The 57,671-nt window shown below is 30.7% G+C and carries 53 protein-coding genes and 8 pseudogenes (1 of these 61 only partly in view); 26 read left to right on the top strand and 35 right to left on the bottom strand.

Annotated features, from left to right (window positions below; genetic code table 11):
• A protein-coding gene (locus BDW25_RS06035; RefSeq protein ID WP_049437703.1) for an amino acid permease crosses the window boundary here: on the top strand, positions 1-172 show its 3' end. Its footprint begins 1,205 nt before the window's first position; 172 of the gene's 1,377 nt are visible here — the last part of the coding sequence; its start codon lies beyond the left edge, outside the window; its stop codon occupies positions 170-172.
• A gap of 78 nt (positions 173-250) precedes the next feature.
• Here the strand turns inward: BDW25_RS06035 and BDW25_RS06040 are convergent, their stop codons facing one another.
• The 6 genes from BDW25_RS06040 to BDW25_RS06065 all read right to left on the bottom strand — a co-directional run bounded on the left by BDW25_RS06040 (position 251) and on the right by BDW25_RS06065 (position 7,911).
• The gene (locus BDW25_RS06040) at positions 251-1,552 is read right to left on the bottom strand and encodes an NtaA/DmoA family FMN-dependent monooxygenase (protein WP_049437705.1); all 1,302 of its coding nucleotides are present in this window, start codon (positions 1,550-1,552) and stop codon (positions 251-253) included.
• Between the two features lie 95 nt (positions 1,553-1,647).
• Positions 1,648-2,682: a 5-methylcytosine-specific restriction endonuclease system specificity protein McrC gene (mcrC, locus tag BDW25_RS06045; protein ID WP_133945146.1), complete on the bottom strand. Its 1,035-nt coding sequence runs from the start codon at positions 2,680-2,682 to the stop codon at positions 1,648-1,650.
• Complete coding sequence (locus BDW25_RS06050) at positions 2,679-4,799, bottom strand: AAA family ATPase (RefSeq protein WP_049417521.1); 2,121 nt, start codon at positions 4,797-4,799, stop codon at positions 2,679-2,681. The genes mcrC and BDW25_RS06050 overlap by 4 nt, the downstream gene beginning before the upstream one ends.
• 136 nt (positions 4,800-4,935) lie before the next feature.
• Positions 4,936-6,294, bottom strand: a complete 1,359-nt coding sequence (gene brnQ, locus BDW25_RS06055) for a branched-chain amino acid transport system II carrier protein (protein WP_049417523.1) — start codon at positions 6,292-6,294, stop codon at positions 4,936-4,938.
• A 214-nt stretch (positions 6,295-6,508) separates the two neighbouring features.
• A complete protein-coding gene (locus tag BDW25_RS06060; RefSeq protein ID WP_002449204.1) occupies positions 6,509-6,733 on the bottom strand; it encodes a hypothetical protein in 225 nt (74 codons plus the stop codon).
• Between the two features lie 185 nt (positions 6,734-6,918).
• Positions 6,919-7,911, bottom strand: coding sequence for a metal ABC transporter solute-binding protein, Zn/Mn family (locus BDW25_RS06065; protein WP_077700585.1), 993 nt, complete (start codon positions 7,909-7,911; stop codon positions 6,919-6,921).
• Positions 7,912-8,399: 488 nt separating this feature from the next.
• On the opposite strand from BDW25_RS06065, the gene BDW25_RS06070 reads away from it, so the two are divergent.
• Both BDW25_RS06070 and BDW25_RS06075 read left to right on the top strand, forming a co-directional pair.
• Positions 8,400-9,947, top strand: a complete 1,548-nt coding sequence (locus tag BDW25_RS06070) for an SLC13 family permease (RefSeq protein WP_049417525.1) — start codon at positions 8,400-8,402, stop codon at positions 9,945-9,947.
• Between the two features lie 87 nt (positions 9,948-10,034).
• A pseudogene (locus tag BDW25_RS06075) lies at positions 10,035-10,381 on the top strand (arsenate reductase/protein-tyrosine-phosphatase family protein).
• Positions 10,382-10,440: 59 nt separating this feature from the next.
• Here the strand turns inward: BDW25_RS06075 and BDW25_RS06080 are convergent.
• The 4 genes from BDW25_RS06080 to BDW25_RS06095 form a co-directional block, all read right to left on the bottom strand.
• On the bottom strand, positions 10,441-10,641 hold the full coding sequence (locus BDW25_RS06080; protein WP_002449526.1) for a hypothetical protein: 201 nt from the start codon (positions 10,639-10,641) through the stop codon (positions 10,441-10,443).
• A 194-nt stretch (positions 10,642-10,835) separates the two neighbouring features.
• Positions 10,836-11,714, bottom strand: a complete 879-nt coding sequence (locus BDW25_RS06085) for a mechanosensitive ion channel family protein (RefSeq protein WP_002449266.1) — start codon at positions 11,712-11,714, stop codon at positions 10,836-10,838.
• Between the two features lie 186 nt (positions 11,715-11,900).
• The gene (locus BDW25_RS06090) at positions 11,901-12,413 is read right to left on the bottom strand and encodes a universal stress protein (RefSeq protein WP_002449321.1); all 513 of its coding nucleotides are present in this window, start codon (positions 12,411-12,413) and stop codon (positions 11,901-11,903) included.
• Between the two features lie 86 nt (positions 12,414-12,499).
• Entirely contained in the window at positions 12,500-12,964 is a 465-nt protein-coding gene (locus BDW25_RS06095; protein WP_133945148.1) for a hypothetical protein, read from the bottom strand.
• Positions 12,965-13,155: 191 nt separating this feature from the next.
• On the opposite strand from BDW25_RS06095, the gene BDW25_RS06100 reads away from it, so the two are divergent.
• Entirely contained in the window at positions 13,156-13,488 is a 333-nt protein-coding gene (locus BDW25_RS06100) for a hypothetical protein (RefSeq protein WP_049431596.1), read from the top strand.
• A 320-nt stretch (positions 13,489-13,808) separates the two neighbouring features.
• Here BDW25_RS06100 and BDW25_RS06105 read toward each other — a convergent pair whose 3' ends face one another.
• Both BDW25_RS06105 and BDW25_RS06110 read right to left on the bottom strand, forming a co-directional pair.
• Positions 13,809-15,008, bottom strand: coding sequence for a GTP-binding protein (locus tag BDW25_RS06105; protein ID WP_002449372.1), 1,200 nt, complete (start codon positions 15,006-15,008; stop codon positions 13,809-13,811).
• Between the two features lie 290 nt (positions 15,009-15,298).
• Positions 15,299-16,660, bottom strand: a complete 1,362-nt coding sequence (locus tag BDW25_RS06110; RefSeq protein ID WP_002454604.1) for an SLC45 family MFS transporter — start codon at positions 16,658-16,660, stop codon at positions 15,299-15,301.
• Between the two features lie 417 nt (positions 16,661-17,077).
• On the opposite strand from BDW25_RS06110, the gene BDW25_RS06115 reads away from it, so the two are divergent.
• A complete protein-coding gene (locus tag BDW25_RS06115; RefSeq protein ID WP_133945150.1) occupies positions 17,078-18,484 on the top strand; it encodes a glycosyltransferase family 2 protein in 1,407 nt (468 codons plus the stop codon).
• A 304-nt stretch (positions 18,485-18,788) separates the two neighbouring features.
• The gene (locus BDW25_RS06120; protein WP_017174716.1) at positions 18,789-18,989 is read left to right on the top strand and encodes a cold-shock protein; all 201 of its coding nucleotides are present in this window, start codon (positions 18,789-18,791) and stop codon (positions 18,987-18,989) included.
• A gap of 144 nt (positions 18,990-19,133) precedes the next feature.
• Here the strand turns inward: BDW25_RS06120 and BDW25_RS06125 are convergent, their stop codons facing one another.
• Together BDW25_RS06125 and BDW25_RS06130 are read right to left on the bottom strand one after the other, a co-directional pair.
• Positions 19,134-19,625, bottom strand: a complete 492-nt coding sequence (locus BDW25_RS06125; protein ID WP_002449492.1) for a TspO/MBR family protein — start codon at positions 19,623-19,625, stop codon at positions 19,134-19,136.
• A 266-nt stretch (positions 19,626-19,891) separates the two neighbouring features.
• On the bottom strand, positions 19,892-20,533 hold the full coding sequence (locus BDW25_RS06130) for an NAD(P)-dependent oxidoreductase (protein WP_002488455.1): 642 nt from the start codon (positions 20,531-20,533) through the stop codon (positions 19,892-19,894).
• Positions 20,534-20,816: 283 nt separating this feature from the next.
• Between BDW25_RS06130 and BDW25_RS06135 the strand changes: the two genes are divergently transcribed.
• From BDW25_RS06135 to BDW25_RS06150, 4 genes are all read left to right on the top strand, one after another.
• The gene (locus BDW25_RS06135) at positions 20,817-21,860 is read left to right on the top strand and encodes an NAD(P)-dependent alcohol dehydrogenase (RefSeq protein WP_133945152.1); all 1,044 of its coding nucleotides are present in this window, start codon (positions 20,817-20,819) and stop codon (positions 21,858-21,860) included.
• A gap of 320 nt (positions 21,861-22,180) precedes the next feature.
• A complete protein-coding gene (locus BDW25_RS06140) occupies positions 22,181-22,720 on the top strand; it encodes a hypothetical protein (protein WP_133945154.1) in 540 nt (179 codons plus the stop codon).
• Between the two features lie 690 nt (positions 22,721-23,410).
• The gene (locus BDW25_RS06145; protein ID WP_133945156.1) at positions 23,411-24,562 is read left to right on the top strand and encodes a zinc-dependent alcohol dehydrogenase; all 1,152 of its coding nucleotides are present in this window, start codon (positions 23,411-23,413) and stop codon (positions 24,560-24,562) included.
• Positions 24,563-25,112: 550 nt separating this feature from the next.
• Complete coding sequence (locus BDW25_RS06150) at positions 25,113-25,580, top strand: bacillithiol transferase BstA (protein ID WP_133945158.1); 468 nt, start codon at positions 25,113-25,115, stop codon at positions 25,578-25,580.
• Between the two features lie 261 nt (positions 25,581-25,841).
• Here BDW25_RS06150 and BDW25_RS06155 read toward each other — a convergent pair whose 3' ends face one another.
• From BDW25_RS06155 to BDW25_RS06180, 6 genes are all read right to left on the bottom strand, one after another.
• Positions 25,842-26,387 (bottom strand): YdhK family protein, encoded by a 546-nt coding sequence (locus BDW25_RS06155; protein ID WP_002454597.1) that lies wholly within the window; start codon positions 26,385-26,387, stop codon positions 25,842-25,844.
• Between the two features lie 17 nt (positions 26,388-26,404).
• Complete coding sequence (locus BDW25_RS06160) at positions 26,405-28,468, bottom strand: heavy metal translocating P-type ATPase (protein WP_037554224.1); 2,064 nt, start codon at positions 28,466-28,468, stop codon at positions 26,405-26,407.
• A 709-nt stretch (positions 28,469-29,177) separates the two neighbouring features.
• Entirely contained in the window at positions 29,178-29,306 is a 129-nt protein-coding gene (locus tag BDW25_RS11125; protein ID WP_133945160.1) for a hypothetical protein, read from the bottom strand.
• A gap of 13 nt (positions 29,307-29,319) precedes the next feature.
• Entirely contained in the window at positions 29,320-30,204 is an 885-nt protein-coding gene (locus tag BDW25_RS06170; RefSeq protein WP_002454595.1) for a permease, read from the bottom strand.
• An 87-nt stretch (positions 30,205-30,291) separates the two neighbouring features.
• Entirely contained in the window at positions 30,292-30,612 is a 321-nt protein-coding gene (locus BDW25_RS06175; RefSeq protein ID WP_002449352.1) for an ArsR/SmtB family transcription factor, read from the bottom strand.
• A 45-nt stretch (positions 30,613-30,657) separates the two neighbouring features.
• Positions 30,658-30,852 carry a hypothetical protein gene (locus tag BDW25_RS06180; RefSeq protein WP_002454594.1) on the bottom strand — a complete coding sequence of 65 codons (195 nt, stop codon included), beginning with the start codon at positions 30,850-30,852 and terminating at the stop codon, positions 30,658-30,660.
• A gap of 281 nt (positions 30,853-31,133) precedes the next feature.
• On the opposite strand from BDW25_RS06180, the gene arsD reads away from it, so the two are divergent.
• The 5 genes from arsD to arsC all read left to right on the top strand — a co-directional run bounded on the left by arsD (position 31,134) and on the right by arsC (position 35,352).
• The gene (gene arsD / locus BDW25_RS06185) at positions 31,134-31,481 is read left to right on the top strand and encodes an arsenite efflux transporter metallochaperone ArsD (RefSeq protein ID WP_002449502.1); all 348 of its coding nucleotides are present in this window, start codon (positions 31,134-31,136) and stop codon (positions 31,479-31,481) included.
• Positions 31,468-33,192: an arsenical pump-driving ATPase gene (gene arsA, locus BDW25_RS06190; protein WP_185956588.1), complete on the top strand. Its 1,725-nt coding sequence runs from the start codon at positions 31,468-31,470 to the stop codon at positions 33,190-33,192. The genes arsD and arsA overlap by 14 nt, the downstream gene beginning before the upstream one ends.
• A 139-nt stretch (positions 33,193-33,331) precedes the next feature.
• Entirely contained in the window at positions 33,332-33,646 is a 315-nt protein-coding gene (locus tag BDW25_RS06195) for an ArsR/SmtB family transcription factor (protein ID WP_019835554.1), read from the top strand.
• Between the two features lie 2 nt (positions 33,647-33,648).
• The gene (gene arsB / locus BDW25_RS06200) at positions 33,649-34,938 is read left to right on the top strand and encodes an arsenite efflux transporter membrane subunit ArsB (RefSeq protein ID WP_047796918.1); all 1,290 of its coding nucleotides are present in this window, start codon (positions 33,649-33,651) and stop codon (positions 34,936-34,938) included.
• A gap of 18 nt (positions 34,939-34,956) precedes the next feature.
• Complete coding sequence (arsC, locus tag BDW25_RS06205) at positions 34,957-35,352, top strand: arsenate reductase (thioredoxin) (RefSeq protein WP_065581014.1); 396 nt, start codon at positions 34,957-34,959, stop codon at positions 35,350-35,352.
• 205 nt (positions 35,353-35,557) lie between these two features.
• Here the strand turns inward: arsC and BDW25_RS06210 are convergent, their stop codons facing one another.
• From BDW25_RS06210 to cstR, 6 genes and pseudogenes are all read right to left on the bottom strand, one after another.
• A complete protein-coding gene (locus tag BDW25_RS06210) occupies positions 35,558-36,040 on the bottom strand; it encodes a YdhK family protein (protein ID WP_002487267.1) in 483 nt (160 codons plus the stop codon).
• Positions 36,041-36,059: 19 nt separating this feature from the next.
• Positions 36,060-37,493 carry a multicopper oxidase family protein gene (locus BDW25_RS06215; protein ID WP_020362832.1) on the bottom strand — a complete coding sequence of 478 codons (1,434 nt, stop codon included), beginning with the start codon at positions 37,491-37,493 and terminating at the stop codon, positions 36,060-36,062.
• A 5-nt stretch (positions 37,494-37,498) separates the two neighbouring features.
• Positions 37,499-37,678 (bottom strand): annotated as a pseudogene (locus BDW25_RS11160) (copper-transporting ATPase); the annotation flags it as partial.
• A 40-nt stretch (positions 37,679-37,718) separates the two neighbouring features.
• Positions 37,719-37,922: pseudogene (locus BDW25_RS06225) on the bottom strand (hypothetical protein); the annotation flags it as partial.
• A gap of 681 nt (positions 37,923-38,603) precedes the next feature.
• Positions 38,604-39,362: a sulfite exporter TauE/SafE family protein gene (locus BDW25_RS06230; RefSeq protein WP_002473148.1), complete on the bottom strand. Its 759-nt coding sequence runs from the start codon at positions 39,360-39,362 to the stop codon at positions 38,604-38,606.
• Positions 39,359-39,619 (bottom strand): persulfide-sensing transcriptional repressor CstR, encoded by a 261-nt coding sequence (gene cstR, locus BDW25_RS06235; RefSeq protein WP_000456194.1) that lies wholly within the window; start codon positions 39,617-39,619, stop codon positions 39,359-39,361. The genes BDW25_RS06230 and cstR overlap by 4 nt, the downstream gene beginning before the upstream one ends.
• A 138-nt stretch (positions 39,620-39,757) precedes the next feature.
• On the opposite strand from cstR, the gene BDW25_RS06240 reads away from it, so the two are divergent.
• The gene (locus BDW25_RS06240) at positions 39,758-40,825 is read left to right on the top strand and encodes a DsrE/DsrF/DrsH-like family protein (protein ID WP_077700121.1); all 1,068 of its coding nucleotides are present in this window, start codon (positions 39,758-39,760) and stop codon (positions 40,823-40,825) included.
• Between the two features lie 18 nt (positions 40,826-40,843).
• A complete protein-coding gene (gene cstB / locus BDW25_RS06245) occupies positions 40,844-42,172 on the top strand; it encodes a persulfide dioxygenase-sulfurtransferase CstB (protein WP_133945164.1) in 1,329 nt (442 codons plus the stop codon).
• 265 nt (positions 42,173-42,437) lie between these two features.
• Here cstB and BDW25_RS06250 read toward each other — a convergent pair.
• Positions 42,438-42,761 (bottom strand): annotated as a pseudogene (locus BDW25_RS06250) (HAD family hydrolase); the annotation flags it as partial.
• A gap of 220 nt (positions 42,762-42,981) precedes the next feature.
• The gene (locus BDW25_RS06255) at positions 42,982-43,998 is read right to left on the bottom strand and encodes a hemolysin family protein (protein WP_065581018.1); all 1,017 of its coding nucleotides are present in this window, start codon (positions 43,996-43,998) and stop codon (positions 42,982-42,984) included.
• Between the two features lie 172 nt (positions 43,999-44,170).
• Between BDW25_RS06255 and BDW25_RS11045 the strand changes: the two are divergent.
• The 7 genes and pseudogenes from BDW25_RS11045 to BDW25_RS06290 form a co-directional block, all read left to right on the top strand.
• Positions 44,171-44,405: pseudogene (locus tag BDW25_RS11045) on the top strand (cassette chromosome recombinase CcrB); the annotation flags it as partial.
• Positions 44,406-45,089: 684 nt separating this feature from the next.
• Complete coding sequence (gene putP / locus BDW25_RS06265; protein ID WP_049418347.1) at positions 45,090-46,628, top strand: sodium/proline symporter PutP; 1,539 nt, start codon at positions 45,090-45,092, stop codon at positions 46,626-46,628.
• Between the two features lie 536 nt (positions 46,629-47,164).
• Positions 47,165-47,515, top strand: coding sequence for an SAUGI family uracil-DNA glycosylase inhibitor (locus BDW25_RS06270; protein WP_049418344.1), 351 nt, complete (start codon positions 47,165-47,167; stop codon positions 47,513-47,515).
• A gap of 86 nt (positions 47,516-47,601) precedes the next feature.
• Positions 47,602-47,912: pseudogene (locus tag BDW25_RS06275) on the top strand (DUF960 family protein).
• A 14-nt stretch (positions 47,913-47,926) separates the two neighbouring features.
• Positions 47,927-48,418: a DUF1643 domain-containing protein gene (locus tag BDW25_RS06280; RefSeq protein WP_049418342.1), complete on the top strand. Its 492-nt coding sequence runs from the start codon at positions 47,927-47,929 to the stop codon at positions 48,416-48,418.
• 25 nt (positions 48,419-48,443) lie between these two features.
• Positions 48,444-48,665, top strand: coding sequence for a hypothetical protein (locus BDW25_RS06285; protein WP_049418340.1), 222 nt, complete (start codon positions 48,444-48,446; stop codon positions 48,663-48,665).
• A 272-nt stretch (positions 48,666-48,937) separates the two neighbouring features.
• Complete coding sequence (locus tag BDW25_RS06290) at positions 48,938-49,435, top strand: GNAT family N-acetyltransferase (protein ID WP_133945166.1); 498 nt, start codon at positions 48,938-48,940, stop codon at positions 49,433-49,435.
• Between the two features lie 358 nt (positions 49,436-49,793).
• On the opposite strand, the gene BDW25_RS06295 is transcribed toward BDW25_RS06290, so the two are convergent.
• From BDW25_RS06295 to BDW25_RS06320, 5 genes and pseudogenes are all read right to left on the bottom strand, one after another.
• A complete protein-coding gene (locus tag BDW25_RS06295) occupies positions 49,794-50,102 on the bottom strand; it encodes a restriction endonuclease subunit S (protein ID WP_243830613.1) in 309 nt (102 codons plus the stop codon).
• 167 nt (positions 50,103-50,269) lie between these two features.
• Positions 50,270-50,868: pseudogene (locus tag BDW25_RS11050) on the bottom strand (restriction endonuclease subunit S); the annotation flags it as partial.
• A gap of 69 nt (positions 50,869-50,937) precedes the next feature.
• On the bottom strand, positions 50,938-51,081 hold the full coding sequence (locus BDW25_RS06310) for a restriction endonuclease subunit R (protein ID WP_133945170.1): 144 nt from the start codon (positions 51,079-51,081) through the stop codon (positions 50,938-50,940).
• 176 nt (positions 51,082-51,257) lie between these two features.
• Positions 51,258-51,743, bottom strand: a complete 486-nt coding sequence (locus tag BDW25_RS06315) for a GNAT family N-acetyltransferase (protein ID WP_133945172.1) — start codon at positions 51,741-51,743, stop codon at positions 51,258-51,260.
• A 222-nt stretch (positions 51,744-51,965) separates the two neighbouring features.
• Complete coding sequence (locus BDW25_RS06320) at positions 51,966-52,778, bottom strand: Cof-type HAD-IIB family hydrolase (protein WP_002488469.1); 813 nt, start codon at positions 52,776-52,778, stop codon at positions 51,966-51,968.
• A gap of 138 nt (positions 52,779-52,916) precedes the next feature.
• On the opposite strand from BDW25_RS06320, the pseudogene BDW25_RS06325 reads away from it, so the two are divergent.
• Together BDW25_RS06325 and BDW25_RS06330 are read left to right on the top strand one after the other, a co-directional pair.
• Positions 52,917-53,619 (top strand): annotated as a pseudogene (locus BDW25_RS06325) (IS3 family transposase); the annotation flags it as partial.
• Positions 53,620-53,675: 56 nt separating this feature from the next.
• Positions 53,676-54,349, top strand: a protein-coding gene (locus tag BDW25_RS06330; protein ID WP_243830614.1) for an IS6 family transposase whose coding sequence is annotated in 2 segments (ribosomal slippage) — positions 53,676-53,865 and positions 53,865-54,349 — 675 coding nt in all. Because the reading frame shifts where the segments join, the coding sequence is not laid out codon by codon here.
• Between the two features lie 229 nt (positions 54,350-54,578).
• Here the strand turns inward: BDW25_RS06330 and BDW25_RS06335 are convergent.
• A complete protein-coding gene (locus tag BDW25_RS06335) occupies positions 54,579-54,920 on the bottom strand; it encodes a nucleotide pyrophosphohydrolase (protein WP_002454574.1) in 342 nt (113 codons plus the stop codon).
• On the bottom strand, positions 54,913-56,643 hold the full coding sequence (locus tag BDW25_RS06340; protein ID WP_133945174.1) for a DUF2075 domain-containing protein: 1,731 nt from the start codon (positions 56,641-56,643) through the stop codon (positions 54,913-54,915). Before BDW25_RS06340 ends, BDW25_RS06335 begins: the two co-directional genes overlap by 8 nt.
• Between the last annotated feature and the right edge of the window lie 1,028 nt (positions 56,644-57,671).

A 57,671-nucleotide genomic window follows, 5' to 3' on the forward strand; every position in this document is an offset into this window, starting at 1 on the left:
ATATATGGCATTTGCGATTCTAGCTTTCTTCGCATTTATCTTTATTATCTTATTAATTAACAGTTCAACTAGAATTGGAGTATTATTTATACCCGTATGGGCAATTATTCTTTGGATTATGTATCAAAAATATAAAAAAGAATCAGACAAAGCGAAAGTTAAAATGGAATAATATAAAGAACATTTTAGACTTCCCCCTAATGGAGGAAGTCTTTTTTCATGATATCTATTAAATAAAAGAGAAGCTTAATTATAGTTTCTCTGTATTTATATTTAAATGATCTTTTAACATATGGCTTTCATATTCTTTTCTAAACATGCCACGCGCTTGAAGAACTGGAATGACTAAATCAATAAATTTTTCAAATGCGTTTGGATATGTTGGTGACATTAACATAAAACCATCACACGCTTCTTTTTCAAACCATTCAATCATTTCATCCGCTACTTGTTCCGGTGTCCCCACTATCGTTTTATGCCCTACCCAAGTACCAAATCGATCTAATACATCGCGTAAGGTAAGGTGTTCGGTCATAACAGCACGCTGTACAGCTTCATAAACAGATTTTACAACTTTTTTCTCTAATGCATCATAAGGTGGCAATGATGGCACGACTTCATCTAGTGTCCACTCACTTATATCTAGACCAATGGCTTTAGATAATTGTTTCTTACGTTTTTCAAGTGGAATCATATCATCTAATTGTTGCTTAAGTTTATAAGCATCCTCTTCATTCTCATCAACATAAACAGTGAGACCTGGTAATACAAGAGGGGGTTGACGATTTGCTTCCATGGCACGTTGATGAATGTCTTGTCTGAACTGTTGGCCATCTTGTAAATTCCATGCAATTGAAAAAATAGCATCCACGTGTCGTACTGCTAAATCACGACCTGGAATAGAAGTTCCTGCTTGAAATAAACGTGGTCGACCATATTTTGGTGTTGGAATGTTAATAGCTCCGGCAACTTGAAAATACTTTCCTTGATAATGAAGTGGATGAATATACTGATGATTTAAGCCAATTCCTGAGTTTTTGTGATTAACGATAGCCTCTACAGTAAATGATTCCCATAATTTTTTCATTACATTGATAAATTCATCTGCTCGTTCATAACGTTTTTCAAGATGTGGTAAAGCTTGCATCGAGTAGTTTTGTGCTTCTAAATCAAATTGAGATGTTACAATATTTGCCCCAATACGCCCATGAGATATTTGATGTAAACTTGAAAGCATACGTGCTGCAAGATAAGGTTCATAAAAAGAAGAAGAAATGGTACCTATCAAACCAATTGAATGTGTTTCACGTGAAATGGCAGCAAGCGCCGTTAGTGGTTCAAAATAATAAGAAATATGTCCCGTTTCTTCTCCAGAAATATATTGACCATCACCTAAGAAGAATGCATCCAGTTTACCTTTTTCGGCTAATTTCGCTAACTTAATTTGAAAATCAATATCTCCAACTTCTTCAACATATGAATGTGGTAGTCTCCAAGAGGCAGGATGTAGACCTGTACTATAAGCTAAAACAGATAAATGCATGTGTTTCATTGTCATTAACCCCTTTGTTATAAGTCAAAATTGTCATTTTAATTTGCATATATCGTATATGGATTGTTGAAATTTTACAATATCTACTAACTATTTTATATCTTAAAATAATTATATACAATATCATCTAGTTGTTTAGCAATATGAATAAAATCTTGATTTAAATCCAATGTTTTGACACTAATCGTATTGCCACTCATCTGAAACGTATTATCAGGTACAAGTTGTTCATCCGTTTTCGCATACAGTAACATCCCCGCAACATTTATCTGTTTCGATTTTAAGTGAAATGCTTCATTTTTTACATACGCAAATATTTGATATAAATTTCCAGAATGAATCGTTCTTGTATCAAAATACTGTTGTAACGTCGACGTATAATACTTTGTATCAATAATTAAGCATTTTTTCCCATAAGTTAGCATGACATCACTTCTCATTGTCGGTAACATGTGACGATAATCATCATCAATGGCCCATGGAATATGAGCCGCGGTGACTTTTAACTGTGGAAATTCCTTTTTATAATAAGCCCTAACAAACCGTTCATATAAACGCGCCATCTGTTGTTCATCTTCGAACATCATCGTTTCTCTTGAACCGCTTCTTTCTGACTGAATTCGTCCTTGCGTAACAAGGTAACAAATAGCCATTAACATACGATATGTTTCGTGATGACGATCAAATCGTAACTGCCAATCAATATGTCGATAATCTAATATATCTACTTGTTCAAAATATATCAGCAGTCGTTTTAACGCTTTTTTACGTGTGCGCGAAATATCTAATTTTAGAACATTAAGCATTGTTGTTTTTAAAATTTGATTCATATACGTATTAATTGAAAATTCATCATACGTGCAATTTAACTGTTTATGCATCATTGTTCCTTGTTGTATGGATGCTGTGACATTAATCTTTCCTCGTATCACATTAAGCGAGTCATTGTGTTCTAAATAGTCATGTTGAAGACCATATTTTAATTGACTCGATACGCCTTTAATCAGGAGCGCACTATATAAATCTGCCACATTATTAAATGATTCTGTTGCTATATGTTGATAGCCTTTCTTATTCAAAACTGTAAACGCGTAAGACAACATATAATAAATATTATGAATGTTAATCATTGAATCGCTTCCCTTAAACGTACCTTCCAACTGTCCACTTTTGAAGGGTCGTCAAACCAATATTCTTTTAATAATGGTATCATTTCGAATTCAATAATATTTGATAATTCAGACTCTGTGACATCAACCATATTACTGAAATAACTATGGCCAATAACGAACCCCTCACCTAACATATCATCATCTCGAATGTCGACATTCAGTGCTTGAATTGTATCAATTAATGCATCAAATTGTGGATTTTTTAAATTTTCTTGATAATGTTTAAATTGTATGGTTTCAAAGGCAGGCTTCATATCAAAAAATGCAAATCGACGTCGTAGTGCATAATCAAGCATGGCTAAGCTTCGATCTGCTGTATTCATCATACCAATAATATAAACATTATCTGGAACACAGAATTTCTCATCTGCATAGAGTAATTCTATTTCCATTCCCCTCTTATCATTTTCAATTAACATAAACAACTCACCAAATATCTTACTTAAATTGCCACGATTAATTTCATCGATAATAAAGAAATGGTCTTTCTCATTATCTTCTTCTGCTTGCTTACAAAAATTGTAAAACGCACCAGTACGCAATTCAAAGCCAGTTTCAGTAGGACGATAACCCATCACAAAATCTTCATATGAATAGCTTTGATGGAATTGTACAAGTTTCACACGTTCTTTATCTTTAACACCTATCATTGAATAAGCCAATCGTTTCGCTGCATACGTTTTACCTACGCCTGGTGGCCCTTGTAAGATGACATTCTTTTTTCTTCTCATTAATTGCACAAGCGTGTCATAGTCTTCTTCATTCATAAATACGTCGTCTAAGAATTGTTCTGCTGTATAAATGGGATAAGTCGTTTGTGTAGCAACCACTCCATCAGAATGTTCAACTGAAAATAACTCATTAAATTTCCGAATCGTTTCACTATATGGCGTGATTTTAGTGAGCGTCTTATTTAATGTTTTTATTGGAATCTTCCAGTTTCCTTTCTCCTTCCAAACAAGCTGAATGATATTTTTATCATTTTTATATTGATGATTGGATGAAACAACGCCCCATCCTACAATATCAGTCTGTCCTTTTTTCACATAAACAATATCCCCACGTTTCATTTCTTTACTAAATTCCCATATGGCATTAACCGTATGAATATAATGATGCTGATTATGGTTCAATTGTTGTAATTTTTGATTAATCTCTTCTTTAGATGCATATTTCGAGAAATCTTCTAACTCGTTATATCCAATAGACATTTCTCCATTCTCAATAAAAGAAGCAAAATCAACATCTTGTGGTTTTGGAGAATAAATCCAATAATTCACGACTTCTAAATCCTTATCTGCATCGATATCTTTTACTTTTGAGCTTTGCTTGACTTCTTTTGATTTGCGCCATGCTTCATAACTTAAATCAATAAAATCATTTAAATAGTTATCTTCTTTTAAAAATAATTTTAATTTTTCAATAATCATTAAATACGTGGTCGCAGTTAATGATTTTTTTAAGTTAACCTCAAAATTGATATACTTTGTACTGATTTCGCTTTCTTCAAAAATATACCAAATCGCTCGAGAATCTAAATTGGCAAATGTGTCAGAATCAATCCAATATAAAGCACTTGTCAATTTACTATTACCAATTCCTGGTTGTGCCATAACAAGGTTAAACTTTCTAATAAATTTATTTTTATTTTCTTCATCTTTATTATTAGAATATAATAAAGCAATTTCAAATAACGACCACAAGTTTTCTATATCTTGAAATTCTCTTTCTCCTTCAAAATAGTAAAAAGTTGCATTCATATTGTTAATTGTAGGTATGCTATCAAAATGATATGGTACTTTGGCTTGAATGTGGAAAAATTCCTTCATTTTATCTAATATTTTAATTTTATTAGATGATTTCATCGAACTTTTATTAAACAGACCAAATACCGTGAACGGATCAATATCTGTAAGTTCATTATTTCGCTCTAATGTTGGAAATTTAATATCAGTAACTTCATAAATTTTTTTTATAATTTCTATTAGGTCGTCACGATTATTTTGGAAATTTAAAAGTTTTTTTGCGAGTTCTTTATAAAAGATTGCCCATGTTTTATCTATCTTATAGTCCATCTTTATTTCTCCTCAAAATCATTATTATCTTCATTTTAATACATTTTATAAATATATTTATACCTTTAAAAATATAAAAAATAAGCTATAAGATCGTATGATTTCAACTTCTTATAGCTTATAGTAAATGGCTTAATTATGCTTGAACTTCGTGTTTGTTACCACGAACTTTGTAAACAATAAGTCCGATAATAAATCCAATTAATGCTGGGACAATCCATCCCATCCCCATATCAAAGAATGGTAAATAATTCTCAGCAAAACCGATTAATGATTGCGCGAAGTTTGTTTTCACAAAAGGTTCTGGACTCGCTTTAATACCATCAAAAAATGCAGCAATCACTGTAAATAATGTAGTAAATCGATACACAATTGACGAATTATTAAATAAATGACTTACTAAGGTTAGTAAAATCAGTGTAATGGCTAATGGATAAATAAACATTAATACGGGTAATGAGTACATAATAATTTTTGTTAATCCGACATTCGCAAATATAAACGCCAATACACTAACCATAGTGGCTAATACAATGTAGTTCGTTTTAGGAAATAGTTCTGTAAATGTTTCTGAAAAAGCTGTAATTAAACCAATTGCCGTTTTTAAACACGCCACAATAATAATAAGTGATAAAACAATAATTCCGAAATCACCTAAATAATGTTGGGCAATTTGTGCAAGGGCAATGCCCCCATTTTCACTTACTTTAAATTCTCCAAGACTCATTGTTCCCATTACTGCAAGAAGTGTATAGATGACACCCATACCAATAATGCTAATGGCCCCCGATTTCACTGTTTCTTTAGCAATATCATTAGGATTTGTAATACCTAATTTTTTAATAGTCGTTACAATAATGATTCCAAATGCTAGTGATGCCAGTGCATCCAATGTATTATACCCATCGATAAAACCTTTTAATAATACACTCTTATTGTAGTCAGGACTTATTGGTGCATGACTTATACTGCCCATTGGGTGAATCAATGCAAGTACGACCACGATACCTAATAAAATCAAAAAGACTGGATTTAAGAACTTGCCAATATAGTCTAAGATTTTAGAGGGTTTACGTGCAAAAAACCAAGCTACGATAAAGAACAACATACTAAAGACAGGTAAAATCCATTTTCCACTGCTTGGAGAAACAAATGGTGAAAAAGCAATTTCATATGATGTTGTTGCAAGTCTTGGTAAAGCAAAGAAGGGTCCAATAACAAGATAAAGACCAATCGTAAATATGTATGCATAAATTTTACTTACGCGTGAAGAAATTGCAAATACACCATTCGTCTTAGAAATACCAATCGCAATAATTCCTAAAAATGGTAAACCGATTGCTGTAATTAAAAATCCTAAATTCGCAAGTAATACGTTTGCGCCTGCCATTTGCCCTAGATGAAGTGGAAAAATTAAGTTTCCTGCTCCAAAGAACAAACCAAAAAGCATCGACCCAATAAAGAGATTCTCTTTAAATGTAAGTTTCTGTTTCATTGTCTTTCCTCGTTTCCCTCTTAAAGTCATAATAGATATTATACATTTTTTTAAAATCAATTTCTTTAGAATTTTTAAAAAAGTTAGATAATAATATATAAAAAAACTTCTCTTTGCATGATTACATTCATTTTTTATGCAAAAAGAAGTTTTAAGTGTAACCTTATACTCATCGATATTTATCCTTAATTATATAATTTTTAGTTATACAGACTTAGCTAATATATGTATCTGCATGTTCAAGGCGATATGTTTCACCTTTTGCTTTAGCTTCTTCATAAGCTTCATATGTTGTATGTTTAACATCTTCAACTTTGTAATTTACCGTTTTCGCAAATTTCCTTACATCTTCTTCATTTTTGGCCAATACAAATACCGTTAAAATATTGTCATCTACAATGTCTTTATGGTGTTGGTAACGCAGTCTATAAATATTCATGACGCTGTCTCCTTCCAATCTATTAGTGATAAACCCTTACTTCATAAAAATAATAAATAATGCCCTACATATTATTTAAATTTAATATACCACTTTTTTTTGAAAAAGGAAGCCTATAAAAAAGAAGTAAGATAGAATTTACTTGATCTTCATATCTTACTTCTTTACTTTAATATACTTTAATTTTAAGATTCATTTTTTAAAGCTTTTTCAATAGCTTTAATATTTTTCTTCATAAATGATTGATACGTATTACTGTCATTATCTTGTTGTTTAGTATGAGAACCCATATTATAAAATGAAATTGTTTTTGCATGTGTTTCTTTTCTAACCGTGTCTGCAACTTTATTCGACACATTTTCTTCAGCTAGGATATAGTTTACCTTATCCTCTTTAATTTGTTTTACAATAGTTGTAAGATCTTTTTGACTTGGTTCTTCAGCATTCATATTTTCGATTCCTTCTTGCTTAAAACCATAGCGATCAGCTAAATAACCAATAGAATCATGTGAAATATATACTGTTTTACCTTCTTGACCTTTAACAGCACGTTTCATATCTTTATCTAAATCCTTCAAATCACTAACTAATTTTTTATAATTCTTTTCATAGTCATCTTTATGTTTAGCATCTTTTTTAACTAATTCATCCTTTATATCTTTCGCAAATTGTTGACTTAATACAGGATCTAACCAAACATGAGGATCATATTTACCATGATGATGCTCATGTTCTTCGTGCTCGCCATGTTCTTCGTGTTCACCGTGTTCATGTTCATCCTCTTCGCCTTTTAACAAATCGGCTTTATTTAAAGATGATTCTAATGATAATGTTTTATTTTTATCATTCATCGCATTTGCAATTTTTTTAGCGACTGGGTCTAGATTATCCCCTGTATATACAAATAAATCTGATTTACCAATATCGACCATTTGTTTTTGACTCGGCTCATATGTATGTGGATCCATTCCATTCGGATAGACTGATTCAACATGAACGTATTTACCACCAATTTGTTGAGCAAAAGATTTCAGCGGATATACTGTCGTTTTTACCTCAAGTTTTTCATTATGCTCTGATTTTTTATCTTTATCACTACCGCTATTGGATGTTCCACAAGCTACAAGTGACAACGTTAAAATACTGATGAAGACTAACATTAAACTTTTCTTAATCATTTTCCTCTCTCCTAAATCGTAATTATTACGTTTTAATAATCGCATTTCATATCGAAATTGTCAATGGACGATTTAAAAAAATGAAAATGATTAAATAATTATATATAATTGTTGTTTTACTACAGTCAGAAAAAGGACCGAAAGTTATAAAAGGATTTTTATTATGAAAAAATTTCTTCTAGATAAATAAGTCATTATTGAAATATTTAATAGCAAAAGTAAAGTAATGCCTGAAACAATGAGTGGAGAATGTATTGCTATAGATAAAATTAAAAATGATTTCGGACAACTTTAATATATAAGTAACAGAGTGAAACAGAATTCCCATTAAATTCATTGTTTCGTTCCTTTTCATCTCAATATTTCTATGTTTATTAGCTTTAATTAATAGTTTTTTGAAAATTTTGTGTATTTTAAAATATAACTCCTAAAATAAAGCGCTTTCTTGTTAAAATAATAGTGTAACTATTTTAAGGGGGACGATGATAATGACAAAGGGGAATCAAATCACTAATCAATCTAAAAAAGAAACATCTAATAAAGGATATAAACCATTATGGATTGTGATTAGTTTTATCGTATTAGTAATGATTTTATTATTACCTACTTCAAGTAGCTTACCGGTCATGGCTAAAGCAGCACTTGCCATTCTTGCTTTTGCTGTAATCATGTGGGTTACTGAAGCAGTATCTTATCCAGTTTCAGCTACTTTAATTTTAGGACTTATTATATTATTACTTGGCTTTAGTCCTGTTCAACATCTCTCAGAACAACTTGGTCATCCTAAAAGTGGAAACGCCATTCTGAAGGGAAGCGAATTATTAGGCACAAACAATGCTCTGAGTCTCGCATTTAGTGGTTTTTCTACTTCTGCAGTAGCACTTGTGACCGCCGCTTTATTCTTAGCAGCTGCCATGCAAGAAACCAATCTTCATAAACGGCTAGCACTTTATGTCCTTTCTATTGTAGGAAATAAAACAAAACATATTGTTATCGGTGCAATTTTAGTATCAATTGTATTAGCCTTTTTTGTACCTTCTGCTACGGCTCGTGCTGGTGCTGTTGTACCCATTTTACTCGGGATGATTGCAGCCTTTAAAGTGAGTAAAGATAGTAAACTAGCATCACTCTTAATTATTACATCCGTACAAGCTGTATCGATTTGGAATATCGGTATTAAAACTGCCGCTGCGCAAAATATCGTCGCTATCAATTTCATTAATCAAAACTTAGGCTATAACGTGTCTTGGGGTGAATGGTTTTTATACGCTGCACCGTGGTCTATACTGATGTCTATTGCCTTATATTTCATTATGATGAAAGTGATACCACCTGAACGAGATGCCATTGAAGGTGGTAAAGAATTGATTAAACATGACTTAAACGAACTAGGTCCAATTAGTGCTAGAGAATGGCGACTCATTGTCATTTCTATCTTATTACTGATCTTTTGGTCTACTGAAAAAGTACTTCACCCTATCGATTCAGCAAGTGTTACTTTAATTGCATTAGGTATGATGCTCATGCCTAAAATCGGTGTGATTACTTGGAAAGGCGTTGAAAAGAAAATTCCATGGGGGACAATTATCGTCTTTGGTGTAGGCATCTCACTTGGTAACGTCTTACTTAAAACAGGCGCTGCCCAATGGCTCAGTGATAAAACATTTGGGTTAATGGGACTAAAAGAGTTACCAATTATCGCAACGATTGCACTCATTACATTATTCAATATTTTAATTCATTTAGGTTTTGCGAGTGCAACAAGCTTATCGTCTGCACTGATACCCGTATTTATTTCATTAACATCAACATTAGGGTTAGGCGAGCATTCTATCGGCTTTGTTTTAATACAACAATTTGTGATTAGCTTTGGATTCTTATTACCAGTGAGTGCACCACAAAATATGTTAGCCTACGGTACAGATACATTTACGGTTAAAGATTTCTTAAAATCAGGTATTCCTCTCACTATTATAGGTTATATTCTTGTGATTTTATTTAGCTTAACGTATTGGAAATGGTTAGGTTTAGTGTAAAATGAGTCAGATTCATTTTATAGATAGAGAGGTTTATCATGACCAAAAAAACCATTTATTTGTACAGGGAATTCTTGTCGTAGCCAAATGGTTGAGGGTTTTGGAAAAGCAATTTTAGGTGATGAATGGAATGTATATTCCGGAGGCCTTGAAACACATGATGTTAATCCTAAAGACATTAAAGCAATGAAAGAAGTGGTATCGACATTTCAAATCATACCTCGGATTTAATTAATGATACTATTTTAAAACAATCAAACTTAATAGTAACATATTATGCAGTCATGCTGATGCGCATTGTCCTACTATGCCATCAGGTGTTAAAAAAGAACATTGGGGCTTCGATGATCCCAGCCGGAAAAGATGGGTCAGAATTCCAACGTGTTCGAGATGACATTAAAAATGCTATTGAACAATTTAAGTATAGAACATAATAAAACAGCAGTTACTACGTATTTGACGTAGTAACTGCTGTTTATTGATATAGCCATGCTTACCAAAAGTCACTTGTTACAATATTTTTTCTCTCAATGTCTAAATTTGGAATGTCCCTCTCATTCGCAACCGCATCTTTATAATTTAAATTAAGTGCCTCAATGGCTTTATCAAACGTCACATTATCTTTACACATGTACTCCCATACATTTTTATTGATGTACGCATTACCATCATAATAAAAGTCTTTCACCCACATTACTTATCATCCCTTTCTATTTATTACAGTTTGATATTACACCTAAAGTGTAATATAGGCAAACCTTAAATAATTAGAAATCATTAATTATTTATCAGTTTATATGATGATAATTAAATAAATTTTTAGTCATAAAAAGTTATTATAAAAAACTTATGAAAAAAATTTAAAAGCCTATTATTATAAACATTTGTTTATTTTTCTTCATCTTCTAATTTCACAAGTGTTGGTTTAGGCGTATGAATGCCTACATCGTTAAAGTAACTTATGATTTCTTTTCTTAATAAACGTTGGCCTGGAAAATGCATGCCTGGTTTAACATGAGCTAATAATTTAATTACCATTTCATTACCATCAATACTATCTAAACCGAGTAAATCAGGTGCAGCAACGAACATATCATATTTATCTTTTAATGTTGGTAAGAATGCTTTTAATTCTTTTTCAATAACGTCATAATCTTCATTTGGAGAAATCGGAATTGCAATAAGAGGCGATACATCTGTCTTAGAATAATTTACAATTTCACTAATTGTCCCATTAGGTAAGGTATACACTTCTCCAGTATCAGATTGAATACGTGTAGATCGTAAACCTATTGTTTGTACTGTCCCTTCTGCAATCGTTACACCTGACGAATTAATTTGAACATAATCGCTGACGTCAAATTGTCCTTCAAAAATAACGAAAAAGCCGGTAATGATATCTTTTACAACAGTCTGGGCACCAAAACCAACTGCTAAACCAACAACACCAGCCCCAGCTAAAATAGCTGAGACGCTAATTCCAAAACGAGAGAGAATCGATGTAAGAACAATAAACCAAACAACATAACTAATTAAGTTTTGAACAAGTGTTGAAAGTGTCTCACTTCTTTTAATTTTATAGCGTGTCTTCTTCTTCTCATTGACTTTAAAAAATTTCGTTACTACTTTTCTAGAAATTGCAATAACAATCATACCTAATAAGATATAAGCAACAATAATTAAAATATTGGCTAGTAAATTTTGATAAAATTCTATCTTCGTCAATGGTTCAATAAATTTAATAAACAGTTGTTTCATTTGACTCATGTTGATATAATACTCCTTTTATACTTAGATTTTTAAATGATTGTGCGCTATTATTTAGAACACGACACTTAAATAAAAATGATACCATATTTTATATATTATCTGAAATAATCATTTGCTTTATTCCAGAATAAAAAACTTCATTCTCACTGCTTCGTGAGAATGAAGTCATATATTAAGTCATCATTACTTATGTTCTGAACTTTCAAAATATCGTCTTCTAAATGCTGGAGTTGCTACTTTTGATTCAAAGTCTTCTGGAATTTCTTCAGTACGTACAACTAATACATCACATGGGGCATGACGTACAATCGCTTCTGATACTGAGCCAATCATAAAACGTTCGACTGCATTTAATCCTGAAGCACCACACATAATTAAATCAACATCTAATTCATTTGCTAAATTTTTAGGAATGAGTAATTTCGGTGGGCCAAATTCAAGTCGTGTTTCTACATTTGTCACGCCTTCTTTAACGGCAAGTTCTTTATAGCCTTCAAGTAACTTCTCAGAATACTCTTTAGACGGGTCAAATTGAGATGCGTACACTTCATACGCAGTATATGTTCTCGTATCAATCACATGCACAATTGTGAGCTTTGCATCATTACGTTTTGCTACATCAACGGCTTTATTAAAGGCCCATTCTGCTTCATCTGATCCATCAACTGCAATTAAAATGTTTTTGTATGCTAACATTTTAATCTCCCCCTTTATCTGTTCTCACCTTTATTTTAGCACTGTTTCAAAAAAATGAGTATTAATATGTAAAACGCTTTCAAAAACTATATATTACGTTCTTCTTTATCAATTTGATGTTGTAAGTAGGATAAAATAGCGCTATAACACCCTAATGATATCGTTAAAATAAATGGTAATAGTTTGATTGATACTTCTCGGGCATGTTTAGAACTCGTTAATGTTAAATGATCAGTTAAACCTTGCATATCTATATGACTAAAGCATGTATAACTAATAATTACAAAAAAGGTTAGCGTCGCTATTAATTTCATTTTATTTACAAAGTCACTACTAAACTGAATCAATGAAAAAGCTAAAATAAGAATAATAATATTGAATATAACACTAAAAATAATCCACAACATAATAAATGTCGGCTGATTTAATTTCCCCATGTTTAAAATATTTCCTTCTACCATTAGAGGTATTAAGAAACTAAATAAAATTGAAATGCTAAATGTAATGATCACTGTTAGTAATGCCCCTAACAGTTTTAAAAAATCCCGCATCATATCCACCTTTTAAAAGTTAATATATTAATATTGTACAATTTAATACATTTATATGCTATATTCATCAAAATATTTAATTAACTATTTTCAACATCAATCTTATACTAACTTACAGTGTTGTAATTTTAGAATGTCTTACTTACTATTTATTTTATTATATGTTTTTATAGAATTGAGGTGATCATGATATGCCAAATGAAAATTATAGAGAAAGTGATATTTTAGGAGGCATTAGCTATTTAAGTGTCTTCTTTGCACCAGTATTATTTCCACTTATTGTATGGATCGTCGCACAACCACCAGCTTCGACCCATGCTAGAAATGCGTTATTCAATCACATCATGAGTTGGGTTATGGTGGTATTAGGATTAGTAACCCTATCTATTTCCCCAGCTTTTGTAAATAGTGAACACGGTATCGGCTGGATTATTGCAATCCTCATCGCAGTTATTTTCTTTATATGGGCACTTGTGCTATTTTTAAAAAATATCATTAGAGGTATTCAATTAATGATGCCATAAAAAAAAGAGGAAGTGACGATAATTTCGTCGTTTCCTCTTTAATTTTATTAATCTCTTGTTGTATAAAACTAAAAAATGACCAATCAAATATTTTAAATTTTATCGTTTTCAGTATAAAAGGCAATACTATAATGTTGTTTGTGAGAATTATATATATACTTTTATTCCATTATGATTACCTACTGTAATTATAATAAGGTTTGGTCGTTTTAGTATTAGATTGCGCTTGCAATACTATATTACGAAAAGTAGTATGATGTTTATATGAAAATTGTAATCAATATTTTTATCATCATAACTTGTTTAATATCCATTATTTCTTAAGGTTTTCTTATTTTCCAACGATAAGGATCTTCAAGTTGATGCCAATCAGAATTCATTTCGCTACTATTCACCAGGCATTCATCGAGTTCTTTTTCTATTTTTTCTTGATCTAAGTCGGTACCAATAATGACAAATTGTGTATTTCTATCCCCATATTCAATATCCCAACTTTCCGCTACGTCACGACGTTGAGCAAGTATCTCTTCCCGTTTTTCTTTAGACATTGATGCAACCCAATATGTAACTGGGCTGATATTACATGACGATCCTGCTTGTGACAGTAAACACGCAACCTCGTTATATTGCGCAAGCCATACAATCCCTTTTGAACGAACAATGTTTTGAGGCATTTGTTCTAACCAATCATTGAAACGTTTCGCGTGAAACGGTAATCGTCTTGAATAGACAAACGAATTCATACCATATTCTTCAGTTTCTGGTGTATGCGTCTCATGGCCGCCTTCTGTTAGTTCCTTAATCCATCCTGCAGAATTGCTAGCTTTTTCAAAATCAAATCGTCCTGTATCTAAGACATCATTAATATCTACTTGAGACTGCGTTGTTTTAATTATTTTTGCATCTGGTTGTAATGTTCTAAGTATATGTTCTAACTTATCTAGCGCTTCATTTGTAACTAAATCTGTTTTATTCAATACAAGTACATCACAGAATTCAACTTGGTCTATTAATAAATCCGCAATCGAACGTTCATCTGTCACATCCGCACCTTGATTACGATCCACAAGTAAATCTTCTGAATGAATATCATTAACAAATCGATTCGCATCAACGACCGTAACCATCGTATCTAAACGACAAATCGAAGTGAGATCTATTCCCATCGCTTCATCGATATACGAGAATGTTTGCGCTACAGGTACTGGTTCAGAAATGCCTGTAGATTCAATAACGATATAATCAATATTGCCTTTATGTACAAGTCGTTCAACTTCTTTTAATAAATCGTCCCGTAACGTGCAACAAATACATCCATTAGATAGTTCAACTAATTTTTCATCTGTTCTAGACAGTCCACCACCATCAGCAACTAAATCTTTATCAATATTAACCTCACTCATATCATTCACAATAACTGCAATACGACGGCCTTCTCGATGATTTAAAATATGATTTAGTAACGTTGTCTTCCCTGAACCTAAATAACCACTTAATACAGTTACAGGTATCTTACTCATTTATATTCTCTCCTTTTAAATCGTAATTATTACGATTTAAATTGTACAGAGATTTTTAATAATGTCAATATTAATTAAATGAATGATGTTCTATAGCGAGTGATTTACCGCGTAATCATTAGTATGTCTTCACTTATACTTCAAGGTTTGATATTCCTTAAATGTATTAAATTTTTAATGACATCATGATATTGTTTATGAAACATTGCTGATAGTTTTTATAAAAAAAGAGCGAAAAATTATTTTTCGCTCTTACAAATTATAAATAAATTTTTTTATTTTTTAATATTTCATTCAAATTTTGCGTTAATAAATTTAACTGAGATTGCACCCAGAAGCATCATGATTCCTGCAAATAATAACATGGCAGGCATTGAACTTCCTAATAATGGGAAAAGTGCAAAACTTACTACAGAAGCGACAATTTGTGGTAGACAAATACTTGTATTAAATAACCCTAGATAAGCACCTGAATTTTCTCCATCAATTGCTTCGGTTAATAGTGTGAATGGTTGAGTATTCATCGTTAAGTTATTAATACCAATGAATATAAATGAAATAATGAGTAACCATTGGTTATGAATAAAGAACATTGAAATAAGACCTAATCCACCAAAAATTAATCCAAAACTATACCAGAATTTTCTTTGAGAAGGTTTAGATTTTGCAATGACAAAACCAAAAATAACTGAACTTAAAAATTGTATACAGTATAACACACCATACCAGTTTCCTGCTGCTTGATATCCTGCTGAAGAAGGGTCTGTCGCATTCCATACATTTTTTGCTATTGCACCTGTTGAATACGTCCAGAGATACATTAATGCAAACCAGTTAAAAAATTGAACTACACTAATTTGCCAAAATTGTTTAGGCGCCGTTTTTAACAGTTGCCATAAATTTAATTTCTCATTCCTATTGTCATCTGAGATGCCGTGATAATAGTTATATGTTTTAGGTTCATATTCTTTAACGGAAAGAACCGTCCAAATAGAAGCAATGAGTAATACCGCTGCTGCAATATAATAAGCTATTTTTACTGTCATCGGTACTTCCCCTTTAGGCGCTACATTACTCATTCCCATCATTGTTAGTAAAAATGGTAATAGTGTAGCAATAATACCACCTAAATTTGAGAAGATTTGTTGCCATGACCAGGCCATATCTCTTTGTTTTTCGTTTACCATATCTCCAATAATCATTTTATAGGGCTGCATACACGCATTTGAAGTTAAATCCATAAGTAACGTCATAATTGCACCAAATGACAAAGCCATAAGTGATGCATATCCAAATCCAAACGAACCTGCATTAGGTAATAGGACTAATACAATCGCTCCGATTGGACCAGCAATTAAAAGATATGGCATCCGACGCCCAAATCTAGTCCAAGTTCTATCAGAATAGTATCCAATAAGTGGTTGTACAATCATTCCTGCTAATGGCGGCAAAATAAAAAACCAACCTAAATTATTAGGGTCGGCGCCTAGCGTTTGAAATATTCTTCCCATCATTGCTGATTGAAGTGCAAATGCCATGTTTACTCCGAAGAAACCAAATGTAATAGAAAAAATAACTGCTTTTTTTAAATAGGGTAGTGTGATACCTTGTTCTTCAGTATTTTTAGTATGTATTTGATCTGTATCTTTCATTTCTATCTCTCCTATTTATTACTTGATATAGTCATTTAATTCAATAATTAAATAGCTATATCAAATAACAATTCATTGGAATCGTTTTCAACTGTAATTATAACATTTTTGAGTTTCTTTGGAAACGCTCGCATCCCCTATAAATAAATCAGAGTTCATTTTATTTTCCAATCTCATATATATCATAATTACCTAATTTAGGTATTTTTATAGATAATTAAAGATTATTGTGATGATAATAGATATATTAATACTTAAAAACAAAATATATAACATAATCTATAATTAGATTATTACAATAAATAACGATAGAAAAAATTGATTATATTAAATATAATTAGATTATTATTTGTATTTTAACTACTTTTTAAAATACATTAGATTATCAAAAAGATTACTAATTAAAGGAGTATAAAAATGAAGGTTATAAAGAGTAAAGAAATCAATCATAGGCCTAAAGTAAGTGTATTAATTAGTACGTATAACAAAGAAAAATTTATTAATAAAACATTAGATAGTGTCTTAAAACAATCGATGGATATGAGAGATTTTGAATTAATCGTGGTGGATGACTGTTCTACTGACCAAACCGTTGATATTGTTTCTAAAAAAATAGACAGTTTTTCTAATTACAAATTTATTCAATTAGATCAAAATTCGGGTACACCTGCGAAACCACGAAATTTATCTATTGATTTAAGTAAGGGAAAGTACATCATGTTTATAGACGGTGATGATTGGTTACCTGAAGATGCTCTAGAAAAGTTATATACACTTTTAAAAACAAACAAGACAGACTATGCTACAGGCTTAACAAAATATGTGCATAGTGATCGCATAGCTAGAAGTGGCGTTGCTCTATCTAAAATTGCATATAATAAAGTAGATTTAAAACACTTTAGAAAATCATTTTATCATTTAGCACCTGCTGGTCGTATGATTAAAGCTAGCGTCATTAAAAAGAATCATATTCAATTTCCAGAAATGATTTTTGGAGAAGATTTACAATTTTTCGCAGAAGTCTTTTTCAATACTAAACGTATTAGTACAACACAAGATGTGGTTTATTGTGCTAACCGTTACGACGATAATATTTCTTTAGTAAAATCAGAAAAATCAACACATATTAATCGTATGAAATGGCAAGGTGAAGCCTATCGTCACTTAATGAGTAAGCATAAAAATAATAAATTAATGCCTAATTTACTATATCGTATTATTAATAAAGATGTTTTAGAAGCTAAATTCTATAAAAAAGGCTTTATTAAAAACATAAATGAGTTACTTCCTATTTTTCAAAATATCATTCATATGGTAGATGAACATTTCGATGCTTTAGACTATGCAGATGATGATTTAAACCGACAAGCCATCAAACTAATACGTGAGGGGAATAAAGAAGACATTATCAGTTTTGTTAAATTCTATCTTAAAAAAGATGATAAGCCGCTTCATGAGAAAAACGATATATATTACTATTCGTTTAAAGGAACACATTACAAAAAAAGAATGCATCCTACATTACTAAACATCTCTCAAGAGAATGATAAGGTGTTCTTAAAAATACTTTCTAAAAACTCTGAGTTAAAGTATCTAGAAGTAAAACATCGAAAAGATCCAACTCAATTCATCGTATTAGATATTAAGAAACATCGTTTTAAATCTGGAGAATATACTGTTCAATTTACAACAAAGAATTTACCTGATGGAAAATTAGCTCTTACAGTTTTAGATAAAGATTTAAATGGCTCAGTTATCAAATCAGGCATGCGTTTTGATTTTTATGAAACTGTTGGTGGCAATTTAGGATATATTAAAAAGTAATTAAAATCTTAGATGTTTCGCCACCGTAGCATTCATTTTACATATATTTATTTCGATATATGTAAAATAACGATCTTAATAAATTATAAATCTTAGTCTTGTTATCTATGTATTTTTATAATTCCAAAAGAAATTATGCTAAATTTCAAAATAATGCTGTACTTATTCATTCAAAAGGTGTATAGTTGGTTTCACGTAATAAAAGCTCGTATTTTGGATTGTAGTATATTTTTATAGAATATTCTCTTTTAATTTATGAATTTGTTACAAATATGATGTGCAAAAGCACTTGGAGGTATTCTATATGAATAACGGTACAGTTAAATGGTTTAACGCAGAAAAAGGTTTTGGATTTATCGAAAGAGAAGACGGTGACGATGTGTTTGTTCACTTTTCAGGTATCGCTACTGATGGATATAAAACTTTAGAAGAAGGTCAAAAAGTAGAGTTTGACATCACTGAAGGTCAACGTGGCGAACAAGCAACAAATGTTGTCCCTGTTTAAACATAAATTTTAGCACAAGCATGTATGTATACATGCTTGTGCTTTTTTTACATAATTTATAAAAGAATAATACATAAGTTCATTTAATACCGTCACTTAATATATCCCTACTATAGAGTCTAGTGTTGTGCATATCATTCAGTTTTAATCTCTAGTATAACCTGGTTTATCTTCATTTAAGATTACATTACCTCCGTTTAAATAACTTGCGTAACTTAACCAAATGACATAAGGCAACATTAATAAACCAGCATACTTATTAGATGCATAAAAACGATGTGCAGTAATATTTCCAGCTGCAAGTAATACATAACTTTCAATTAAAGATGTCTTTCTCAGTTTTAAATTGAAATAAAGTATCGTCCACGCATAATTCAATCCTAATTGTGCATAATGAGCACGTGTTATAGACTGTTTCTCTCTTTTATGAGCTGCATGCGCATATGATAATTGATAAGCTACTCCCATTGAGGTATAAAGTAGTGGCCATACAATTGGAAATACTTTAGCTGGAGGTGAAAAAGGTGGTTTTTCATAATGTTTATAATCATTTTGAGCTTTAGCTGTTAATCTCCCAATAACCATTCCACCTGCTAAAGGTAACACAATTCTTGTAACTTTTTTAATATTAATCATAATTCTCTCCTTTAAAGTCTTCCTATATTTAATACCCTACTTTTTTTCTATAATTAACTAGTTATGACTCTATTATTAAAAAACAAAATAATAGAGTCACACACTAAAATATCCTCCCAAATACTATCATCATACTGATACATAGTAGGACATTCTTTAAATTGTTCTTTTACTATCTTTATGACTGCCATTGCATTTTAGCTAATTACTTTTAATTTAGATTGGCCTTTTTAATTATTTCTCCTAAAGGGCATCTAGAGTCACTATTATTCTTCTTCACCAACAACTGTGAAACGTTCATTAATATGCGCTTTATTTTCAGCTTCATCTACTATAGCAATAGCAAAATCTGCATAACTGATATAACTATTACCTTTACTATTAAATAATAATTGATCTTTTCCTAACGTATAGGTGCCTGTACGTTTACCTTCAAAGTCAAATTCCGCTGATGGACTAATAAAGGTCCAAGTAATTCCTTCAGCATGTTGTAAGTCTTGTAAATTACGACTTGATCCTTTAGCTGTTGGTTTCACTATTTCTGGGAAATCTGGTGTATCCATAACACGTATAGTATGCGCATCATCTGCGAATAGACTACCAGCACCCCCTACAATAATGGCTCTTGTATCTACATCTTTTAATATGTTAATCAATACGCGTCCCACTTCAACGTGCACTTCTTCTTCACCCAATGGCGCGCCAAATGCATTGACTACCACGTCTAAATCTTTAATATCATCTGAAGTTAAATCAAACACGTCTTTTTCAATCACTTTAACATCTTTATCATCATCTAATTTAGCAGCATTTCTTACAATCGCAGTTACTTCATGTCCACGTTGTTGTGCTTCATCTAATACTTTGGTTCCTAATTTACCTGTTGCTCCAATAATACCAATGTTCATCGTTTGTTCCTCCACTTCTATATTTGTCAGAGATGTCTCTTGGATGTCCCTCAACATGTTATCAATATAATTACATTTTTATTAAAAGTCTATTTATCTGTTTTTATTTTCCTTTCTAATATGAAGTCATTGAAACATGCCTCACAACGATTAGTTTAAAATCACCTTGTACTATACATATTGAGTTCAATGTGTTGACTTAATTAATCTAAGTCTCTATTGTCAATATGAAGAATCATACAAACGCGTATATTCTATCTTATATGTATAAGGGGAAATGACTATGATGAATGTAAAAGCAAGAGCTGTAAATGGCCCAGATTCTGAATTTTTCGCTACTGAAATTAAACGTCGTGATTTAGATAAACATGATGTATTAATAGAGATTAAATATGCAGGTATCTGTCACTCTGATATCCATACTGCTCGAGAAGAATGGGGCCCTGTCGATTATCCACTCGTACCAGGTCATGAAATTGCAGGTATTGTTAAAGAGGTCGGTCCTGACGTCACTAAATATAAAGTTGGCGACCGTGTAGGCGTTGGATGTATGGTAGATTCTTGTGGTGAATGTGAAAACTGTAAAAATGACGAAGAACAATACTGTTTAAATGGAAATGTAGGTACTTATGCAAGTACTGACAAATATGGTGAGAAAACACAAGGCGGTTACTCAACACATATTGTTGTACAAGAAGATTTCGTATTACGTATTCCTGACAATATCAGTTTAGAGGTTGCTGCTCCTTTACTATGTGCGGGCATTACAACTTACTCACCTTTAAATCATTGGAAAGCCTATGAAGGTAAAAAGAATGTAGCAATCATTGGTATGGGCGGCCTTGGACATATGGCAGTTCAAATTGCACATGCAATGGGCGCTAACGTGAATGTATTATCACGTACGTTAAATAAAAAAGAAGATGGTTTAAAATTTGGTGCTTCAGCTTATTATGCAACTAGTGACGAATCAACATTTAAAGAACTTGCTGGTTCATTTGACTTAATTATTAATACTGTAAGTGCAAAATTAGACATAGATGACTATCTTAAATTATTAGCCTTAGATGGTACACTCGTTAATGTTGGTGCCCCAGCTGAGCCTGTATCCTTACAAGTATTTAATTTAATTGGTCATCGTCGTTCATTTGCTGGATCTGCTATCGGTGGTATTAAAGAAACTCAAGACATGTTAGATTTCTGTTCTGAACATCATATCGCCCCACAAATTGAATTAATTACAGCAGATGATATTGATGATGCTTACGAAAGAGTGTTGGCATCTAAAGTTAAATATCGTTTTGTTATTGATATCAGTACAATGTAATCATAAAAATGCCCATGAGATGTGGGCATTTTTTATTACTTAACTATTATATTAAGTTTCTGTTAGTCTTTCTCTCACTATTTAAGATAAACAGTTCATCAGTTATAGATTCCAACTATACTTTTTACAATATTTAATATTGATTGTTATCGTTTTTTTACATTTAATATATATAATAGTCTTAATACTAAATAATTATATCTTGTTAAATAATTTATAATTAAATCATAATGTTTTATTATATGTATTAAGTGATATATATATACAAATGAAGAAAATGTTCAATAAAGAAAATTAAATAAATAAAGGAGTTTGTCTAGATGAATGAATTAACACAATATTTAAAAGAAGTCGCCAAGCAATTAGAGATACAAAATGCATATAGTGAATTAAATAGAGCAAGTCAAAACAATGAAAATCAAGCTACAGATAAATTTAATGACACTTTAAAAGCAATTGAAGATAAATATGCTTATGATTCATCACGTCACGTTATACCAAATAGAGCCTCATTAAAAACATTAAATAGAGTAAAAGCAATCGAAGATAAATACGCTAAAGCGATGAAAACGTTAGAAAGACTTAGAAAATCTAGATTATCAAGAAATAATAAGGATTCAACTCAAATAGAAAACTTAATAAAACAATCAGAAAATGGTTTTAATGATTATCACACACGTGATGATCAATATAATTTTGCAACAAGTGTAGCTCAAGAGTTAGAAAAATTAAAAAATGAATATATTATCTCACCTAAAGAAGCTAAAAATATATTTGGTAAATATGTATTCCATACTAATGAATTTCATTTAAGTGACCATGAACTATATAAAATCAAATTTGCGTATGGCCTTGAATAGATAGTTCATTTCTTATGACCTAACTAGGCAGATCGTGTAAAAACCATGTACACGTTTATATAAACGTTATACTCATTTTTTTATTATTAACATATTTGAACATAGACAAATACAAGGCATAGTCGCATAATGGCCTTAGGGGAAAGACTATGTATGAGTTGGGAGTTCAATTATATATTATGTATCTACGGGGATTATACGGATGGTATAATCTCTTTTTTTATCTTCTTCAATAGTATTGCTCATCATCATGTAAATTTCTAAAGCAAAACCTCTCTATTAAAGTGACTTACTCCGATACTTTAACTTTGTCTGATTGATATCAATCTTTCCTCCCTTTTCATGTATCAATCATTACCACCTCATTTGTACTTGGTTGGTGTACTCAATATAAATCCAAATAATCTAAATCAAGATTGTCTAATGTTTAATAATATTTTTTCCACATTGTCTCGTCTAACATCGTCTAGTTGTGATAAATACGTCTTCACGTTTAAGTCTTGTTGTTACAAGACCTTCCTCTACTTTTTCTTCATTTCCATAAATGAATGTAGCATCGATGCGTCTATATCCTTTCTACTAAAGTAGCCTCTAATTCGAACATATCTACATCATCTAAAAATAATATATGACTCTTCAGAGTTTATAATGTGTTACAAGGGGTAGATTGACAGGAGGAGGGCGATATTAATGAAAGCAGTTACTTATCAAGGTCATAAAAATATGGAAGTTCGTGAAGTGAACGATCCAACGATAGAAGAATCCACAGATGCAATTATTAAAATAACAGCTTCAGGTATATGTGGTTCTGATTTACATCTTTATCATCAAGGCGATTTATTTATGGATCCTGGTTTTGTTATTGGACATGAGCCAATGGGAATTGTAGAAGAAGTAGGAAAAGACGTTAAGACTTTAAAAAAAGGTGATAGAGTGGTTATACCTTTTAACATCGGTTGTGGTGACTGCTTCTATTGTAATAACCATATGGAATCTCAATGCGACAACTCTAATCCATCCCCTGCAAATTGGAAAATGGACAATGGTGGACTTTTCGGTTTTGGTGCCATGCACGGGAACCATTGGGGAGGACAAGCAGAGTATTTAAGAGTTCCATTTGCTGACTTCTCTTCTTTCAAAGTTCCAGATAGTGATTTGAAAGACGAACAAGTATTATTTTTATCTGATGTTGTCCCAACAGCTTATTGGAGTGTAGAACATGCGGGCGTAAAATCTGGTGATACTGTTATTGTTCTAGGTTGTGGTCCAATCGGTTTAATGGCACAAAAATTTGCTAAATTAAAAGGTGCTGAACGTGTGATTGCCATTGATAATGTGGAACATAGATTAAACCATGCGAAAAAATTCAATGATGCTGAAGTGTATAATTTTTCTAAAGAAGATAATATTGGAAAATTACTTCGTGAAAATACACGTGGCGGTGCAGATGTTGTGATAGATTGTGTGGGAATGGATGGACAAGTCGCTCAAGATGATTTAGAGATTAGTTCAAACTCAGCACAACGCGGTAATATTAGTCCAATTATTACAGCAGCAGAATCAGTAAGAAAATTTGGTACCATTCAATTAACTGGTATTTATGCTACACCTGCAGATAATTTTCCAATAGATTTAATTTTTAATAGAGATGTTCAAGTAAAAAGTGGTCAAGCGCCAGTGATTCATCAAATGCCAAAATTATATGAAATGATTAAAAATGAAGTGTTTGATCCAACAGAAATTATAACGCATACCATGCCTTTAGAAGAAGCAAAACAAGCTTACGATATTTTCGATCAGAAAAAAGATAACAATATTAAAGTCATTTTAAAACCACAATAATGACTATATAAATAAAAAAGTATATACGTAACTTCTTGAACAAATAGATAAAAAAGCCTGAGACATCATTAAGTGTCTTGGGCTTTTTTAATATGTTAACAGTCGATGACTGAGTTGAAAATGCACTTATGCTAAGCTTTTTTCAATCCTAATTCTTCTTGATAAACTTGGTGAAATGAGACGATGATTTCAAAATACATTCTGTCCCACTCTTTTTTTCCATTATTTTGATGCTATGATTAAGAAATTTCTTCATTGTAAGAATAGAATTCGAAAAAACAAAACAAGCTAAGGATGACTAGCTTAAGTTATCTTCTAAGAAATTGAATAGATAATTTTGTCAGTCTCTCTGTTATAAATATTTATTATTGTAGTTTTAATAACATTTTTTCAGTAATATAGCTTCGATACTTGTCTAGTCTTCATCTTCTTTACATCCATTCATTCTATACAGTAAATAAAACGGGTACTTCTAATCATAGTGTTTGTGAGTAATTTTTAACGGGTAGATTTTTAGTGCTACACTTTTTAAATATAGGAGGAAACGTAAATGAATGATAAAACAGTTTACGATGTAATTGATATAGGTGTAAATCATTTACTATCTATTTATGATAATTGGAACGTTGAACACGTATTAGATAAAGAAAATGATGTTTTTCCAAATACGTTACATTGGCAATTCGGACATGTTTTAACGATTTTCGATTCTGCTTTATCAATAGGTGGTCAAAATGCCGTAGACGTCGCTAAATATACTAAACTATTTGGTTATGGATCTAGCCCTGCTAACTGGGAAGGACAAGATGTTCCAGCAATCGAAACGATTAAAGAAAATTTAAAAACACTTCCTGAACGTGCGCGCAAACTAACGGATGAACAATTATCACAAGAACTTAACGAACCCGTTGCTGGTTGTCAAACACTCAATGAATTATTAGTACTAAATGCCTTCCATGTTCCATTACATGCCGGCAAGATTGAAGAAATGACTCGCGTGCTTAAACACGACGAATAGTTTAAGGGTCATCATTTATAGTTTCTGAGAAGATGTTTGAATATTATTATTGCGAATAGTATGTTGTGAAAAATTAAGACTAGTATCATTTAACTACCTTGTTTGGCGTAGAAAAATGCAATGTACTGATAAAATATTAATATAAAACGCTTAATAGACGATATTCTTCACGTCTATTAAGCGTTTTTTGATAAATGTTATTCTTCTAAGACTTCTTTTTAATTTTTATATCTATTTATTTCTCAATTTAGAACTAGATTTTTAGCGTGCTTTCAGTTCATTTCCTGTCATCCATTTATGATTTTTAATGATTTTACCATTATCTTTGGATTTGTAATCAACCACGTAAACAGTAGTCTTTTTCACGTTATCTATATTGGCTGTAGCACCTTTCATGCCAGACATATGATTTGCTTCTAATTTAACAGTATCGCCCTTACTAAATCCATCTTTAGGTGCATCTTTAATCTCTTCGTTTACGACCCATTTATGATTGTTTACTTTTTCATTTCCATTTGTGGGTTTATAACTTACAACATAGGCATATGTTTTATACGCACCTTTTACAGTAGCTTCTGCGCCTTTCATCCCTGGCATATGCCCTGCTGTAATCGTTACTTTATCTCCCACTTTAAATTCACCCTCATTAGTCGATGTCATATCTTCTGGAACTTTACTTTCATCATTATGCTTCATATGGCTCTCACTTTTTTGGTCATTAGTGTCTTTATCTTTTTCATCATTATTGGAGCAAGCTGATAATATTAGTAATGATCCTAATATCATAAAAAATAATTTTTTAACCATAATAAAACTCCTATCTTTTATTTTAATTTTAATGTAAAGGCATTAATCGCTACTATAACTGTACTTAAAGACATTAATATTGCTCCTACAGCTGGTGATAATATTAACCCGATAAAAGCTAATGCGCCAGCTGCTAAAGGTACAGCAACAATATTATAACCTGCACCCCACCATAAGTTTTGCACCATTTTTCTCATAGTATTATTTGAAAGGGTCAAGAAATGAATAATATCTGATGGATTACTTTTAACAAGTATGATATCACCTGAATCCACTGCAACATCTGTGCCTGCACCAATTGCTATACCAATATCGGCTCTTATAAGACTCGGCGCATCATTGATACCGTCTCCGACCATCATGACTTTATTACCGTCACTTTGATAATCTTTTATAATGCTTTCCTTATCTTCTGGCATGAGTTGTGCGTGGACATCACTAATACCTAATTCTTTTGCGACAGCGTGTGCCACTTCATTATTGTCACCTGTAAGCATGACTGGTGTAATATGTCTTGATAGTAAATCAGCTACCATTTGTTTTGAGCTTTCTTTAATTTGATCTCCTTGAGCAATCATGCCAATGACTTGTTGATCCTCAATTAAATAGCTGATTGAATTACCTTGTTGAGCTAATTTAGTAAACAAGTCATCGTCATAATTAAGTTTATGTTTATCAAGATAAGAGACATTTGTTATTTTATATGTTTTATTATCAATTAGACCTTCTAATCCGACACCTGGAATATTATTAACGTCTTGTGGATTAGTAAATGAAACATTTTTACTTTTCGCAAAATCAACAATACTTATAGCTAATGGGTGATTAGATTGACTTTCTAATGAGGCGAAAAGGCTTAATATTGTATCATTACTCAAATCATTTTTAAAGCTCTCATAATGATTCACAGAAAAGTTACCCTCAGTTAAAGTACCAGTTTTATCCATCATTACATAATCGATATGTTGAGCTATTTCTACAGATTCTCTATTTTTAATAATTAAACCATTATGTGCACCAATTGAAGTAGAACGTGCAGTGACTAAAGGTATTGCCAAGCCTAAAGCATGTGGACAAGCAATGACTAACACAGTTACAAGACGTTCTAATGCAAAATCAACATCATTTTGAATGAGCATCCAGACAATAAAAGAAATCACGCCAACACTTACAGCAAAGTAGAATAAATAACCCGCTACTTTATCAGATAACAATTCAGCACTAGATTTATCATTTTGTGCTTGATTAACAAGTCCCATAACTTGAGAAAGATATCCATCTTCTCCCACAGCTGTAACCTTGACTTGTATTGTTCCAGACCCATTAATAGAACCCCCGATGACGTTGTCATTTTGATTTTTTTGTACTTTTTTAGATTCTCCAGTGACTAGGGATTCATCTATAGATGTTTGTCCTTGAACGATAATACCATCTGTTGGAATGCTTTCTCCGGCTTTTACTTCGACGATATCATCAGTCATGATGTCTGATATTTTAACTTCTTCGCGTTGGCCATTATCCATAACTTTAATAGCACTATTAGGTAACAGTTCTGCCATTTTCTTTAAAGCATCTCCAGCATTTCCGACAGCATTCATTTCTATCCAATGTCCTAATAGCATAATTAAAATTAAGGTTGCTAATTCCCAAAAAAAGTCCATTGTATGACCAGTTGCACTACTAAAGTTATTCATATAAAAAGCATACAAGCTATAAATATAAGCTACTGAAATACCTAGAGCAACTAAGGTCATCATGCCTGGTTTTTTTGTAGCAATTTCATCTTTACCACCAGACAAGAACGGTTTACCACCATAAAAGAATAAAATTGTACTTAATATTAACACTACCCATTCAGAACCTGGAAATGTGAATTGAAAAGGTAAGTTAACGCCCATCATTGGCGATAAAAGAATGATAGGTATTGCAAAAATTAATGAAACAAAAAACTTAACTTTAAAATTTCCATGATGATGTGCATGGCCACTATGATGATGATGTGAGGCATGGTTATCATGATGCATTTGATTGGAATGATTCATGTGATTTTGATGATTATGCTCTTCACCATTATTCTTCAAATTAACCCCTCCCAATGAAAATGTTATAGTAAAGCTACTTATACTATAACATATACCCCCATAGGGTATAAATAGTTTCGATTTATCTCCATTTATGGATTTATTTATATCATTCTGAAAATGATGTCTACACGTCCTACATTAGACCTTGTCATCGATGTGTAAAACAAGGTTTTAATTAAAAAATCTCATCTGAACTATCGCATGACAATACACTCTGACCAAGGTTAGCATTATCAACACAAATCATATATTACTATTCTTAAAGAAAATAACGCATTTCAAAGTAGGTCTAGAAAAGCAAATTGTCTAGATCATTATTTAAAGAAGCCAGTAAATGAATTCATAATAAACTCATTTACTGGCTATTTTTCTAGTATTTATATTCAGTCTTTTCAAACTATATTAATCATTTTTTGATTCTCAAATTTTACGCCACAATAGCTGCATTTTACTAAAGATACTATATATTCAAACAATTTCAGAGTGAGTTATATACAACCTCATTTTTAGTTTTATTTATAATATGATTCTGCGTATCGGTTAATGATGCGGTTTTTAATTAACGTCTTTTTGTTATAAGTCTTAAAGAATATTAAATAAACAACAACATTTTCCTTAACTGAAACGAAAGAACGACAAATTCCATACTATTACATTGGAATTTGTCGTTCATTTATTAGAAGCATATATTTTACAGACTTCTAAATTAATTGTTACAACAATTATTATTATCCTGCTGTTCTTTTTCATTCTTCTCTGTTTTTTCTTCAATTTCTACAGAACAACATGATTGATTCTGAGGTTTTAATTTTTTTAATACGTCTTTGACTCCCATTATCTCACCTCCTTTAAATAACGATGTTCACCATCAAACCTGTAGAAATAGCTACAACTAAAATGGCGATAACGAATGAGATTACAAATTTTTTCTTGAATAGTTTCGATAATAATACAACTTCTGGAATACTTGCACCAGCACCACCAATGATCAAAGCAACAACTGTCCCAAGCGACATTCCTTTTGAAGCTAATGCTTCAGCTATAGGTAACATTGTTTCAGGTCTAATATACATAGGAATACCTATAATAGAAGCAATAAATACGGATATAATGCCACCTCCACTCGCATATTTAGTAATAAATGTTTCGGGTACAAAGCCATATATAAAAGCACCAATAAATACACCGATAAATAAGTAAGGAATCATTGGATATAAGAATGCCCAAGCATCATTTAATGCTTGTTTAAAACGAGATCCATTTTTATTAGCGAAAAACCCATCGCCTTTAACATTTACACCTTTATAACTTTTAGATAAATTCATTTTTGAAAATACTAGACCCGTTAAGACACTAAAGATTGCTAGTACAATAAAATAAACAACAGCAACTTTCCAACCTAATAAGGCCCATAACATAAATATCATTAATGGATTCATTAAAGGTGACGCAATTAAAAAACTCATTGCTGGACCAAAAGGTACTTTAGAATTTAATAGACCTGCAAGTATTGGAATAGTTGAACAAGAACAAAATGGTGTCATCGCACCAAAAGCCATTCCCAAAATATAATTAATAGCTTGATTAGGTTTACTTAAAAAGTATTTTATTTTTTCTTCTGAAACTATCTGCTGGATGATACTTACGATAAAGCTCACGATGATAAATAGTATGAATAGTTCAAAAAACAACATCACAAATGTTTTTATAAATTCCATAATTGAATCTAACATGAGTATAATGCCTCCAAATTTAATTAATCAATATTTCTTGATGTATTAATCAAAAAAAATTGATTAATACTATATTAAAAAAGATACTTAAAGTATCTTACAACAAGTATCTTCATTTAAAACAACCTGTATTTGCTGCTCATTAATTTTATAATAATTCCATGTGCCATGCTTTTCAGCAATAAGAACATTTGCATCTACTAATTTTTTTAAATGATAAGAAAGTTTAGATTGTTTTATATCTAATAACTCTTCTAAATCACATACACATAATGATTTATTGAAGCTTTGGCTAATTTGATTTAGTATTTTTAATCTGATTTTATCGGCAAGTGCATTAAACATATTTTCATAAAAGTCAAATTGTTGATCTTCACTCATATCAGTCTTTGCTTTAATAACTTCCATAAAAGACCATCCTTTTTATAATATTTCATTGAGTTTATATTATCTTTATTTCAATTCTTGAATTGCTTGTTTATAGTTATTTTTTGTTGATTCTCCATACTGATTAATGTTCCCTTTAAAGAACTCCTTTTCCATATATATTGTAGCTTCTTTTAAATTGATTTCTCTTGATAGCATAACAAGATTTAAATAACTTACAAAGTAACCAACAGTTAAAGTACTTGAATGGTTTACTCGCAATCAAGCACGCCTCCTTATTGTCAAAGTAGTTTTATATCATTTAATACATCAACTTTTTTTGATATATTAAATATAAATCAATATCTATATTATCGCAAGAAAAAAACTATGATTTTACATAAACTTAGGTATTTCTCACAGAAACATTAAAATAATTTTTTTATAAATTGTATTATTAAGAATTAAATTTAGTAAAGTTTTTAAAACTCAAACAATAACATAGACATCCATCTATATAGATGTTAATCTATAATCGCAAATTAATTAATGAGGTGAGTATAATGTTAAATATTGAAATATACGAAGAAGCTATGTGCTGTTCTACTGGAGTATGTGGTCCAGAACCGGATGAAACACTAATAAAAGCGAACCAAATCAATGAATATTTAAAGCAAAATCAAATAGAAGTTCAACGTTATAATATGAATAATAATCCGAATGAATTCATTAAAAATCAAGAAGTTATTCGTTTAATTCAAGAAAAAGGTGATGAAGTTTTACCAATCACTTTTATAGAAGGCGGTATAGCTAAAACGGGTGCTTATATTACCCAAGAAGAAGCCGATGAAATCATTACAGTTAATCAAATGAGAAATGGAGGATGCTGTGGTGGAGATGGATGCTGTTAAATCCTTAAATAAATTGAATTTAGATAACATTGAGTTAACAAAATATTTGTTTTTTACTGGTAAAGGTGGCGTTGGCAAAACGACGATATCAAGTTTTATTGCTTTAAACTTAGCAGAGAATGGAAAGAAAGTAGCTTTAGTAAGTACTGATCCAGCTAGTAATTTACAAGATGTATTTCAAATGGAATTATCTAATAAATTAACTAAATATCAACCTATACCTAATCTCTCTATAGCCAATTTTGACCCGATTGCTGCTGCAGACGATTATAAAGCACAATCTATAGAACCTTATGAGGGTATTCTACCAGAAGATGTGCTTGCTGAGATGAAAGAACAGTTAAGTGGTTCATGTACAGTTGAAGTAGCAGCATTTAATGAATTTACAAATTTTTTATCCGATAAAACTTTAGAACAAGAATTTGATTTCATTATATTTGATACAGCTCCCACAGGTCACACTTTGAGAATGCTTGAATTACCTTCTGCATGGACAGATTATTTAAATACAACGAGTAATGACGCTTCTTGCTTAGGTCAATTATCAGGTTTAAATGAAAATAGAGTTAAATATAATTCAGCACTTGAAAAACTACGTAACCAAGATGATACGACCATGATGTTAGTTGCGAGACCTACTCACTCTTCTATATATGAAATTCAAAGAGCGCAACAAGAATTACAACAACTGTCAATTTCTAAATTCAAAGTAATCATTAACAACTATATAGAAGAAAGTCACGGTTTAATTTCGAGTCAGATGAAATCAGAACAAGATAAAAACATTAATTATTTTACTGAATGGTTAAATAACAATCATGCTTATTACGTTCCATATAAAAAGCAGAAAGAAGAAGGTATAGAAAGTTTAACTAATCTATTAAATGATGATAACTTAATTGAAAATGATGACTTTATTGTTGAAGATCATCCGCAATTCAATAAATTAATCGATGAAATTGAAAATAGTAAAGTTCAATATTTATTTACAATGGGAAAAGGTGGCGTTGGTAAAACGACAGTAGCAACGCAATTAGCTACAACGTTATCTAATAAAGGATATCGTGTTCTTTTAGCAACTACTGACCCTACTAAAGAAATTAATGTTGAAACTACAAGTAATTTAAATACTGCTTATATTGATGAAGAACAAGCATTAGAAAAGTATAAAAAAGAAGTACTAGCCACAGTGAATGATGATACACCACAAGACGATATCGATTATATTATGGAAGATTTAAAATCACCTTGTACAGAAGAAATAGCATTTTTCAAAGCCTTTAGTGACATTATGGAGAATCAAGACGACATGGATTACGTCATTGTAGATACAGCTCCTACAGGCCATACCTTGCTGTTACTTGATTCTAGTGAAAATCATCATAGAGAATTAAAGAAAAAATCAACTCAAACTACCAGTAATGTTGAAACATTATTACCTAAAATTCAAAATAAAAATTTAACACAGATGATAATCGTAACACTAGCAGAAAAAACACCTTATTTAGAATCTAAACGTTTAGTAGAAGATTTAAATAGAGCTAATATAGGCCATAATTGGTGGGTTGTTAATCAATCGTTAGTTACGCTAAATCAACGTGATGACCTTTTTAGTAACAAAAAAGAAGATGAATCATTTTGGATAAACAAGATTAAAAATGAAAGTCTTAATAATTACTTTGTCATACCTTATCGAATATCAGAATATTAATATTATTGATTATAATGAGACCTAGCGTCTACTTTAAACCAGTTAATAATTTAGGAGTTAAGCAAGTATATAATTTATCAAGTGACAATAAAAATTATCAACGTTATAAAAGGTTCCAAGTAGAAAGGAAGAAGAAAAATTGAATTATAAAGAAATTTCACAATACTTAAAAGTGATTGCTGATAGTAGTCGTCTTGAAATATTAGATTTGTTATCTTGTGGTGAATTATGCGCTTGTGATTTATTAGAGCATTTTTCTTTTTCTCAACCCACATTAAGTCATCATATGAAAGTATTAAAAGACAATAATTTAATTACATCTAGAAAGGATGGTAATAAAAATTTATATAAATTGAATCATGATGTATTAGATGACATTACATCACGACTCACTCTATTGAGTTCCAATACTGTCCCATGTATATGTGAAACTGTAGAGAAAGGTGAGTGTTAACAATGACGATATTAGCAATCACTATTTTTCTATTAACGTTAATTTTTATCATTTGGCAACCTAAGGGGTTAGATATTGGTATTACAGCATTGATTGGCGCTATCATCGCCATTATTACAGGTGTTGTTAGTCTCTCAGATGTTATTGAAGTTACAGGGATTGTTTGGAATGCGACGTTAACCTTTGTCGCTGTTATACTCATTTCATTAATTTTAGATGAAATTGGATTTTTCGAATGGGCAGCTATACATATGGTCAGAGCTTCAAATGGTCATGGGTTTAAGATGTTTGTCTACATTATGTTGTTAGGCGCTATTGTAGCAGCCTTCTTTGCGAACGATGGAGCTGCATTAATCCTCACTCCAATCGTGCTCGCTATGGTAAGAAATCTTGGGTTTAATCAAAAAGTCATTTTTCCTTTTATCATTGCAAGTGGATTCATTGCAGATACTACGTCTCTTCCATTAATTGTAAGTAACTTGGTTAATATCGTTTCTGCTGACTACTTCCATATTGGATTTATTGAATATGTAAGTCGCATGATGATTCCAAATCTATTCTCTTTACTTGCAAGTATCGTTGTATTATGGTTATATTTCAGAAAAGTTATCCCCAACCATTTTGAAATTAAAAACCTTAAAACGCCTAATCAAGCCATTAAAGATCCAAAATTATTCAAGTTTTCATGGATTGTTTTATCAATCTTACTCATTGGTTATATAGTTAGTGAATTTATTCAAATTCCAGTATCGATCATTGCTTGTTCAATTGCGTTTATATTTACTGTATTGGCCTATCAATCAAGCGTTGTAAACACGAAACAAGTGATCAAAGGTGCACCTTGGAATATTGTGCTCTTCTCTATAGGAATGTATTTAGTTGTATTTGGTCTGAAAAACGTGGGTATTACTGCATTATTAGCTAATATGCTATCAAGCATATCAAACTATGGTTTGTTTAGTAGTGTGATAGGTATGGGCTTCATATCTGCATTTCTTTCAGCTATTATGAATAATATGCCTACCGTATTAATTGATGCAATTGCTATTGGACAATCTGCAACTACCGGTTTAATCAAAGAAGGCATGATTTATGCCAATATCATCGGCGCAGATTTAGGACCTAAAATCACACCTATCGGCTCCTTAGCAACACTACTATGGTTACACGTTTTAACACAAAAGGGAGTAAAAATTTCATGGGGCACATATTTTAAAACAGGTATTGTTATTACGATTCCTGTTCTGTTTATCACATTAGTTGGTTTATACGTTACACTTATTATTTTCTAAAAAAAGAGGAGACTATTTATGGATAAAAAAACAATTTACTTTATATGTACAGGTAATTCATGCCGTAGCCAAATGGCTGAAGGTTGGGCTAAGAACATTTTAGGTGATGAATGGCAAGTATATTCTGGCGGTATTGAGGCACACGGTGTCAATCCGAAAGCAATCGAAGCGATGAAAGAAATTGGAATTGATATCTCAAATCATACTTCTAATTTAATTGACAACACTATACTCAACCAATCCGATTTAGTAGTAACTTTATGTAGTGATGCTGACAATAATTGTCCTATATTGCCGCCGAATGTAAAAAAAGAACATTGGGGATTTGATGATCCAGCAGGCAAACCTTGGTCAGAATTCCAACGTGTTAGAGATGAAATCAAAATCGCCATTGAATCATTTAAAACTAGATAAACTTTAAGCGTCTCAATATCATTGGGACGCTTTTTTATTATTAATTATTTTATACTTTTTGATTTATCTCCAGGATTAGTCATTTTTCTTATCTATTTAATTTACACACTAAAAAATATCCTCCTTAACAATAATAAGTTATTTAAATTATTGATTAAGGAGGATATCTTTATATCTATTTATTTCTCAATCTAGAACTAGATTTTTATCGTGCTTTCAGCTCATTTCCTGTCATCCATTTATGATTTTTAATGATTTTACCATTATCTTTGGATTTGTAATCAACTACGTAAACAGTCGTCTTTTTCACGTTATCTATATTGGCTGTAGCACCTTTCATACCAGACATATGACTTGCTTCTAATTTAACAGTATCGCCTTTACTAAATCCATCTTTAGGTGCATCTTTGATCTCTTCGTTTACGACCCATTTATGATTGTTTACTTTTTCATTTCCATTTGTGGGTTTATAACTTACAACATAAGCATATGTTTTATACGCACCTTTTACAGTAGCTTCTGCACCTTTCATCCCTGGCATATGCCCTGCTGTAATCGTTACTTTATCTCCTACTTTAAATTCACCCTCATTAGTCGATGTCATATCTTCAGGAACTTTACTTTCATCATTATGCTTCATATGGCTCTCACTTTTTTGGTCATTAGTGTCTTTATCTTTTTTCATCATATTAAAATCTCCCTATTGATTAGTTTGTTACTTTTACTTGACCCATCATTCCATTATCTTCATGCTCAAGTATATGACAGTGAAACATGTATGTTCCAGTATTTTTAAATACAACCTCTATTTTAGCTTTTTGTCCAGGTTCCAAAGATATAACATCCTTTTTACCCCTCATATCTTTTGGAGGTTTCTCCCCATCCACAGATAAAACTTTAAATTGCGTTCCATGGATGTGGAAAGGATGTTTCATACCACCCATTTTATCTTTGACGTTTTCAATTTCCCATACTTCTTTCTGGTTTAACTTTTGTGTAAAATCTATTCTGTTAGGATCGAATTTATTACCATTAATGGTAACATTATCATTCATACCTTCTAATTTTATTTTCTTACCTACTTTTGGTGTATTACTTTTGTTAGAACTTTTCTCTTTGTTACTAATCGGTAAAATTACAGTTTTATCATTATCAACCAGACTGATTTTCTCGCCTTTCATTTTAGATAAATCTATTACTATTTCTTTTCTTTCTGAAGGAGCTAAATTAATTTCTTTTAATTTTTTAGCGTTTTTTAATTGACCGCCATCTGAAGCAATATACTCAAAACTTTGATTATTACTTAGCTTAAGATTTAAATCTCGAGCATTAGAACCATTTAAAAGTCTCAAACGTATTTTCTCTTCTTTTGCTGTAAGTTTGGGGTTTACTATTCCGTTCACAAGAACAGTATCACCTTGAGTGCCATCTTCGTCTTTCGTTTTTGAATAATTTAATTTTTTAGATACAAATGTTTTATCTTGGATTATTATAGGCAAATCATTTTTTCCATAATTACTAGGATAATTATTCTTTTTACTATCTTCTATATATAATAATCCTGATAAGCCATTATAAACTTGTTTAGCTGTATTTGGAGAGGGGTGGGGGTGATACCATAAAGTAGCAGAATCTTGATTAACCTCAAATTTTATAGTTTTTTCTTTTCCTGGTTTTATAACCTGAGAAGGCCCTCCATCCACTTTTCCATTTACTTCTAATCCATGCCAATGAAATGTTGTATTTTCATCTAAGTTATTTATTAACTTAATTTTAACTTTATCTCCTTTTTTTAATTTTAAAGTTGGTCCAAGTAAATTTCCATTGTAGCCTAGAGTATTAGAAAAATTATTTTTGTAAAACTCTGTCTTTCCTTCCTGAGCTTTTAATGTATAATTTTTATAACCATTGTTATCTTTTTTTGACTCTGCAACTTTAGGAAATATTATTTCATTTTTTCCTTGTGAAGAATTTAATTTCTTTCTTTCGTCATGATGTTTCATATTTGTCATATCCATTGTATTTTTCTTATCTTCTTTCATATTCATCATATCATTCTTACTTTCTGCGAAAGTATCATTAGACGCAATAATTATTATGGAAAAAATTATAATTAAAATTGCAAAAACTTTATTATACATAAGGTTTACCTCTTTTCTTTTAATTTTAATGTAAAAGCATTAATCGCTACTATAACTGTACTTAAAGACATTAATATTGCTCCTACAGCTGATGATAATATTAACCCGATAAAAGCTAATGCGCCAGCTGCTAAAGGTACAGCAACAATATTATAACCTGCACCCTACCATAAGTTTTGCACCATATATTAACACTACCCATTCAGAACCTGGAAATGTGAATTAAAAAGGTAAGTTAACACCCATCAGTGGCGATAAAAGAATGATAGGTATTGCAAAAATTAATGAAACAAAAAACTTAACTTTAAAATTTCCATGATGATGTGCATGGCCACTATGATGATTATGTGATTCATGGTTATCATGATGCATTTGATTGGAATGATTCATGTGATTTTGATGATTATGCGCTTCACCATTATTCTTCAAATTAACCCTTCCTAATAAAAATGTTATAGTAAAATTACTTATACTATAACGTATACCCCCACAGGGTATAAATAGTTTCGATTTATCTCAATTTATGGATTTATTTATATCATTCTGAAAATGATGTCTACACGTCCTACATTAGACCTTGTCATCGATGTTTAAAACAAGGTTTTAATTAAAAAATCTCATCTGAACTCTCGCATGACAATACACTCTGACCAAGGTTAGCATTATCAACACAAGTCATATATTACTATTCTTAAAGAAAATAACGCATTTCAAAGTAGGTCTAGAAAAGCAAATTGTCTAGATCATTATTTAAAGAAGCCAGTAAATGAATTCATAATAAACTCATTTACTGGCTACTTTTCTAGTATTTATATTCAGTCTTTTCAAACTATATTAATCATTTTTTGATTCTCAAATTCTACGCCACAATAGCTGCATTTTATTAAAGATACTATATATTCAATCAATTTCAGAGTGAGTTATATATAACCTCATTTTTAGTTTTATTTATAGTATGAGTCTGCGCATCAGTTAATGATACGGTTTTTTTAATATTGTTTTATCATAAATCTTCAACATGTAAAATAACTTTTAAATTAAATATAGTATGAATTAATTTAGGGAGCGAGACTACAAATTCAAAATGAATGTTGTCCCACTCCCATGTTTTTAAAATATCAACTTAATAATTGCAACGACGATTAAAATACATATTATCGTTTTTTGAATATAGTCAGGTATTTTCTGGCCCATTTTCATACCTAGAGGCGTAAATAGTATACTACCTAAAATTAACGGTATTGCACTATTGATAGGAATATACCCCTGTAATAATTTAATCATAAATGCTCCAATAGAAGAAATGAATGCAATTACAATACTATTTGTAACCACCATGTTCATTGGTAATTTAAATATAACAAGTAGTACTGGAATAATAATAAATGCGCCACCAGCTCCTACAATACCAGATACCAAACCGATGATACCACCTATTGTAATTAAAAGTAGACGATTAAACTTAATATGACTAGTAGATGGTGTAACTTTTATAAACATTAGAATAAGAGCTAGTAATGCAATAATAATATAAACCGTATTAACAAACTGAACATTTATTAAATTCGCTAAGATTGCACCTAGCATACTACCTATTACCATTCCACTTCCCATATTAAGTATAAGCGTTCTAGAAAAATTTTTATTTTTATATGCGTTTAAAGATCCACTCAATGTACTAAAAAACACCTGACTTGAAGTTAATCCTGAAGCAATATAAGCACTATAAGTAGGTAAACCAAATAATGGTGGTAATAATAAGAGAGCTGGGTAAATAACAATGGCTCCCCCTATACCGACTAATCCAGAAATAAATCCTCCTAAGATACCAATAACTAACATTACTATAATGGTGGTTATACTTATCATTTACTTTTTATCAATAATTCAACTGCTTCATTAATTAGTGCCTGAGAATCTTCACTATTTTCTTCAGACATTTTGACGCATTCTACTAAGTTTTCACTAATGATAATACCCATTAAACGTTGAATAGAACTTTTAGAGGCACTTAATTGACTAATGACGTCTTTACAATTTTTTTCTTCCTCCATCATTTTAATGACTCCATTAAGCTGTCCTTGTATGCGATGAATACGATTAATCATCTTTTTATTATATTCCAATATATTTCACTCCACATTCATTTTTAATAATTACATCATATTGATTAAATTTTAGTTTGTCAAATACCTATGGGGGTATTTGACAAACTATTTAATCCATTATAATATACCCCCATAGGTATTTAAAAGGAGGCAATTATGTCACAATATAAAACTAAACACATTAATGATTTCACTAAAAAAGAATTACAAGAATTGGGTTCTAAGGGTCAATTAATTGACGTTCGACAGCCTGAAGAATTTGAATTAGGACACATTAAAAATGCTTTATTACATTCAGTTGAAAATATAGAGACTTTTAAACAAAACAAAAATAAAACTTACTATATCTATTGTAAAAGTGGTAATAGAAGTAGAAAAGCAAGTCAATTTCTTGCACAACGCGGATACGATGTGGTGAATTTAGACGGAGGTTATACCGCATACAAAGAACAACATCATAATGATAATTTATCTAAAGTAAAAGAAGATAGAGAAATTAAAGATAATCGTAAGATGTTCAATTATAGTAATCTACAATGTCCAGGACCTATTGTTAATATTAGTAAAGAAATCAAAAACATCGCTATTGGTGATCAAATAGAAGTTGTTGTGACTGATCACGGATTTTTAAATGATATTAAAAGTTGGGTCAAACAAACTGGACATACACTTGTTAGACTCAATGATTTTGGTAATGAAATTCGCGCTATTATTCAAAAAGAAGAAAATAAAAATATAGAAGTGACACACACGAAAAGTGGAACAACGATTGTTTTATTTAGCGGCGAGCTAGATAAAGCAGTTGCAGCAATGATTATTGCTAATGGTTCTAAAGCCGCAGGTAGAGATGTAACCATCTTTTGTACATTTTGGGGTTTAAATGCACTTAAAAAAATTCAAAATCAACGTATTAAGAAAAAAGGTATCGCAAAACTTTTTGACTTCATGCTTCCAAATTCACCAATTAACATGCCTATTTCTAAAATGAATATGTTTGGTTTAGGCAATCTAATGATGCGTTATGTCATGAAAAAGAAAAATGTCGATACTTTACCTTCTCTTATTGATCAAGCAGTTGAGCAAGGTGTTAAACTTATCGCTTGTACAATGAGTATGGATGTGATGGGCATTACAAAAGAAGAACTACGCGATGATGTAGAATACGGTGGCGTAGGTGCATATATTGGATATACAGAACAAGCTAATCACAATTTATTTATATAATTAGAAAGGAATGATATTATGTTTTTTAAACAATTTTATGATAAACATTTATCTCAAGCATCTTATTTAATCGGTTGTCAAAAAACTGGAGAAGCCATGATTATTGATCCTATTCGTGACTTATCTTCATATATTCGAGTTGCTGATGAAGAAGGTTTAACCATTACTCATGCAGCTGAAACACATATACATGCAGATTTTGCTTCAGGAATTAGAGATGTTGCTATAAAGTTAAATGCTAATATTTATGTATCGGGTGAAAGTGATGACACATTAGGTTATAAAAATATGCCTAACCACACTCATTTTGTTCAACATAATGACGATATTTATGTAGGAAATATAAAATTAAAAGTGCTTCATACACCTGGTCACACGCCAGAAAGTATAAGTTTTTTACTTACTGACGAAGGTGCTGGAGCACAAGTTCCAATGGGACTATTCAGTGGTGATTTTATTTTTGTAGGAGATATCGGTAGACCTGATTTACTAGAAAAAGCGGTTAAAGTAGAAGGATCATCTGAAATAGGCGCTAAACAAATGTTTAAATCGATTGAAAGTATTAAAGACTTGCCAGACTACATTCAAATTTGGCCTGGCCATGGCGCTGGTAGTCCTTGTGGTAAATCTTTAGGTGCTATTCCAATGTCTACTCTTGGCTATGAAAAACAAACGAACTGGGCTTTTTCTGAAAATAACGAAGCTACCTTTATCGATAAACTCATTTCTGACCAACCTGCACCACCACATCATTTTGCACAAATGAAAAAAATTAATCAATTCGGTATGAATTTATATCAACCTTATACGGTTTATCCAGCTACAAATACAAACAGATTTACTTTTGATCTCCGCAGTAAGGAGGCTTATCATGGTGGACATATTGAAGGTACAATCAATATTCCATATGATAAAAATTTCATCAATCAAATTGGCTGGTATCTAAACTATGATCAAGAAATTAACTTGATTGGAGACTATCACCTTATTTCAAAAGCAACACACACCTTACAACTCATTGGATACGATGATGTTGCTGGATATCAATTACCTCAATCTAAGATTCAAACACGTTCCATTCATAGTGAAGACATTACAGGTAACGAATCACATATATTAGATGTACGTAATGATAATGAATGGAATAATGGCCACTTATCTCAAGCGGTTCATGTACCACACGGCAAACTTTTAGAAACAGATTTACCTTTCAATAAAAACGATGTTATTTATGTACACTGTCAGTCTGGCATTAGAAGTTCGATAGCTATTGGTATTTTAGAACATAAAGGTTATCACAACATTATTAATGTAAATGAAGGTTACAAAGATATACACCTTTCTTAATATTAATACTAATGAAGAAGGACTATAAGTAGTTAGATATAGCTTATAGTCCCTTTTTATATTATTGGATACATATCTATTTAAAAATCATTTATGTATCCTCGCTTTATATCATTTAATAAATATTTTACATAGTGCATACCTTTTTTGTTTATTGATGTGTTCAAAAAACATAACAGCAATTCTTATAAACCTCATATGTTCTGATACGTTCAAAATCCCTTTATGATGCGGTTTATCGTATAAAAGTTAATTACGTATTGTTTCAATCACTATTATTATCGTCATTTATAAGTAATGTATTCAATGTTTCTATTACGCCATCTCTATCATTATTAATTGAACTTAAATTTGCTTTACTTTTAAGTTCTGGATAAGCGTTGTCCATAGCAACTTTGTATCGTGCATGCTCAAATAAAGGAATATCATTTAAACCATCACCAAATACAATCGTTTGTTCACTACTTATATTTAATAAATTTTGTAAAAAGCGAATCGTTTTTCCTTTATCAACGTCTTTATCTACTGCTTCGATAGCAGCTTGAATATGTTTACGTAAATATTCAATACGGTAGTCATCATGAATATATCTATAACAATAAATCGTCTAGTCTTAAATGATTCGTTTAATCAATGATATTTGTTCACCAACTACAGTAAAACAACTACTAACTTTCACTCTTCTCATTTCATGTAATCGTTATAATTACAAGTTGAGTCAGATGTCAATTTTTAAAATATATAAATAAAAAATGCCCTATCATTCAGACTTTCAAATCTCAATGATAGGGTCAGTATAAACAATTGTATTAATTATATTCATCTTCAATATCGCCAACGATTTCTTCAAGAATATTTTCTAAAGTAATGATACCTTTGAAATCAGCATCATCATAAACTGCAGCAATATGAACTTTTTTCTTTTTCATTATTTCCAAAATGTGCTTCAATGGCGTATCCAGTTTAACGTTGATAATTGGATTAACAAATGTCGCCAACTTAGATGGCTGATCCACATTAAATAATGATTTGGAATGGATAAAGCCAACAATTTGATCATCTTTAACAGCTGGATATCTTGTAAATGCATCTACTTTAATTTGTTGAATCGCATCATCAAAACGTGTATTTAAATTGAGTGTTTTAACATGTTCTTGATCGATCATAATATCTTTTGCGACTAAATTATCGAATTTAAATGCTTGATTAATATGATGTAACTCACTGTCATTAATTTCGCCACCTTCATGGCTATCTTGAATTAATTGTTTCAATTCTTCTTCAGAGTGAAATACCTCACTCTCTTTAGCTGGTTTCATGTTGAACATTTTCAAGATTAATCGTGCGGCACCATTTAATAGCCAAATAAATGGATACATTATTTTATAGAAAAAGATGATTGGTTTTGCAAAGAGTAATGTAATATACTCTGCTTTTTGAATCGCAATGGTCTTAGGCGCCATCTCACCTATAACTACGTGTAAAAATGTCGCGATAACAAACGCACCACCAATAGTAAATGGATGTATCCATGCTTCAGGAATACCTATACTACTGAATAGTGGGTGTAGAATAAATTCAAATGTGGATTCCCCGACCATACCAATACCTAAAGCGGTAATGGTAATACCTAATTGACAGGCAGCTAAGTATTCGTCAAGATGATCGACAACTTTTTTAGCAGCGATTGCTTTCTTCTCTCCTGCATTAAACAATTGTGCAATTCTTGTTTCTCTGACTTTCACGATAGCAAACTCTGTCGCTACGAAAAATGCCGTTAGGACTAATAATAATATAAAAGTAATCAGACTAAATAGGGTCCCCAAATATGTTCCTCCAAAATAAAAATATAGACTTTTTATTATATGAATTGTATCAACGTTTTATATATAATCAAAATATTTAAATTTTAAATACTAATATCAATAGTGCTATCAACTAGAACAAGATAAACAAACGGAAGCTCCACATTATGATGCTGATATGACTGCACAGACAACATTCAAAGATATTGAAGAATTAGAGAAAGAGTAATTGAAATCACTGTATCTAACGGTTACCAATCGTATGGATATAAGGATAGATGAATATAATAAAAAGTAATTTTACATTATCCTTAAATTGAATAACGCTATTATTACACAACTATTTGATAATCATCCCACTCGACAAAGTCCCCCTCAGCATTTCGTCTTTATTTTTGCCACAAACTTTATATATAACTATTGAATAAACAATGACTATTCTGTTATTCTTTCATTTATTTTATCTAACCAATTTTAGAATTCTCTTTATCAATTTCAATAACACTTATCTAATGAAACAGCCATTGTCGTCATTATTTTCATAACTACACGAAGCTTATATTGAAATTGCTAAAGAACATCCCACAATGATTTTTTACCGGAAAAGGAATGGGATTTGTAGATTCGAAGAAACAGAAGGATTGTACAAGCACAATCCCAAAATCTCGTTATTTTTTATAAATGAATAATATATATAGGGAATCAGAGAGATACACTCCTCATCAATACTCATAAATAATGAGCTGATTGTTCATCAAAATACGCGGTATTTCGGGATTTCCTTGTTACACCAACTTTTATCACAGGTTTTTATATAGAATTTTCTCATATTGTCAACGGGATTCGTAATAAATGACAAATCAAATATATCGATTTATATGTTACTCAAATATAGTATATTTATTTTTATTATCGTTATATACAAAATTAATGAATATTATATACTAAAAATTAATATTAAAAATATATTCACTGCTACATAAATACAGTATTTATAATTAATAAGATTAATTAAATACATAAAATTTAAATTTACCCTTTAAATAACTCTTGTTTTTTGTATAATTATTGTATGTAACTAAAATAAATATATAATAAAGGAGTTATTAATTATGTTTATTCTTGCTACATCATTGTCAAGTCAAGTAAATCCTGATTGGCGAACTTATGTTATGCTTGCAGTTTATTTCTTTATTTTACTTATTATTGGGTACTATGGTTATAAACAAGCAACTGGGGATTTGAGTGAATATATGCTTGGAGGGAGAAATATAGGACCTTACGTCACAGCATTATCAGCCGGCGCTTCTGATATGAGCGGTTGGATGATTATGGGATTACCTGGAGAAGTTTATACTACAGGTTTATCAGCAGCATGGTTAGCTATTGGATTAACTATTGGAGCTTATGTTAACTACATACTTGTAGCACCAAGACTCCGTGTGTACACTGAAAAAGCGAATGACTCAATCACATTACCTAACTACTTTACACATCGCCTTAATGATCATTCTAATATTATTAAAATTATCTCTGGTGGTATTATTGTTGTATTCTTTACACTATATACTCACTCGGGTATGGTTTCAGGTGGTAAATTGTTTAATAGTGCTTTTGGTCTAGATTATCATGCTGGTCTTATTCTAGTTTCGGTGATTGTTATTGCTTATACATTCTTTGGGGGATATTTAGCTGTATCATTAACTGACTTCTTTCAAGGTGTAGTTATGTTAATTGCGATGGTTATGGTACCTATTGTAGCCATGATGCAGCTCGGAGGTATTGACGCTTTTTCTCAAGCAGCAGATTTAAAACCGACTAATTTAGATTTATTTAAAGGTACCACTATTGTGGGCATTATTTCTTTCTTTGCTTGGGGATTAGGTTACTTTGGTCAACCGCATATTATAGTACGATTCATGTCAATCAAATCCGTTAGTCAATTAAAAACAGCCAGAAGATTTGGTATTAGTTGGATGGCTATTAGTTTAATTGGTGCTGTATGTGTAGGATTGATAGGTATTGCTTTTGTTCAAGATAGAGGAGTTAAATTAAATGATCCAGAAACACTTTTTATTTTAATGGGTCAAATTTTATTCCATCCATTGGTTGGTGGTTTCCTTCTTGCAGCAATTTTAGCAGCTATTATGAGCACAATCTCTTCACAACTACTTGTTACTTCTAGTTCACTTACAGAGGATTTCTATAAATTAATTAGAGGCGAAGAAGCTGCAAAAAAACATAAAAAAGAGTTTTTATTAGTAGGTCGATTATCTGTTCTTATTATAGCAATTATATCTATTATAATCGCATGGACGCCAAATGATACTATACTTAATCTTGTTGGTAATGCATGGGCTGGATTTGGTGCTGCATTTGGTCCACTGGTATTACTATCTCTCTATTGGAAGGGATTAAGTCGTACAGGAGCTATTTCTGGTATGATATCAGGATCAGTTGTCGTCATTATTTGGATTGTTTTTGTGAAACCATTGGGAGAATATAATGACTTCTTTAATTTATATGAAATTATTCCTGGATTTTTAACAAGTTTAATTGTGACTTATGTCGTAAGTCTTATAACTAAAAAACCGAATAGAGATGTTGAAAAAGAATTAGAAGAAGTTAAAAAACTTGTAAAAGAAAAATAACACTTTGTCACTTAAAGAGGTAGAACAAGAAATTGTGGTTCTATCTCTTATTTTTTTATTTACAAATTTTATTTTATTGAAGTATATAATTTTTATCAATTTCAATAACACTTATCTAATGAAACAGTCATTGTCGTAATTATTTTCATAACTACACGACGCTTATATTGAAATTGCTAAAGAACATCCCACGATAATTTTTTACCGGGAAAGGAATGGGATTTGCAGATTCAAAGAAGCAGAAAGATTGTGCAAGCACAATCCCAAAATCCCGTTATTCTTTATAAATAAATAATATATATAAGGAAGCAGAGAGACCTACACATATCATCAATACTTATAAATAATGAGTTGATTGTTCGTCAAAATGAGTGGTATTCCGGGATTTCCTCGTTACACCAACGTTTATCACGGGTTTTTGATCGGAATTTTCTCTTATTCCCACCGGGATTCGTAATAAATGACAAATCAAATATATATTATCCCAATGATGTATATCAACTACATCACTATCACACTATCTAGGAGGCAATGATATGGAAACAATCACTCAAGAACTCAAACAATATATAACTCGTCTCTTCCAACTATCTAACAATGAAACGTGGGAATGTGAAGCATTAGAGGAAGCAGCAGATAATATTCTACCCGAACGTTTTATTAACGATACCCCACTTGCGCATCTTACACTTGACACTTATACCTACTATAATGATGAGCTACATGAGCTAAGTATCTACCCATTTCTTATGTACGCCAATAACCAACTCATCAGCATTGGTTATTTGGATCATTTTGATATGGACTTTCTCTACCTCACTGATACTAAAAATACAATTATTGATGAACGTCATTTATTAAAAGAAGGAGGGAAAGACCATGAATAATTGGATCAAAGTTGCACAAATATCTGTTACGATTATTAGTCAAGCAATTATCATCATGAAAGAAATTCAAGACGAGGTAAAATAATATGAAAATCAATCGATATATCACAAGAGGCATTAGTGAACACCTATCTCTAGAGCTTCAAATATTACTTTGGAATATGGTGAAAGAAAGAGATAATCAACCCCATATAGATTACCTACACATTTTTAGACTGCAAGAAGATGAAAATATACTCACAATCACACATGAACAAGAACAACCCGCATACAAATTGGAATATCACTATACAAACTATATAAAAAATCAAAATGCATTACCTAAGAAAGTCTACGTCATCCGAGAAGATGATGTAGACATTTTTTTTATGTGATGCTTTTACCAGAAGAACACTAAAAGGAGTGACGATGATGAATACAATCAAAAGTACAATACACACAGAATCCATATTTAGCGATGATGAACAACACCGCTACTTACTCAAGAAAACTTGGGATGAAAAGAAACCGGCTTGTACAGTAATCACCATGTATCCTCATTTAGATAGTGTATTATCACTCGATCTCACAACTGTTCTCATCCTCAACCAATTAGTAAATTCTGAACAATATGGCGCTGTATATTTTGTTAATCTATTTTCAAATATTAAAACACTTGAAAACCTTAAACATATCAAAGAACCTTATGACGAGCACACAGATATCTACTTGATGAAAGCGATAAGCGAAAGTGACACAGTCATTCTAGTCTATAGCGCCTATGCGAAGCGCCCTGTTGTTATCGAACGTGTTGAACAGGTGATGGAAATTTTAAAATCTCATAAAAAGAAAATTAAAAAACTCGTTAATCCAGCAACAAATGAAATTATGCATCCACTTAATCCTAAAGCACGTCAAAAATGAACATTGAAATAAAGGAAGATTATCTATGAACCATGACACTACACAATCAGATTGGCGAATGGTTGCTAGTTGTTTAGCATCGCAAGATTATGTATCAATAGTAAAAGGTTTAATACACCATTTTACAGCAATTGAAGATGAAGCAATACTTGATAAGATCTATGATGATTTTATGAATGATGATTCTATAACAACGTTACTTAACAATGATTTACAAACAATTATTAGCCATTATCTATCAAAATAAAAACTATATTCTAATAAAACTAGAGCATCCTTCACTTTTACGGTGAGGATGTTTTATTATTTTTTTATTGTTACTATTAATATTTTTATTCTTAATACAAAAAATGTGAGAATTTTATAGGTTTCATAGTAAAAGTAATAAATCAAGAATAACAAGAAAATGAGAATTAGTATGTGATGAATTGTTAAAATAAAGTGTTCACAGTGAATGATGACTTATTGGTTATTTATATTTATAATGCAAATATATAAGAAAATCTTGGGAGTGGAATTATGAAACTAAGAGCATTAGAGTATAGTGATTTACTTTTTGTTCATGAATTAAATAATGAATATTCTATTATGGCTTATTGGTTTGAAGAACCTTATGAATCCTTAACGGAACTTCAATATTTATTTGATAAATATTTATTAGATGAATCGGAAAGACGTTTTATTGTTGAAGATGAAAATCAAGTCGTAGGTATTGTTGAATTAGTAGAAATTAATTACATCCATCGTAATTGTGAAATACAAATAATTATTAAACCTGAGTTCAGTGGTAAAGGTTATGCAAAATTCGCATTCGAAAAAGCGATAAATTATGCATTCGATATATTAAACATGCACAAAATTTATCTATATGTTGATACAGATAACAAAAAAGCTGTGCATATATACGAGTCACAAGGATTTAAAACAGAAGGATTACTCAAAGAGCAATTCTATACTAAAGGTAAATATAAAGATGCCTATTTTATGTCATTATTGAAATCTGAATATATTTTGTAGCATAAAAATAACTCATATATTCATTTAGGTAGGTTCAAACCTAAATTACTTCTACTAAAATTGAAATGAGCTTCACTCGAATGTCCGTAAGAGAAATAAATTCTTGATAAAATCTACGAGGATTTTATGAATGATGACGCTGTAACAACGGTGCTTAATAACGATTTGCAAACAATTATTAATGACTATCTATCAGAATAAAGTTTATATTAATTTCAACTAAAATAGAGCATCCTTCACTTTGCGGTGAGGGATGCTCTCAATTTATTTTTTTCTATTTTCAATTAACATAATAGGTCGTTATCAGTATTAGATAAACATTTTTTGTAAAAAGCCTTATTTGCGTTGTTTTAATAATTCATTCAATCTTTGAAACTTGTTTTTCAATCAGTTTATCAAAACTATTCAAGAATCTTCCTATTTTTAATTGTTCTTCAAAATTTGGTACTTCGATACTAATATTTTCAAACGTAGACTTATTTACAATTTGAGTTGCTGTTTTCCCTACAATACGTTTCATATATTTTAACACTTTTTCAAAAGCATAATATAAAAAGTCTATGTTCTTATCATTATTAGGAACTAGCGCATTTATTTGTTGATTACATGATCCTTCTTTTCTTAAAATTGCATTCTTTCCAATACTAGCTATACAAGTAATAAGCAATGTATTTTTAGGTTAATTGTCTAGTTTTTTTAAACCCTTCATCGCTCAACATGTACTCACTCTTTTTTATTATTTATATCAGTAGGTGTAACCCATATATAGTTATTACTATTCCAATTTACACTTTGTTTGTTAATAGGCGTATTACCTGTATAAACATTACCTAATTCTTTAATTTTTTGAGTTACCCATTTAGAATACTCATTTTCATTTTCATCCTTAAATCTTGTGAAAAAATATTTTGCATATAACCTTTCTTTTGTTGCTCTAACAATTCTAGTTTCTTCTCTTCCAACTCAATCTGACGATCGAGTTTGCTAAAGAAAGTTCCTATTTTTTCTTGTTCTTCTAGACATGTATATGGTATTTTAAATTTTTCTATGTCCCTTTTAGTAATATTAGGATCTTTTCAACTACTTGCTGCAAAACATCTCCACTGTTTTACATTAAAATTGAGATAGGATTGCAAAAACTTAGAATTATAATTACCCTTTTTTATTAGAGGTGAAATTGCTTGGTTAGTGGTTGCCTTGATATTCAAAATTCCTGTTCTACCAATTTGATTAAACCCACCATACATAGCTATTAGTACGGTATCTTTAGATAAAAGTTTCAAGTTATTTAAAACAATATCAGTTAATTTTTCAGAAGTATCATTAATTAATGAATTATTTAAGTCTGTAGTTTTCATCCAAGGTATATTTCCATTTTCATAATAAGAAGTATTAGATCTAAGAGGTGTAGAGCCAGAAACAACATTAAACAATTCTTAATAATTTTTATTTCCCATTCATCTCTAAACTCTGGAAATCTCAGTTTTGGAGTATTTATTTGTTCAGACATGTTTTAACGCTTCTAGTTCTTTGAGATATTCATTAATTTCTGATTCAATATTATGTATATTTACACTTTCATAGTTCAAATCCTTAAATTTTTGAAGTACCTCATTATCTAATGCATATTCACTCTGATAAGCCATTCATCCACCTTAAACTTAATCTTTCCTTAAATATGTCAAAATTTAGTAATAATTAATATTGGATGCGTTATTTTATACTAGATAAATAACGAACTTTTTTAAAATATAGTATATTTATTACTTTTTATCTGTAAATCCAACTAATAATTTTACTAAAAATTACTTAACTTGGAATGTTAATTTAAGTCGCAAAGTTTTTTCTCCATTCTTACTATACCTTCCTCATCAGCAATACTGACTCCATTCTTGAAGTTATAGCCAAACTTCTGATAGAAAGGAACTGCAGTAATTGATGCTGGTATCTCTATCCGGTTAGCTCTCTTATAAAACTCATCGTCTTCCAATGTATTAATAATAAGTTTTCCAATCCCTCTACCTTGGTATTCAGGTAAAACAAAAATAGTGAAAAAACTACTCTCTGTTGGACTATCCCAATAGGGACCAATTGCACCTGTCGCAATGATAATCTCTTCATCTCTAAATACATAAAAGTGAGTCCAAGAAGCTCTTTCGATGATTGACGACACGGTTATATTCTCAGCATCTTTTACCAAATCTTCTTTAGAATAATCAGAGATGTTCGTTTCAAACATTGCTCGATGAATCAACTTAACAATTTCCTCAGCATCCTTTTCTTCAAAACGTTGAATATTAATGCCCATAAAATCATCTCCCTTGCTTTTAAAAATACTCTTTGCTAAGTTTTCATCTAGGCCTTCTTTTCTACATAATACTTTTTAATTCAAATATAATAAACTATTGATCAAGCATAAATATTTCACAATACATTTTATCAATCATTAAAAAACCGCATCATTTATGATATGCTTCTGCGTATCGGTTAATGATGCGGTTTATCGTATAAAAGTTAATTACATATTGACTCACACACTACAATTATCGTCATTTATAAGTAATGTATTTAATGTTTCTATTACGCCATCTCTATCATTATTAATTGAAATTAAATTTGCTTTACTTTTAAGTTCTGGATAAGCGTTGTCCATAGCAACTTTGTATCGTGCATTCTCAAATAAAGGAATATCATTTAAACCATCACCAAATACAATCGTTTGTTCACTACTTATATTTAATAAGTTTTGTAAAAAACGAATCGTTTTTCCTTTATCAACGTCTTTATGTGTGATATCTATCCAATGCTCTTCTGCAGCTACGATATAGAGATTATCCTCATATTTACTTAAACCTTTAACATGTTCGAAACACTCACCTTGTGAATCAAAAATAGTAACCTTTAAAATATCCTGATTAATCATATTTAAATTTTCTACAAAAGTTACTTTCTCATATGAACCTAAAACCATGTTTCGTTCTTTTTCGGAAATACGCTTCTCAGCATAAGCCATACCATCTGTGCAAACAATAATTACTAAATTATCATCAATAGCTTTAATTGTCTCAATCACTTCAAATCCAAGTTGATTGCTAAATGTTTTAGTATAGATATTCATTCCATTAATTTTAATTCGTGAAGCACTGTCTCCAATAATAAATAAATCTTTCGCTAAATCTCCAACAATCGCATCTACACGTTCACTTTGTTTTCCTGTGCAAAAAGCTAAACGAATACCTCTATTCTTCAATTTAATCAATAATTGTTGAAACTTTTCACGATTGAAACTACCTTGTGAATTTAAAAACGTACCATCCATATCTGTTACGATTAATTCAAACATAACATCCCTCATTTATATTTTTTACTTTATATAGAAAAACACCTTATTAAATTTGGACTGACCCCAATTAGTGGGAATTATATAAAAACACTTTCGTTGAATTCATATTAAAATGAATCATGCGGAGGTGTTTTTTCTATAAAAAGAGTTTCTTATTCAGTAGAAACAAAGTATAAAGCTGTTGAAATGAAAGCAGCAGGATTTTCAACAAAAGAAATTATGGAAGAATTAAATATTAGAAATAGAACACAAGTGAAAACTTGGTGGCGATGGTATCAAAATGGGGAAAGTTATAGATTTTCACAACACGTTGGTAAACAATATACCTACGGTAAAGGATTAGAAGAGCTGTCAGAAGTAGAACAATTAAAATTAGAAAATAAGAGAAAAGATATAGAATTGGATATTTTAAAAAAGTACAAGGTATTGGAAAAGAAGTGGTACCAACAGTAGTCATAGATTTAGTGGATCAATTAAAAGGAAACGATTCAATCAAATTGATACTAGAAGTATTAAACATACCTAAATCAACATATTACCGATGGAAAAACAAAACCTATAAAAATGATACTGTAACACAAAAAGTCATTGAATTATGTGAAGCTAACCACTATACCTACGGTTATCGTAAGATTACAGCACTGATTAATCAATGTTATACATCACCAATTAATCATAAAAGAGTACAGAGAATTATGTAGAAGCATCATTTGAACTGCCGAGTTAGACCTAAAAAACGACAAGGATAGGTAAACCGTATTATAAAACAGACAATTTATTACAAAGACAATTTAAAGCGAGTTGTCCCATGGAAGTATTATCAACCGATATTACTTATTTAGGTTCTGTTGCAAAGTTGAATTTATAGTATAATTTTAATAAAAAGGAGTCTTTTGTATGAACTATTTCAGATATAAACAATTTAACAAGGATGTTATCACTGTAGCCGTTGGCTACTATCTAAGATATGCATTGAGTTATCGTGATATATCTGAAATATTAAGGGAACGTGGTGTAAACGTTCATCATTCAACGGTCTACCGTTGGGTTCAAGAATATGCCCCGATTTTATATCAAATTTGGAAGAAAAGCATAAAAAAGCTTATTACAAATGGCGTATTGATGAGACGTACATCAAAATAAAAGGAAAATGGAACTATTTATATCGTGCCATTGATGCAGAGGGACATACATTAGATATTTGGTTGCGTAAGCAACGAGATAATCATTCAGCATATGTATTTATCAAATGTCTCATTAAACAATTTGCTAAACCTCAAAAGGTAATTACAGATCAGGCACCTTCAACGAAGGTCGCAATGGCTAAAGTCATTAAAGCTTTTAAACTTAAACCTGACTGTCATTGTACATCGAAATATCTAAATAATCTCATTGAGCAAGATCACCGTCATATTAAAGTAAAAAAGACAAGATATCAAAGTATCAATACGTCAAAGAATATTTTAAAAGGTATTGAATGTATTTACGCTCTATATAAAAAGAACCGCAGGTCTCTTCAGATCTACGGATTTTCGCCATGCCACGAAATTAGGCATATGTTAGCCAGTTAAGGGAACAACGACATGATAAAATGGTAATTAGCTATATTTTTCTAACTTTGCAACAGAACGGATCCACAACTGTGTGATGAAGAAAAACAGGAGGTGTGATTTGATGTTGATAAAGTTTAAATTAAAATACTCTCCACCATGCCCACACGAAAATGTGTAGGTAATATGAGGAGTTTCTGGGATTGATAATTTTTATTTGAAAATATTAAAGTATTTAAAAACCAAATTTCTAAGACATTTCATTATACTTAATTTTGTTATCTTTACTTTTTGCTATAGGATACTTCTCCGCGTTCTTCACTAACTTCTTACGGATAATATCATTGATATCAAAATTTAAATTGTCTGCTAACATATAGCTATATATTAAAACATCTGCTATTTCTTCAGCTAACCTTTCACGATTAGTTTCTACTACTTCATCAGATGTTTTCCATTGGAATAATTCCAATAACTCAGCTGCTTCTAAAGTAATGGACAATGATAAATCTTTCTCATTATGAAATTGTCTCCAGTTACGAGCATCTCTAAATTTATTAATTTCTTTCACAATATCATTAATTTCATCCATTGCTCTCATCCTTTGCTGCTATTTTTAGCGCTTCTCTTAACTGATCATCTACAGCATAAATATATAAGCCATTTACACCACGTGTTAATAAGACATTTAATTCATTCTTCAAAAGCATTTCTGAAAAATACTGTTTTGATCCGTCTTTTAACGTTCTTCTTTGCGTAGCTTTTTTATTAGCACTCTCACTTTTGTCAAAAATAATTTTACCATTTCTATATTTAACTGAAGGTCCTATAATGACGCCCGCAAAGTTTAAATCTAAACCTTGTATAGTAAATGTTGAACCTATTTCATCAATTGTTTGATCTTGCTCAACCCACGGTAAGCTAACTTGATTTCTATTAGCTTTTAATTGATAATTCCAAGGCATGGACCAATTTCCGATTTTAACTCTCCAAAAGTCTTCATGATTAGGCGGCTTGGTTCCATACTTCCAATCAAATGTAGCAAGCATTCGTGATATACCACTATCTGTATGTGTAGCTTTTATCTTAATAGCTTTTTCTAACTCATCTGGTGTATCAAAGATTTTAATATCATATCCTAATTTATCTTTAGGTATAGAATTTATTACTTGATAATCAACTAAGTTTCTGATCCAATTAACAGTTGAAATATCACTATTTATACGCATTTGATTTCTCAATGTTACATGATTACTATTACTTTTGGCTTTATCAAAATATTCATTCAACTTATCTACTTCCCAAATTTGTTCAGTAGTAAGAACTTGTTTTATATCAAATACAATTACCACAACCTTGGCTCTCGCCAATAAATCATCTAAATGATTTTTACCTTGATAACTTTGCTTCCCTTGAGTTAAAAGTAAGTGTGCTTCATCAACAATAACTACATCTACTTTTTCATCTGATGAGTTGTTATTAATAAAACTAGTAGGTTTTTGAACAATTTTATTTTTTTTATTAGCTATACCTAATTTAGAAGCTATTTGACTATATATAGAAACATGCTCATTATGGTTAACTAAAAGATGAATATCTAAATTTTCATCTAAATCCAAATTGTATTTTCCTAGTTCATAAAGTAATGTACTCATTAGAACTGTTTTACCTGAGCCCGCTTCTCCTTCAACAATAATTAATTGTCCATCTTCATTTAAAAGTATACTTTCTTTAATTTTAGTTAGTATTTCTTCTTTAGCATTAATTTGTTCTTGTGTCAATTTATGAAATGGAGATGCTTTGAATATAGCTGAATCTTTAATAATACTTTCTATAGGAAATAACGATTTATTTTTTTTATTTAAAGATTGCCATATTTCAGAGAATATTTCATCAAGCATTTCCGATGTATAATATTCATTTTGTTGATTTGTTCTACTATTATGAACTCTAGATATATTCTCTACACTCAACAAATACTGCATTAATCTATTTTCAATATCGAGAGTCAAAGATTTATTAAATAATTCATGACCAATCACATACATTGATGATTTTTTTGATTCAGAAAAATCTTCCCAAAATGATTTCACCTTCGTATCAGCATTTAGATGCTGTCTTGTTCTATTTCTTATATCAGCTGTTTCTCCCACATAAACTTCAAAATTATTTTCACTCTTTTTGTCATTAATGATATACACAGTCGGATATCTCAATAAAAATTTCCCATTTGCTGAAATATTCCACTTACGTACTGAGTTATCTAAATCCTCTAGTGAATAGTTAATATTTTCTATTTTTAATAAGTTTCCCATTATATCACCTATCAATTTCTCATATATACGTCTCTATTTTATCAATTTTATGCTAAATTAATATACTTTTTTATTTTTATTGAGAAAAAATTGTAATCATCGAGATAGTATACTGTGTACATGGTACTCAAGTTACGTCAATACCTTAAACCGTCCAACTGTTGCAATTGATTCTCTAACGATTATTCACTTTGATTAGTCGCAATTTTATTTAATAATCACTTAAAAATCAAATGAACATCTGATCTAATATATCTATCTTGTGAAGTGTCATATAATATTAAAGAAGAACTAATAACTCCCTAAACAATCTTAAACACAAAATTGCTTAACATAATATCTACATGTTTTTTCTTAATACACTAAAAACCTTATCCCTTATGGTACGTTTCTCCCTATCAGTAATTTTGCTAAAAAACTTTCAAAGTTATTATTTTTTCAACAAATACTTTAGAAAATTTTTATTATTTAATATTAATTTTATTTAAATTTTAAAGTTTTTTTAATATTAATAATGATCGTGCAGCAAATAATACAGAAACAACTATTGTAACCAAACCGGAGTTAGACTGTTCATCTGTTTCTGGTAATGTATTATTCTTAACTTGTATTTGAGTGTTATTACTTGCTTGAATAATACTTAAATTCTGTAATTGATTACTCTGTGTTGGTTCATTATTGTCAATTGTTTACTTTTAATCCTCATTATTCGCACTATTAGTAGATGATGTGAAATATTGTTTTTTTGTTAATGAACAACAACCTACTTTAGTTCATTCTTGATAGTCAGTCACAGCTATAGCTCCGGACCAGTTTCTACTAAAATATCTTTATAAAATTTAACAGCTCCATTCTCATGTTAAGACTTATTACAATGAAAAATCACATAATAATCTTCTTTATACTTATTTTTTAAATTTACACTTTCTAGATGATAACCATGTTCTTTCATAGCACTAATTCTGATATTTGTAACATTATTAGGCGTTACTTTACTTTCAACCGCTTATGTTTGATGTGTTTCTGTC

Source organism: Staphylococcus sp. AtDRG32 (genome assembly GCF_004365845.1).
Classification (GTDB): Bacteria; Bacillota; Bacilli; order Staphylococcales; family Staphylococcaceae; genus Staphylococcus; species Staphylococcus hominis.

Excerpts from the sequence above, each read along its gene's own strand:
- BDW25_RS06130 (WP_002488455.1), bottom strand. The coding sequence starts at position 20,533 with ATGAACATTGGTATTATTGGAGCAACAGGTAAATTAGGAACCAAAGTA.
- BDW25_RS06115 (WP_133945150.1), top strand. The coding sequence starts at position 17,078 with ATGAAGGTTATAAAGAGTAAAGAAATCAATCATAGGCCTAAAGTAAGT.
- BDW25_RS06285 (WP_049418340.1), top strand. The coding sequence starts at position 48,444 with ATGAACCATGACACTACACAATCAGATTGGCGAATGGTTGCTAGTTGT.
- BDW25_RS06105 (WP_002449372.1), bottom strand. The coding sequence starts at position 15,008 with ATGAGTAAGATACCTGTAACTGTATTAAGTGGTTATTTAGGTTCAGGG.
- BDW25_RS06145 (WP_133945156.1), top strand. The coding sequence starts at position 23,411 with ATGAAAGCAGTTACTTATCAAGGTCATAAAAATATGGAAGTTCGTGAA.
- BDW25_RS06150 (WP_133945158.1), top strand. The coding sequence starts at position 25,113 with ATGAATGATAAAACAGTTTACGATGTAATTGATATAGGTGTAAATCAT.
- BDW25_RS06120 (WP_017174716.1), top strand. The coding sequence starts at position 18,789 with ATGAATAACGGTACAGTTAAATGGTTTAACGCAGAAAAAGGTTTTGGA.
- arsD (WP_002449502.1), top strand. The coding sequence starts at position 31,134 with ATGTTAAATATTGAAATATACGAAGAAGCTATGTGCTGTTCTACTGGA.
- BDW25_RS11125 (WP_133945160.1), bottom strand. The coding sequence starts at position 29,306 with ATGGGAGTCAAAGACGTATTAAAAAAATTAAAACCTCAGAATCAATCA.
- mcrC (WP_133945146.1), bottom strand. The coding sequence starts at position 2,682 with ATGATTAACATTCATAATATTTATTATATGTTGTCTTACGCGTTTACA.
- BDW25_RS06315 (WP_133945172.1), bottom strand. The coding sequence starts at position 51,743 with ATGGGCATTAATATTCAACGTTTTGAAGAAAAGGATGCTGAGGAAATT.
- BDW25_RS06335 (WP_002454574.1), bottom strand. The coding sequence starts at position 54,920 with ATGGATGAAATTAATGATATTGTGAAAGAAATTAATAAATTTAGAGAT.
- BDW25_RS06175 (WP_002449352.1), bottom strand. The coding sequence starts at position 30,612 with ATGGAAGTTATTAAAGCAAAGACTGATATGAGTGAAGATCAACAATTT.
- BDW25_RS06050 (WP_049417521.1), bottom strand. The coding sequence starts at position 4,799 with ATGGACTATAAGATAGATAAAACATGGGCAATCTTTTATAAAGAACTC.
- BDW25_RS06060 (WP_002449204.1), bottom strand. The coding sequence starts at position 6,733 with ATGAATATTTATAGACTGCGTTACCAACACCATAAAGACATTGTAGAT.
- BDW25_RS06125 (WP_002449492.1), bottom strand. The coding sequence starts at position 19,625 with ATGATTAATATTAAAAAAGTTACAAGAATTGTGTTACCTTTAGCAGGT.
- BDW25_RS06340 (WP_133945174.1), bottom strand. The coding sequence starts at position 56,643 with ATGGGAAACTTATTAAAAATAGAAAATATTAACTATTCACTAGAGGAT.
- BDW25_RS06310 (WP_133945170.1), bottom strand. The coding sequence starts at position 51,081 with ATGGCTTATCAGAGTGAATATGCATTAGATAATGAGGTACTTCAAAAA.
- arsC (WP_065581014.1), top strand. The coding sequence starts at position 34,957 with ATGGATAAAAAAACAATTTACTTTATATGTACAGGTAATTCATGCCGT.
- BDW25_RS06270 (WP_049418344.1), top strand. The coding sequence starts at position 47,165 with ATGGAAACAATCACTCAAGAACTCAAACAATATATAACTCGTCTCTTC.
- brnQ (WP_049417523.1), bottom strand. The coding sequence starts at position 6,294 with ATGAAACAGAAACTTACATTTAAAGAGAATCTCTTTATTGGGTCGATG.
- BDW25_RS06100 (WP_049431596.1), top strand. The coding sequence starts at position 13,156 with ATGCCAAATGAAAATTATAGAGAAAGTGATATTTTAGGAGGCATTAGC.
- BDW25_RS06095 (WP_133945148.1), bottom strand. The coding sequence starts at position 12,964 with ATGCGGGATTTTTTAAAACTGTTAGGGGCATTACTAACAGTGATCATT.
- BDW25_RS06210 (WP_002487267.1), bottom strand. The coding sequence starts at position 36,040 with ATGATGAAAAAAGATAAAGACACTAATGACCAAAAAAGTGAGAGCCAT.
- BDW25_RS06170 (WP_002454595.1), bottom strand. The coding sequence starts at position 30,204 with ATGTTAGATTCAATTATGGAATTTATAAAAACATTTGTGATGTTGTTT.
- BDW25_RS06110 (WP_002454604.1), bottom strand. The coding sequence starts at position 16,660 with ATGAAAGATACAGATCAAATACATACTAAAAATACTGAAGAACAAGGT.
- arsB (WP_047796918.1), top strand. The coding sequence starts at position 33,649 with ATGACGATATTAGCAATCACTATTTTTCTATTAACGTTAATTTTTATC.
- BDW25_RS06230 (WP_002473148.1), bottom strand. The coding sequence starts at position 39,362 with ATGATAAGTATAACCACCATTATAGTAATGTTAGTTATTGGTATCTTA.
- BDW25_RS06065 (WP_077700585.1), bottom strand. The coding sequence starts at position 7,911 with ATGATTAAGAAAAGTTTAATGTTAGTCTTCATCAGTATTTTAACGTTG.
- BDW25_RS06215 (WP_020362832.1), bottom strand. The coding sequence starts at position 37,493 with ATGTATAATAAAGTTTTTGCAATTTTAATTATAATTTTTTCCATAATA.
- cstB (WP_133945164.1), top strand. The coding sequence starts at position 40,844 with ATGTTTTTTAAACAATTTTATGATAAACATTTATCTCAAGCATCTTAT.
- BDW25_RS06135 (WP_133945152.1), top strand. The coding sequence starts at position 20,817 with ATGATGAATGTAAAAGCAAGAGCTGTAAATGGCCCAGATTCTGAATTT.
- BDW25_RS06280 (WP_049418342.1), top strand. The coding sequence starts at position 47,927 with ATGAATACAATCAAAAGTACAATACACACAGAATCCATATTTAGCGAT.
- BDW25_RS06320 (WP_002488469.1), bottom strand. The coding sequence starts at position 52,778 with ATGTTTGAATTAATCGTAACAGATATGGATGGTACGTTTTTAAATTCA.
- BDW25_RS06240 (WP_077700121.1), top strand. The coding sequence starts at position 39,758 with ATGTCACAATATAAAACTAAACACATTAATGATTTCACTAAAAAAGAA.
- BDW25_RS06290 (WP_133945166.1), top strand. The coding sequence starts at position 48,938 with ATGAAACTAAGAGCATTAGAGTATAGTGATTTACTTTTTGTTCATGAA.
- BDW25_RS06155 (WP_002454597.1), bottom strand. The coding sequence starts at position 26,387 with ATGGTTAAAAAATTATTTTTTATGATATTAGGATCATTACTAATATTA.
- BDW25_RS06080 (WP_002449526.1), bottom strand. The coding sequence starts at position 10,641 with ATGTGGGTGAAAGACTTTTATTATGATGGTAATGCGTACATCAATAAA.
- BDW25_RS06040 (WP_049437705.1), bottom strand. The coding sequence starts at position 1,552 with ATGAAACACATGCATTTATCTGTTTTAGCTTATAGTACAGGTCTACAT.
- BDW25_RS06085 (WP_002449266.1), bottom strand. The coding sequence starts at position 11,714 with ATGAGTCAAATGAAACAACTGTTTATTAAATTTATTGAACCATTGACG.
- BDW25_RS06140 (WP_133945154.1), top strand. The coding sequence starts at position 22,181 with ATGAATGAATTAACACAATATTTAAAAGAAGTCGCCAAGCAATTAGAG.
- arsA (WP_185956588.1), top strand. The coding sequence starts at position 31,468 with ATGGATGCTGTTAAATCCTTAAATAAATTGAATTTAGATAACATTGAG.
- BDW25_RS06090 (WP_002449321.1), bottom strand. The coding sequence starts at position 12,413 with ATGTTAGCATACAAAAACATTTTAATTGCAGTTGATGGATCAGATGAA.
- BDW25_RS06070 (WP_049417525.1), top strand. The coding sequence starts at position 8,400 with ATGACAAAGGGGAATCAAATCACTAATCAATCTAAAAAAGAAACATCT.
- putP (WP_049418347.1), top strand. The coding sequence starts at position 45,090 with ATGTTTATTCTTGCTACATCATTGTCAAGTCAAGTAAATCCTGATTGG.